Annotated in this window: 55 protein-coding genes and 4 tRNA genes (2 of these 59 cut by a window edge); 9 read left to right on the plus strand and 50 right to left on the minus strand. The window is 73.1% G+C overall.

The window, feature by feature from the left end; all coding sequences use genetic code 11:
* The 28 genes from coaBC to FGG90_RS05270 form a co-directional block, all read right to left on the minus strand.
* Nucleotides 1-201 carry the 5' portion of a bifunctional phosphopantothenoylcysteine decarboxylase/phosphopantothenate--cysteine ligase CoaBC gene (gene coaBC / locus FGG90_RS05135; RefSeq protein WP_094129673.1) on the minus strand. 1,017 nt of this gene lie to the left of the window's left edge, so only the first 201 of its 1,218 coding nucleotides appear in the window; it begins with the start codon at nt 199-201; the stop codon falls past the left edge of the window.
* A gap of 78 nt (nt 202-279) precedes the next feature.
* Nucleotides 280-549, minus strand: a complete 270-nt coding sequence (gene rpoZ, locus FGG90_RS05140; RefSeq protein WP_012038467.1) for a DNA-directed RNA polymerase subunit omega — start codon at nt 547-549, stop codon at nt 280-282.
* Between the two features lie 48 nt (nt 550-597).
* Nucleotides 598-1,506 (minus strand): guanylate kinase, encoded by a 909-nt coding sequence (gene gmk, locus FGG90_RS05145; RefSeq protein ID WP_094129670.1) that lies wholly within the window; start codon nt 1,504-1,506, stop codon nt 598-600.
* Nucleotides 1,503-2,399, minus strand: a complete 897-nt coding sequence (gene pyrF, locus FGG90_RS05150) for an orotidine-5'-phosphate decarboxylase (protein ID WP_094129667.1) — start codon at nt 2,397-2,399, stop codon at nt 1,503-1,505. Before pyrF ends, gmk begins: the two co-directional genes overlap by 4 nt.
* The gene (gene carB / locus FGG90_RS05155) at nt 2,396-5,686 is read right to left on the minus strand and encodes a carbamoyl-phosphate synthase large subunit (RefSeq protein WP_094129664.1); all 3,291 of its coding nucleotides are present in this window, start codon (nt 5,684-5,686) and stop codon (nt 2,396-2,398) included. The genes pyrF and carB overlap by 4 nt, the downstream gene beginning before the upstream one ends.
* Entirely contained in the window at nt 5,686-6,855 is a 1,170-nt protein-coding gene (gene carA, locus FGG90_RS05160) for a glutamine-hydrolyzing carbamoyl-phosphate synthase small subunit (RefSeq protein WP_210433061.1), read from the minus strand. Before carA ends, carB begins: the two co-directional genes overlap by 1 nt.
* A 5-nt stretch (nt 6,856-6,860) precedes the next feature.
* On the minus strand, nt 6,861-7,388 hold the full coding sequence (locus FGG90_RS05165) for a PH-like domain-containing protein (RefSeq protein WP_094129658.1): 528 nt from the start codon (nt 7,386-7,388) through the stop codon (nt 6,861-6,863).
* The gene (locus FGG90_RS05170; protein ID WP_094129655.1) at nt 7,385-8,800 is read right to left on the minus strand and encodes a dihydroorotase; all 1,416 of its coding nucleotides are present in this window, start codon (nt 8,798-8,800) and stop codon (nt 7,385-7,387) included. Before FGG90_RS05170 ends, FGG90_RS05165 begins: the two co-directional genes overlap by 4 nt.
* Complete coding sequence (locus tag FGG90_RS05175) at nt 8,797-9,753, minus strand: aspartate carbamoyltransferase catalytic subunit (protein WP_094129652.1); 957 nt, start codon at nt 9,751-9,753, stop codon at nt 8,797-8,799. The genes FGG90_RS05170 and FGG90_RS05175 overlap by 4 nt, the downstream gene beginning before the upstream one ends.
* Nucleotides 9,750-10,328 carry a bifunctional pyr operon transcriptional regulator/uracil phosphoribosyltransferase PyrR gene (gene pyrR, locus FGG90_RS05180; RefSeq protein WP_094129649.1) on the minus strand — a complete coding sequence of 193 codons (579 nt, stop codon included), beginning with the start codon at nt 10,326-10,328 and terminating at the stop codon, nt 9,750-9,752. Before pyrR ends, FGG90_RS05175 begins: the two co-directional genes overlap by 4 nt.
* A 113-nt stretch (nt 10,329-10,441) precedes the next feature.
* Nucleotides 10,442-12,463 carry an acetate--CoA ligase gene (gene acs / locus FGG90_RS05185; RefSeq protein ID WP_094129646.1) on the minus strand — a complete coding sequence of 674 codons (2,022 nt, stop codon included), beginning with the start codon at nt 12,461-12,463 and terminating at the stop codon, nt 10,442-10,444.
* Between the two features lie 72 nt (nt 12,464-12,535).
* Complete coding sequence (locus FGG90_RS05190; protein ID WP_094129643.1) at nt 12,536-13,426, minus strand: ABC transporter permease; 891 nt, start codon at nt 13,424-13,426, stop codon at nt 12,536-12,538.
* A complete protein-coding gene (locus FGG90_RS05195) occupies nt 13,423-14,478 on the minus strand; it encodes an aliphatic sulfonate ABC transporter substrate-binding protein (RefSeq protein ID WP_094129640.1) in 1,056 nt (351 codons plus the stop codon). The genes FGG90_RS05190 and FGG90_RS05195 overlap by 4 nt, the downstream gene beginning before the upstream one ends.
* Nucleotides 14,479-14,545: 67 nt before the next feature.
* Entirely contained in the window at nt 14,546-15,400 is an 855-nt protein-coding gene (locus FGG90_RS05200; RefSeq protein WP_094129637.1) for an ABC transporter ATP-binding protein, read from the minus strand.
* A 125-nt stretch (nt 15,401-15,525) separates the two neighbouring features.
* Nucleotides 15,526-15,939, minus strand: a complete 414-nt coding sequence (nusB, locus tag FGG90_RS05205) for a transcription antitermination factor NusB (RefSeq protein WP_094129634.1) — start codon at nt 15,937-15,939, stop codon at nt 15,526-15,528.
* 4 nt (nt 15,940-15,943) lie between these two features.
* Nucleotides 15,944-16,507, minus strand: a complete 564-nt coding sequence (gene efp / locus FGG90_RS05210; RefSeq protein WP_063071749.1) for an elongation factor P — start codon at nt 16,505-16,507, stop codon at nt 15,944-15,946.
* 112 nt (nt 16,508-16,619) lie between these two features.
* A complete protein-coding gene (locus FGG90_RS05215; RefSeq protein WP_094129631.1) occupies nt 16,620-17,060 on the minus strand; it encodes a type II 3-dehydroquinate dehydratase in 441 nt (146 codons plus the stop codon).
* Between the two features lie 19 nt (nt 17,061-17,079).
* Nucleotides 17,080-17,862, minus strand: coding sequence for an SDR family oxidoreductase (locus tag FGG90_RS05220; RefSeq protein WP_094129628.1), 783 nt, complete (start codon nt 17,860-17,862; stop codon nt 17,080-17,082).
* Nucleotides 17,859-18,998, minus strand: coding sequence for a 3-dehydroquinate synthase (gene aroB, locus FGG90_RS05225; RefSeq protein ID WP_237583521.1), 1,140 nt, complete (start codon nt 18,996-18,998; stop codon nt 17,859-17,861). The genes FGG90_RS05220 and aroB overlap by 4 nt, the downstream gene beginning before the upstream one ends.
* The gene (locus tag FGG90_RS05230; protein ID WP_094129625.1) at nt 18,995-19,486 is read right to left on the minus strand and encodes a shikimate kinase; all 492 of its coding nucleotides are present in this window, start codon (nt 19,484-19,486) and stop codon (nt 18,995-18,997) included. Before FGG90_RS05230 ends, aroB begins: the two co-directional genes overlap by 4 nt.
* Before the next feature lie 2 nt (nt 19,487-19,488).
* Complete coding sequence (gene aroC, locus FGG90_RS05235) at nt 19,489-20,718, minus strand: chorismate synthase (protein WP_094129622.1); 1,230 nt, start codon at nt 20,716-20,718, stop codon at nt 19,489-19,491.
* A gap of 52 nt (nt 20,719-20,770) precedes the next feature.
* Entirely contained in the window at nt 20,771-21,661 is an 891-nt protein-coding gene (locus FGG90_RS05240) for a shikimate dehydrogenase (protein WP_094129619.1), read from the minus strand.
* A complete protein-coding gene (gene mltG / locus FGG90_RS05245; protein WP_237583522.1) occupies nt 21,654-23,066 on the minus strand; it encodes an endolytic transglycosylase MltG in 1,413 nt (470 codons plus the stop codon). Before mltG ends, FGG90_RS05240 begins: the two co-directional genes overlap by 8 nt.
* Before the next feature lie 217 nt (nt 23,067-23,283).
* Nucleotides 23,284-23,769, minus strand: coding sequence for a Holliday junction resolvase RuvX (gene ruvX, locus FGG90_RS05250; protein ID WP_094129616.1), 486 nt, complete (start codon nt 23,767-23,769; stop codon nt 23,284-23,286).
* Nucleotides 23,769-26,426 (minus strand): alanine--tRNA ligase, encoded by a 2,658-nt coding sequence (gene alaS / locus FGG90_RS05255; RefSeq protein ID WP_094129613.1) that lies wholly within the window; start codon nt 26,424-26,426, stop codon nt 23,769-23,771. Before alaS ends, ruvX begins: the two co-directional genes overlap by 1 nt.
* Nucleotides 26,427-26,431: 5 nt before the next feature.
* Nucleotides 26,432-26,653 (minus strand): hypothetical protein, encoded by a 222-nt coding sequence (locus FGG90_RS05260; protein WP_094129610.1) that lies wholly within the window; start codon nt 26,651-26,653, stop codon nt 26,432-26,434.
* Between the two features lie 194 nt (nt 26,654-26,847).
* Entirely contained in the window at nt 26,848-27,477 is a 630-nt protein-coding gene (gene rpsD / locus FGG90_RS05265) for a 30S ribosomal protein S4 (RefSeq protein WP_012038492.1), read from the minus strand.
* A 247-nt stretch (nt 27,478-27,724) separates the two neighbouring features.
* Nucleotides 27,725-29,164 carry a replication-associated recombination protein A gene (locus FGG90_RS05270; RefSeq protein WP_094129607.1) on the minus strand — a complete coding sequence of 480 codons (1,440 nt, stop codon included), beginning with the start codon at nt 29,162-29,164 and terminating at the stop codon, nt 27,725-27,727.
* Nucleotides 29,165-29,236: 72 nt separating this feature from the next.
* Between FGG90_RS05270 and FGG90_RS05275 the strand changes: the two genes are divergently transcribed.
* The 3 genes from FGG90_RS05275 to FGG90_RS05285 all read left to right on the plus strand — a co-directional run bounded on the left by FGG90_RS05275 (nt 29,237) and on the right by FGG90_RS05285 (nt 31,687).
* The gene (locus FGG90_RS05275; RefSeq protein WP_094129604.1) at nt 29,237-29,548 is read left to right on the plus strand and encodes a hypothetical protein; all 312 of its coding nucleotides are present in this window, start codon (nt 29,237-29,239) and stop codon (nt 29,546-29,548) included.
* Nucleotides 29,549-29,751: 203 nt separating this feature from the next.
* Nucleotides 29,752-30,984 carry a DUF349 domain-containing protein gene (locus FGG90_RS05280; RefSeq protein ID WP_094131488.1) on the plus strand — a complete coding sequence of 411 codons (1,233 nt, stop codon included), beginning with the start codon at nt 29,752-29,754 and terminating at the stop codon, nt 30,982-30,984.
* A gap of 94 nt (nt 30,985-31,078) precedes the next feature.
* Nucleotides 31,079-31,687, plus strand: a complete 609-nt coding sequence (locus FGG90_RS05285; RefSeq protein WP_237583523.1) for a type IV toxin-antitoxin system AbiEi family antitoxin — start codon at nt 31,079-31,081, stop codon at nt 31,685-31,687.
* Here the strand turns inward: FGG90_RS05285 and FGG90_RS05290 are convergent.
* The 16 genes from FGG90_RS05290 to FGG90_RS05365 all read right to left on the minus strand — a co-directional run bounded on the left by FGG90_RS05290 (nt 31,674) and on the right by FGG90_RS05365 (nt 45,677).
* Nucleotides 31,674-33,923: a RelA/SpoT family protein gene (locus FGG90_RS05290; protein WP_094129601.1), complete on the minus strand. Its 2,250-nt coding sequence runs from the start codon at nt 33,921-33,923 to the stop codon at nt 31,674-31,676. The two genes, FGG90_RS05285 and FGG90_RS05290, sit on opposite strands and share 14 nt — an antisense overlap.
* 87 nt (nt 33,924-34,010) lie before the next feature.
* Nucleotides 34,011-34,370 (minus strand): rhodanese-like domain-containing protein, encoded by a 360-nt coding sequence (locus tag FGG90_RS05295; RefSeq protein ID WP_094129598.1) that lies wholly within the window; start codon nt 34,368-34,370, stop codon nt 34,011-34,013.
* Nucleotides 34,367-35,377, minus strand: a complete 1,011-nt coding sequence (gene secF, locus FGG90_RS05300; RefSeq protein WP_094129595.1) for a protein translocase subunit SecF — start codon at nt 35,375-35,377, stop codon at nt 34,367-34,369. Before secF ends, FGG90_RS05295 begins: the two co-directional genes overlap by 4 nt.
* Nucleotides 35,377-37,191, minus strand: a complete 1,815-nt coding sequence (gene secD, locus FGG90_RS05305) for a protein translocase subunit SecD (protein ID WP_094129592.1) — start codon at nt 37,189-37,191, stop codon at nt 35,377-35,379. The genes secF and secD overlap by 1 nt, the downstream gene beginning before the upstream one ends.
* Before the next feature lie 125 nt (nt 37,192-37,316).
* Entirely contained in the window at nt 37,317-37,706 is a 390-nt protein-coding gene (gene yajC / locus FGG90_RS05310) for a preprotein translocase subunit YajC (RefSeq protein WP_237583524.1), read from the minus strand.
* A gap of 76 nt (nt 37,707-37,782) precedes the next feature.
* Nucleotides 37,783-38,871, minus strand: a complete 1,089-nt coding sequence (ruvB, locus tag FGG90_RS05315) for a Holliday junction branch migration DNA helicase RuvB (RefSeq protein WP_094129589.1) — start codon at nt 38,869-38,871, stop codon at nt 37,783-37,785.
* Complete coding sequence (ruvA, locus tag FGG90_RS05320) at nt 38,868-39,512, minus strand: Holliday junction branch migration protein RuvA (RefSeq protein ID WP_094131487.1); 645 nt, start codon at nt 39,510-39,512, stop codon at nt 38,868-38,870. Before ruvA ends, ruvB begins: the two co-directional genes overlap by 4 nt.
* A 17-nt stretch (nt 39,513-39,529) precedes the next feature.
* Nucleotides 39,530-40,138: a crossover junction endodeoxyribonuclease RuvC gene (ruvC, locus tag FGG90_RS05325; protein ID WP_094129586.1), complete on the minus strand. Its 609-nt coding sequence runs from the start codon at nt 40,136-40,138 to the stop codon at nt 39,530-39,532.
* Between the two features lie 51 nt (nt 40,139-40,189).
* On the minus strand, nt 40,190-40,957 hold the full coding sequence (locus FGG90_RS05330) for a YebC/PmpR family DNA-binding transcriptional regulator (RefSeq protein ID WP_094129583.1): 768 nt from the start codon (nt 40,955-40,957) through the stop codon (nt 40,190-40,192).
* Nucleotides 40,958-41,034: 77 nt separating this feature from the next.
* Nucleotides 41,035-41,664, minus strand: coding sequence for a pyridoxal 5'-phosphate synthase glutaminase subunit PdxT (pdxT, locus tag FGG90_RS05335; RefSeq protein ID WP_094129580.1), 630 nt, complete (start codon nt 41,662-41,664; stop codon nt 41,035-41,037).
* Entirely contained in the window at nt 41,654-42,556 is a 903-nt protein-coding gene (pdxS, locus tag FGG90_RS05340) for a pyridoxal 5'-phosphate synthase lyase subunit PdxS (RefSeq protein WP_063071158.1), read from the minus strand. The genes pdxT and pdxS overlap by 11 nt, the downstream gene beginning before the upstream one ends.
* A 13-nt stretch (nt 42,557-42,569) precedes the next feature.
* Nucleotides 42,570-43,169, minus strand: coding sequence for an HIT family protein (locus FGG90_RS05345; protein WP_237583525.1), 600 nt, complete (start codon nt 43,167-43,169; stop codon nt 42,570-42,572).
* Nucleotides 43,157-45,211: a threonine--tRNA ligase gene (thrS, locus tag FGG90_RS05350; RefSeq protein WP_094129577.1), complete on the minus strand. Its 2,055-nt coding sequence runs from the start codon at nt 45,209-45,211 to the stop codon at nt 43,157-43,159. Before thrS ends, FGG90_RS05345 begins: the two co-directional genes overlap by 13 nt.
* A 184-nt stretch (nt 45,212-45,395) precedes the next feature.
* Nucleotides 45,396-45,470, minus strand: a tRNA-Val gene (locus FGG90_RS05355).
* A 13-nt stretch (nt 45,471-45,483) separates the two neighbouring features.
* Nucleotides 45,484-45,554 (minus strand) — tRNA-Cys (locus FGG90_RS05360).
* A 51-nt stretch (nt 45,555-45,605) separates the two neighbouring features.
* A tRNA-Gly gene (locus tag FGG90_RS05365) sits at nt 45,606-45,677 on the minus strand.
* 281 nt (nt 45,678-45,958) lie between these two features.
* Here FGG90_RS05365 and FGG90_RS05370 point away from each other — a divergent pair.
* Nucleotides 45,959-46,031: transfer RNA gene (locus tag FGG90_RS05370), tRNA-Val, on the plus strand.
* A 76-nt stretch (nt 46,032-46,107) separates the two neighbouring features.
* Here the strand turns inward: FGG90_RS05370 and FGG90_RS05375 are convergent.
* On the minus strand, nt 46,108-47,067 hold the full coding sequence (locus FGG90_RS05375; protein WP_094129574.1) for a sugar-binding transcriptional regulator: 960 nt from the start codon (nt 47,065-47,067) through the stop codon (nt 46,108-46,110).
* Nucleotides 47,068-47,182: 115 nt separating this feature from the next.
* Between FGG90_RS05375 and FGG90_RS05380 the strand changes: the two genes are divergently transcribed.
* Nucleotides 47,183-48,943: a glycerol-3-phosphate dehydrogenase/oxidase gene (locus tag FGG90_RS05380; protein WP_094129571.1), complete on the plus strand. Its 1,761-nt coding sequence runs from the start codon at nt 47,183-47,185 to the stop codon at nt 48,941-48,943.
* Between the two features lie 129 nt (nt 48,944-49,072).
* Complete coding sequence (locus FGG90_RS05385; RefSeq protein ID WP_094129568.1) at nt 49,073-49,564, plus strand: glutathione peroxidase; 492 nt, start codon at nt 49,073-49,075, stop codon at nt 49,562-49,564.
* A 46-nt stretch (nt 49,565-49,610) separates the two neighbouring features.
* Here FGG90_RS05385 and FGG90_RS05390 read toward each other — a convergent pair whose 3' ends face one another.
* A complete protein-coding gene (locus FGG90_RS05390; RefSeq protein ID WP_094129565.1) occupies nt 49,611-50,126 on the minus strand; it encodes a mycothiol transferase in 516 nt (171 codons plus the stop codon).
* Between the two features lie 92 nt (nt 50,127-50,218).
* Between FGG90_RS05390 and FGG90_RS05395 the strand changes: the two genes are divergently transcribed.
* On the plus strand, nt 50,219-50,635 hold the full coding sequence (locus FGG90_RS05395; RefSeq protein ID WP_094129562.1) for a YchJ family protein: 417 nt from the start codon (nt 50,219-50,221) through the stop codon (nt 50,633-50,635).
* A 16-nt stretch (nt 50,636-50,651) separates the two neighbouring features.
* Here the strand turns inward: FGG90_RS05395 and dhaM are convergent, their stop codons facing one another.
* Genes dhaM through dhaK form a run of 3 tightly spaced genes read right to left on the minus strand, consistent with a single transcriptional unit; the run spans nt 50,652 to nt 53,041 of the window.
* Nucleotides 50,652-51,386 (minus strand): dihydroxyacetone kinase phosphoryl donor subunit DhaM, encoded by a 735-nt coding sequence (gene dhaM / locus FGG90_RS05400; protein ID WP_094129559.1) that lies wholly within the window; start codon nt 51,384-51,386, stop codon nt 50,652-50,654.
* Nucleotides 51,383-52,036, minus strand: coding sequence for a dihydroxyacetone kinase subunit DhaL (dhaL, locus tag FGG90_RS05405; RefSeq protein ID WP_094129556.1), 654 nt, complete (start codon nt 52,034-52,036; stop codon nt 51,383-51,385). Before dhaL ends, dhaM begins: the two co-directional genes overlap by 4 nt.
* 3 nt (nt 52,037-52,039) lie before the next feature.
* Complete coding sequence (dhaK, locus tag FGG90_RS05410) at nt 52,040-53,041, minus strand: dihydroxyacetone kinase subunit DhaK (RefSeq protein ID WP_094129553.1); 1,002 nt, start codon at nt 53,039-53,041, stop codon at nt 52,040-52,042.
* A 227-nt stretch (nt 53,042-53,268) separates the two neighbouring features.
* Between dhaK and FGG90_RS05415 the strand changes: the two genes are divergently transcribed.
* Complete coding sequence (locus FGG90_RS05415; protein ID WP_210433060.1) at nt 53,269-54,075, plus strand: MIP/aquaporin family protein; 807 nt, start codon at nt 53,269-53,271, stop codon at nt 54,073-54,075.
* 27 nt (nt 54,076-54,102) lie between these two features.
* Nucleotides 54,103-55,620: a glycerol kinase GlpK gene (gene glpK, locus FGG90_RS05420; RefSeq protein ID WP_094129546.1), complete on the plus strand. Its 1,518-nt coding sequence runs from the start codon at nt 54,103-54,105 to the stop codon at nt 55,618-55,620.
* A 97-nt stretch (nt 55,621-55,717) separates the two neighbouring features.
* On the opposite strand, the gene FGG90_RS05425 is transcribed toward glpK, so the two are convergent.
* Nucleotides 55,718-55,820, minus strand: the final stretch of a protein-coding gene (locus FGG90_RS05425; RefSeq protein ID WP_094129543.1) for an SOS response-associated peptidase. Its footprint extends 644 nt past the window's final position; only the last 103 of its 747 coding nucleotides appear in the window; the start codon falls outside the window, past its right edge — the gene reads right to left on this strand; the stop codon is at nt 55,718-55,720.

Raw genomic sequence — 55,820 nt, forward strand, 5'->3', positions numbered from 1 at the left:
GCGGACCTCGGAGACCCCGTCGTAGAGGTCGCTCGTGACGGGGTTGCGGCTCACGGCCTCGAGCGTGGGCTTCCCGACGAAGCGGAGCGCCGCCTCGGTGGGCACGACGTGCACGTCGTGTCCGAGGAGGACGAGGCCCCGGACGACGCCGACCGCCTTGTAGGCGGCGATGCCGCCCGTGATCCCCACGACGACCATCACGCGGCCGCGCTCCGGGGCTCGGGGGCCGGGAGGGCGTGCGGGGTGCGGTCGGCGCGGGGCATCCGGGACGGCGGGCGGCTAGGAGGCCGCGGGCTCCACGATGGGCGTGGCGACGAGCTTGTCCTCGTTGATCTCGTGCATGGCGACCGAGAGGGGCTTGTCGTCGATGGTGGAGTCGACGAGCGGTCCGACGTTGTCGAACAGGCTGCCCTCGTGCAGGTCGGCGTAGTAGTCGTTGATCTGGCGGGCCCGCTTGGAGGCGAAGATCACGAGCGCGTACTTCGAGTCGACCTTCGAGAGGAGCTCGTCGATGGGCGGGTCGATGATGCCCTGGGTCTTGTCAACCATGGATGTGCCGCTTCCTCAATACATGGACGAAGGCCGTGCGGGTCCGGTTCACGGACCGACGGCCTTCCTGGTCTTCATCAATTCTACGACCTCGCGCGCGGCCTCCGCGACATCGCGGTTCACGACGAGGTGGTCGAACTCGTCCTGGGCGGCCAGCTCGACCTTCGCGGTGTCGAGCCGGCGCTGCTGCTCCTCCGGCCCCTCGGTGCCGCGGCCGACCAGGCGGCGCACGAGCTCCTCCCAGGTGGGCGGCAGCAGGAACACGAGCCGGGCCTCCGGCATCGCGGCCTTCACCTGGCGCGCGCCCTGGATGTCGATCTCGAGCAGGACGCTCCGGCCCTCGGCCAGCGCCACGTCGATGGGCGCGCGCGGCGTCCCGTAGCGGTGCGCGTTGTGCACGGTCGCCCACTCCAGGAGCTCGCGCTCGTCGACCATGCGGTCGAACTCGGCGTCGGACACGAAGTAGTAGTTGACGCCCTCGACCTCGCCGGGGCGCGGCGCGCGCGTGGTGGCCGAGACGGAGAGCAGGACGTCGGGCTCGTTCTCGCGGATGAAGGTGGAGACGGTGCCCTTGCCGACGGCGGTGGGGCCCGCGAGCACGACGAGGCGGCTCGGCTCCACGATCTGCTTGGCGGCCTGCCAGTCCTCGAGGAACCGGGTGAGGCGCACCCGCTGGTGCACGCCGAGGCCGCCGAGGCGCTTGGCGGTGGAGATGCCGAGGTCGCCGAGGATCCGCTCGAGCTTGGTGGGGCCGATGTTCGGGATGCTCGTGAGGAACTCGGTGACGCGGAGGGTGGCCTCGGCGCGACGGGCGGGGTCCGCGGACGCGTCGAGCACGCCGAGCGGGGTGCGCTCCCCCGTGACGATGTCGTGCTTCACCTCGGCGCGCGCCCGACGCGCGGCGACCGCGGCCTGGGACGCGGCGACGCGGTCGACCTCGGGTGGTTCGGGCCTCATGGGAGCGCCTCTCTGAGTCGTCCGGCGTGGTCGGTGACGGCCTCCGCGACGCGCCGTGGCCCTGCCGCGAGGATACTCCGGGACGCGCTCGCGACCACAACGCCGGCGGCCGGACCGAACAGCTTCCGGACATCGCCGAGCAGCGCGCCCTGGTGGCCGAAGCCGGGGGCCAGGATCGGCGTGCGGGTGAGGCGGGCCAGGTCGAGCCCCGCCTCGGCGGCGTCGACGGTCGCGCCGATCACGAGGCCGAAGGCGCCGGGATCCGCGGACGGGTCGTCCGTCGGGCCGTTGGCGGCGACGGCGGCGTCCTGGATCCCGCGCGCGACCGTGCGGTCGGCGCCCGCGGATCCGTCGCCGGGCAGCAGCGCCCGCTGGAGCTCGCGCGCCTCCGGGTTCGAGGTGGCGGCGAGGACGAAGACGCCCGCGCCCCACGCGTCGGCGGCGGCGCGGACGCCGTCGAGGGACCCGACGCCCGTGTACGCGGTGAGGGTCACGGCGTCGGCGCGGAGCGGGCTGTCGGGCGCGAGCCACGCGGCGCCGTACGCGTCGACCGTGGAGCCGATGTCGCCGCGCTTGGCGTCCGCGATCACCAGGAGGCCGGCGTCGCGCGCGGCGGCGAGCACGCGCTCGAGGGCGGCGTACCCGGCGGATCCGTGGCGCTCGAAGAACGCCACCTGCGGCTTGACGATCCCCGCCCGCTCGGCGGTCGCGTCCACGACGCGCAGCCCGAACTCCTCGAGGCCGCGCGCGTCGTCGGCGAGGCCCCAGGCGTCGAGGAGCGACCGGTGCGGGTCGATCCCGACGCACAGCTGGCCGTGCTCGCGGAACGCCCGCGCGAGGCGCGCGCCGAACGGCGGGACGACCTGCGTCGCCCCGCCGTCGGCGGTCGTCACCTGCGGGCCTCGCGGGCGATCGCGTAGTCCTGCAGGCTCGTCACGTCGAACCCGGCGCGGATGGCGTCGAACGAAGCGACCGCGGCCGTGAGCTGCGCGATGGTCGTGAACAGCGGCTTGTCCGCCGCCACGGCCGCCGCGCGGATCTCGTAGCCGTCCGCGCGGGCGGTGCGGCCCGACGGGGTGTTGATGACGACGTCGACCTCGTCGCGGTTGATGAGGTCGACGATCGACGGCGAGTCCCCCGCCGCCGGCGTCTCGCTGTACTTGCGCACGACGCGCGTCTGGATCCCGTTGCGGCTGAGGATCTCGGCCGTGCCCTCGGTCGCGAGCACCTCGAATCCGAGCTGCTGGAGGCGCAGCACCGGCAGCACGATGGAGCGCTTGTCGCGGTCGGCGACCGAGACGAACACCGTGCCGGAGAGCGGGAGGCCGCCGAACGCCGCCTCCTGGCTCTTCGCGAACGCGCGCGGGAAGTCGCGGTCGATGCCCATGACCTCGCCGGTGGAGCGCATCTCCGGGCCGAGCACGGAGTCGACGATGAGGCCGTCCTTCGTGCGGAACCGCTTGAAGGGCAGCACGGCCTCCTTCACGGCGACGGGCGAGTCCATCGGCACGTCGGATCCGTCGCGCTCGGGCAGGAGGCCGGAGGCCTTCAGCTCCGCGATGGACGTGCCGACCATGACGAGCGACGCCGCCTTCGCGAGCGGGATGCCGAGCGCCTTGGAGACGAACGGCACCGTGCGGCTCGCGCGCGGGTTCGCCTCGAGGACGTAGAGCACGCCCGCGCCGATGGCGAACTGCACGTTGAGGAGGCCGCGCACGCCCACGCCCTCGGCGATGGCGCGCGTGGCGTCGACGACCTGCTGGATCTGGCCGCGGCCGAGGGTGACGGGCGGGAGCGTGCAGCTCGAGTCGCCCGAGTGGATGCCGGCCTCCTCGATGTGCTCCATGACGCCGCCGACGTACAGCTCGGTGCCGTCGTAGATGGCGTCGATGTCGATCTCGATGGCGTCGTCGAGGAACCGGTCGATGAGGAGGGGCTTGCCCGCGCCGATGATGCCCTGGTCGGCCATGCGGAGGAAGTAGTCGTGCAGCGTGGCGGTGTCGAAGACGATCTCCATGCCGCGGCCGCCGAGCACGTAGCTCGGGCGGACGAGCACGGGGTAGCCGATCTCCTCGGCGACGACCACGGCCTCGTCGATCGCGACCGCCGTGCCGTTGCGCGGCGCCACGAGGCCCGCGGCGTCGAGGATGCCGGAGAACAGGCCCCGCTCCTCCGCGAGGTCGATGGCCGACGGGCTCGTGCCGAGGATCGGGACGCCCGCGGCCTCGAGGCCCTTGGCGAGCCCGAGCGCGGTCTGGCCGCCGAGCTGCACGACGACGCCGACGAGCTCGCCCGCCTGCTGCTCCGCGTGCACGATCTCGAGCACGTCCTCGAGCGTCAGCGGCTCGAAGTAGAGCCGGTCGCTCGTGTCGTAGTCGGTGGAGACCGTCTCCGGGTTGCAGTTGATCATGATCGTCTCGAAGCCCGCGTCGGACAGCGCGAAGGACGCGTGCACGCACGAGTAGTCGAACTCGATGCCCTGGCCGATGCGGTTCGGGCCCGAGCCCAGGATGATCACCTTGCGGCGGTCCGACGGCACGATCTCCGTCTCGGAGTCGTAGCTGGAGTAGTGGTACGGCGTGAGCGCGGGGAACTCGCCGGCGCACGTGTCGACCGTCTTGAACACCGGGCGGATGCCCGCGGCGTGGCGCGCGTCGCGCACCTCCTGCTCGGAGACCCCGCGGATCTCGGCGATCTGCGCGTCCGAGAAGCCGTGGTCCTTGGCCTCGCGGAGCGTCTCCGCGTCGAGGGACCCCGCGTCGCGCACGGCGTCGGCGACCTCGTTGATCAGCACGATCTGGTCGACGAACCAGGGGTCGATCTTCGTGGCGTCGAAGACCTGCTCGGCCGTTGCGCCCGCGCGGAGCGCCTGCTGCACCGTGACGATGCGGCCGTCGGTGGGCGTGCGGCTCACCTCGAGCAGCTCGTCGACCGAGCGGGTCTCCGGGCCCCAGTGGAAGGAGGATCCGCGCTTCTCGAGCGAGCGCAGCGCCTTCTGGAGGGCGGTCGAGTAGTTGCGGCCGATGGCCATGGCCTCGCCGACCGACTTCATGGTGGTGGTGAGCTCGGCGTCGGCGGCCGGGAACTTCTCGAACGCGAAGCGCGGCACCTTCACGACCACGTAGTCGAGCGTGGGCTCGAAGCTCGCGGGCGTGACCTTGGTGATGTCGTTGGGGATCTCGTCCAGCCGGTAGCCGATGGCGAGCTTCGCCGCGATCTTCGCGATCGGGAAGCCCGTGGCCTTCGACGCGAGCGCGCTCGAGCGGGAGACGCGCGGGTTCATCTCGATGACGATGAGGCGGCCGTTCGTGGGGTCCACCGCGAACTGGATGTTGCAGCCGCCGGTGTCGACGCCCACGCGGCGGATGATGTCGATGCCGATGTCGCGCATGTGCTGGTACTCGCGGTCGGTGAGCGTGAGGGCGGGCGCGACCGTGATCGAGTCTCCCGTGTGCACGCCGACGGGGTCGACGTTCTCGATGGAGCAGACGACGACCGTGTTGTCGGCCGTGTCCCGCATGAGCTCGAGCTCGTACTCCTTCCAGCCGAGGATCGACTCCTCGAGGAGCACCTCGGTGGTGGGGCTCGACTGCAGGCCGTCGGCGACCATCCGCTCGAGCTCCTGGCGGGTGTGCGCGAAGCCGGAGCCGAGGCCGCCCATGGTGAAGGACGGGCGGATCACGAGCGGGTAGCCGAGGTCCTCGGCGAACTCCACGGCCTGCTCGAGCGTCTTCGCGACGTGCGAGCGGGCGACGTCGGCGCCGGACTCGATGACGAGGTCCTTGAAGAGCTGGCGGTCCTCGCCCTTCTGGATGGCCTCGACCTTCGCGCCGATGAGCTCCACGCCGTGCTTGGCGAGGATCCCGAGCTCGTCGAGGCGGATGGCGGCGTTGAGGGCGGTCTGGCCGCCGAGGGTCGGGAGCACCGCGTCGGGACGCTCCTTGATGATGATCTTCTCGAGCACCTCGCTCGTGATCGGCTCGATGTAGGTCGCGTCGGCGAAGCCCGGGTCGGTCATGATCGTGGCGGGGTTCGAGTTCACGAGGATGACGCGCACGCCCTCCTCGCGCAGCACGCGGCAGGCCTGCGTGCCCGAGTAGTCGAACTCGGCGGCCTGGCCGATGACGATCGGCCCGGAGCCGATGACGAGGACGCTGTTGATGTCGTCGCGCTTGGGCATTACACGGTCTCCTGGGGGGTCGCGGCGGATGCGGGGGCGTCGCCCGCGGCGTGGATCAGCTCGATGAACCGGTCGAAGAGGTACGACGAGTCGTGGGGACCCGCCGCCGCCTCCGGGTGGTACTGCACGGAGAAGGCGGGGATGTCGAGGCAGTTGAGCCCCTCGACGACCTGGTCGTTGAGCGAGACGTGGCTGACCTCCGCGCGGCCGAAGCCCGCGGGGCTCTCGACGGGGCCGTCGAGCGGCGCGGAGACCGCGAAGCCGTGGTTCTGGCTCGTGATCTCGACGCGGCCGGTGCGGCGGTCGAGCACGGGCTGGTTGATCCCGCGGTGGCCGAACGGCAGCTTGTAGGTGTCGAAGCCGAGGGCGCGGCCGAGGAGCTGGTTGCCGAAGCAGATCCCGAAGAACGGGATGCCCTTGCGGAGCACGTCCTGCAGGAGCTCGACGTGGTACTGGGAGGCCTCGGGGTCGCCCGGGCCGTTGGAGTAGAACACGGCGGTGGGCGCGAGCTCCGCCAGCTCCTCGGTGGTGATCGACTGCGGCACGACGTGCACGTCGAGTCCGCGGGCCGCGAGGTGCTTCACCGTGGCGGTCTTGATCCCGAGGTCGAGCACGGCCACGGAGCCGATGCGCTCGCCCACCGCGGGGATCGTGTACGTCTCCCGCGTGGAGACCTCGGCGGAGAGGTTGCGGCCCGTCATGTCGGGCGCCTGGCGCACCTGGGCGAGCTGCTCCTCGTCGGGCAGCGACGCGGCCTCGCCGGAGAAGACGCCGGCGCGCATGGCGCCCTCGTCGCGGATCCGGCGCGTGACGGCGCGGGTGTCGATGCCGGAGATGCCGACGACGCCCTGGGCGACGAGGTCGTCCTCGAGCGTGCGCTGCCCGCGGAAGTTCGAGACCACGCGGGAGGGGTCGCGGACGACGTAGCCGGCGACCCAGATGCGGCGGGACTCCATGTCCTCGTCGTTCATGCCGGTGTTGCCGATGTGCGGTGCCGTCTGGAGCACGATCTGGCCCGCGTAGGACGGGTCGGTGATCGTCTCCTGGTAGCCGGTCATGCCGGTCGCGAAGACGGCCTCGCCGAGGCTCACGCCACGGGCGCCGTACGCGCGTCCCGCGTACCTCCGTCCGTCCTCGAGTACCAGGACCGCCGGTTCGTGTCGGGCCATGTCGGTCACTTCCCTTCGTTGTCGTCGTCGTGCGCGGGGCGGGGGATGCGGTGGAGGGCGTCGACGAGCGCGGGCTTCTCGCGCGGGTCGATCACCCGCAGGTACGTGTCGACCTCGAGGCCTTCGGCCTCGTCGAGGATCCAGGTGACGGCCACGAGGCCGCCCTCCTCCACGACGCGGTCGATCGCGTAGGTCGCGAGGCCGGATCCGGTGATGCGGTCGGCCGGCACGAGCACGTCGCGCTCGCCGTCGATCGCGAGCACCAGGCCGGCCGGGTGGATCCGGGCGGCGGCGCGGCCCCGGAAGCCGAGGGGCGCGACCGTGAGGCGGTCGAGCGGCTGGCCGACCGTGGTGGTCGCGACGTAGAGCACGTCGACCTCCAGGTCGGGTGCGCCGAGGCCGGCGGGCGGACGGGGCGGCTCGGGCAGCGCGCGCTGGCGGCGGCGGCGCGCGCGCCAGCCGAGCACCATGAGCGCGAGCAGCAGGAGCAGCAGCGCGATCACGGTGAGCGCGGGTCCGACGCGGTCGCTCATGCGCGCGCCCCCGCGGCGGGGTCGGAGTCGGCGGCCACCGCGTCGCGCGCGTCGGCGTCGGCCCGGTCGCGGATGGCCGCGGCGCGGGCGACCGTCTCGCGGTCGACGAGCGCGCCGTCGAGCACCGTGGGGTAGCCGCGGTGGAACGTCGCGACGACCCGGCCGGGCAGCGTCATCTCGAGGTACGGCGAGTTGCCGCTGAGCCCGCCGAGGTCGCCCGGGCCGAAGACGCGCGACGCCGACGGGTCGTACAGCGTGATGTCGGCCGGGGCGCCCGCCTCCAGCGCGTGCCCGTGCTCGGCGAGGCGGCCGATGCGCGCGGGCGCGTGCGACATGACCCGGGCGACGCCCTGCCAGTCGAGGAGGCCGGTGTCGACCATCGCGAGCTGGACCACCGAGAGCGCCGACTCGAGGCCGACCATGCCGAACGCGGCCGCGTCCCACTCGCAGTCCTTGGCCTCGGTCGGGTGCGGCGCATGGTCGGTCGCGACGACGTCGATCGTGCCGTCGGCGAGCGCCTGGCGGAGCGCCTCGACGTCCGCGCGGCGGCGGAGCGGCGGGTTGACCTTGTAGCGCGCGTCGTAGCCGGCGACCAGGTCCTCGGTGAGGAGGAGGTGGTGCGGCGTGACCTCGGCGGTGACGTCGACGCCGCGGGCCTTGGCCCAGCGGATCACGTCGACGGAGCCCGCGGTGGAGACGTGGCAGACGTGGAGGCGGGAGCCCACGTGCTCGGCGAGCAGCACGTCGCGCGCGATGATCGACTCCTCCGCGACCGCGGGCCAGCCCGTGATGCCGAGCTCGCCCGACAGCTCGCCCTCGTTCATGGTGGCGCCCTCGGTGAGGCGCGGATCCTGCGCGTGCTGCGCGATGACGCCGTCGAAGGCCTTCACGTACTCGAGCGCGCGGCGCATGAGGAGCGGGTCGGAGACGCACTTCCCGTCGTCGGAGAAGACGCGGACGGCGGCGCGGCTGGAGGCCATCGCGCCGATCTCGGCCATCGACTCCCCCGCGAGGCCGACCGACACGGCGCCGATGGGGCGGACCGTGGCGTAGCCGGCCGCGTCGCCGAGCGCCTTGACCTGCTCGACGACGCCCGCGGTGTCCTGCACCGGCATCGTGTTCGCCATCGCGAAGACCGCGGTGAAGCCGCCGAGGGCCGCGGCGCGGGATCCGGTGAGCACGGTCTCGCTCTGCTCGTAGCCGGGCTCGCGCAGGTGCACGTGGAGGTCGACGAGGCCGGGCAGCGCGACGAGGCCGTCGGCGTCGAGGACGCGGGCGCCCGCGGGGGCGTCGAGGTCGAGGCCCACCTCCCGGATGCGCCCGTCGGCGACGAGGAGGTCGGCGCGCTCGCCCGAGGGCAGGGTGGCGCCGCGGATCAGGTGGACGTCGTGGATCGTGTCGTTCTGGGTCATCGGTCGGCCTTCCCGTCGCCGGACAGCAGGAGGTAGAGGACGGCCATGCGCACCGAGACGCCGTTGGCGACCTGCTCGCGCACCGTGGACCTCTCCGAGTCGGCGGCGGCGGCGGATATCTCGAGCCCGCGGTTCATCGGCCCCGGGTGCATGACGATCGTATCGGGCCCGAGGAGCGCGAGCCGCGCGTCGTCGAGGCCCCAGATGCGCGCGTACTCGCGCGGGTTCGGGAAGAAGGCGGCGCGCATGCGCTCGGCCTGGATCCGGAGCATCATCACGGCGTCGGGCTTCCCCTCGACCAGCGCCGCGTCGAGGTCGTAGCGCACCTGGACGGGCCAGGATCCGACGCCCACCGGCACGAGCGTCGGCGGCGCGACGAGCGTGACCTCGGCGCCGAGCGTCGTGAGCAGCCAGGCGTTCGAGCGGGCGACGCGGCTGTGGAGCACGTCGCCGACGATGACGACGCGCGTGCCGTCGAGGCCCTTCCCGCGCGCGGCGGAGCCGTGCAGCCGGCGCCGGATGGTGAACGCGTCGAGCAGCGCCTGCGTGGGGTGCTCGTGCGTGCCGTCGCCCGCGTTGACGATGCCCGCGTCGATCCAGCCGCTGCCGGCGAGCGTGTGCGGCGCGCCCGAGGACGGGTGCCGGACGACCACGCCGTCGGCGCCCATCGCCTGGAGCGTCTGCGCCGTGTCCTTGAGGCTCTCGCCCTTCGAGACGCTCGAGCCCTTCGCGCTGAAGTTGATGACGTCGGCCGAGAGGCGCTTGGCGGCGGCCTCGAACGAGATGCGCGTGCGGGTGGAGTCCTCGAAGAAGAGGTTGACGACCGTGCGGCCGCGGAGCGCGGGGGTCTTCTTGATCTCGCGCGTGCCGACGTCGGCCATGTCCTCGGCGACGTCGAGGATGTGGACCGCCTCGTCGCGGGACAGGTCGCGGGTCGAGAGCAGGTGCCTCACGAGCGGCCCTCGCCCTCGGTCGTGGCGGGCGCGTCGTCGGGACCGGCGATCGTGACGGCGTCCTCGCCGTCGATCTCGTCGAGCCGCACGAAGATGCGCTCGGCGAGGCTCGACGGCAGGTTCTTGCCCACGAAGTCGGCGCGGATGGGCAGCTCGCGGTGCCCGCGGTCGACCAGCGCGGCGAGGCGCACGGCCTTCGGGCGGCCGAGGTCGCCGATGGCGTCGAGGGCGGCGCGCACGGTGCGGCCGGAGAAGAGCACGTCGTCGACCAGCACGACCGTGCGGCCGTCGACGCCGCCGGCGGGGAGCCGCGAGGGTGCGGGCGCGCGGGTGGGGTTCCGCTGGAGGTCGTCGCGGTACATGGTGACGTCGAGCGAGCCCACCAGGTCGGCGGGGGCGTCGGGCTCGAGCCGGGTGAGGATCCGGCCGATGCGCTCGGCGAGGATCGTGCCGCGGGTCGGGATGCCGAGGAGCAGCAGGTCCTGGGGACCGCGGTTCGACTCGAGGATCTCGTGGGCGATGCGCGTGAGCGCACGGGTGATGTCAGAGGGCTGCAGCACGATGCGCTGAGGCAATCCGACCTCCTTCCCCGCCTCTCGGGACGGATGTTAAAGGTGGTCTGTTCCGCCGGTCACTCTAGCGGGTGCGCCCCGGACGCGGGGTGCCGGCGCACGGCCCGCGCGTGTCCTCACCCCGCCGCGTCGAGGACCGCGCGGATCCGGCCGAGGACCGCCGCATCCTGCAGGCTCGTCGCGTCGCCGAGGGTCCGGCCCTCGACGAGGTCGGCGAGCAGGCGCCGCATGATCTTCCCCGAGCGGGTCTTCGGCACGTCCGGCACGACGACGACGCGGCGCGGCTTCGCGACCGGGCCGATGGCGCGGGCCACGTGCTCCGTGAGGACCGGTTCCAGCTCCGCGGCGAGCGCGTGCCAGCCCGCCGCGTCGTCGTCCGCCGGGCGGTCGTCGCCGGGCGGCACGACGAACGCGACGACGCGCTGGCCGGTGAGGTCGTCCGCGACGCCCGTCACCCCGGCCTCGGCGACGCGCGGGTGCGCGACGAGGGCCGACTCGATCTCGATGGTCGACAGCCGGTGGCCGGAGACGTTGACGACCTCGTCGATCCGCCCCTGCAGCGACACGTCGCCGTCCGCGTCGCGCCGGGCGCCGTCGCCCGCGAGGAACCAGCCGCGGTCGGCGAAGCGCTCCCAGTAGGCGCTGCGGTACCGCTCGGGGTCGCCCCACACCGTGCGGGCCATGCCGGGCCAGGGGCGCTGAATCACGAGCAGCCCGGCCTCGCCGTCGGCGACGGGCTCGCCGTCGTCGTTGACCACGTCGACCCGGAAGCCGGGCAGCGCGCGACCGGCGGCGCCGGGCTTGAGCGTCGCGACGCCGGGGAGCGGCGCGATGACCGCGGCCCCCGTCTCCGACTGCCACCACGTGTCGACCACGGGCGCGCGCCCTCCCCCGACCTCCCGGTGGAACCAGCGCCAGGCCGCGGGGTTGATCGCCTCCCCCACGCTGCCCAGCAGCCGGATGCTCGAGAGGTCGTGCCCCGCGACGCCGTCGGGGTGCCAGCTCATGAGCGAGCGGATGAGCGTGGGCGCCGTGTAGTACGTCGTGACCCCGTAGCGCTCGATGATCTCGAGGTGCCGCCCGCGGTGGGGCGTGTCGGGCGTGCCCTCGTAGATGACCTGCGTGAGGCCGTTGGAGAGCGGCCCGTAGATCTCGTAGGTGTGCGCGGTGACCCAGGCGAGGTCGGCCGTGCACCAGTGCACGTCGTCGGGCTTCGCGTCGAAGTGCGCCCAGTGCGCCCACGACGCGTGCGTCAGGTAGCCGCCGGAGGTGTGCACGAGGCCCTTGGGGCGGCCCGTGGTGCCGGACGTGTAGATGATGAAGAGCGGGTGCTCGGCGTCGAAGGCGCGGGGTTCGTGGACCGGGGACGCGGATCCGACGGCGTCGTGCCACCACACGTCGCGTCCCGGGGTCCACGGCACGTCCTGCCCGGTGCGACGGACGACGAGCACGTGCGCGATGGACGCGACGCCCGCCACGGCCTGGTCCGCCTGCGGCTTGGTGGCGACGGCCCGGCCGCGGCGGTTCTGGCCGTCGCTCGTGATGAGGAGCTTCGCGCCCGTGTCCTCGACCCGGAACCGGAGGGCCTCGGCGGAGAAGCCGCCGAAGACGAGCGAGTGCACGGCGCCGATGCGGGCGACGGCGAGCGTCGCGACGATCGTCTCCACGAGGACGGGCAGGTAGATGACGACGCGGTCGCCCGGCCCCACGCCGAGCGCGGTGAGGGCGTTGGCGGCGCGGGACACCTCCTCCTGCAGGTCGCGGTAGGTGACGGTGCGGCGGTCCCCCGGCTCGCCCTCGAAGTGCAGCGCGACCTTCTCCCCGCGGCCCGCGGCGACGTGCCGGTCGACGCAGTTGGCGGCGACGTTGAGACGGCCGCCCGCGAACCACGTGGCGGCGGGGACCTGCGGGCTGCCGTCGTCGGCGACCGGCGGGATCCACGTGTGCGCGGTGCGCCACGGCGTCTCCCAGTCGAGGCGGCGGGCGGCCTCCTCCCAGAAGGCGACCGGATCCGCCTCGGCCCGCGCGAACGCCTCCGCCGTCACGTTGGCGGAGGCGGCGAGCGCGGCGGGCGGCGGGAAGAGCGCCTGCTCGGATGCGGATGCGGTCACGGCCTGCTCGGTGCGCGGGGAGGTCATGCGGCGACGCTACGGTCGCGGCCCCGCGGATCCGGAACCCGGACGTCACGCGACGACACGGAAGGGCGGGGATCAGCCCCAGCGGCGCACGAGCACGCGCTCGACGACCCCGACCACGGCGTCGGTGGCGGCGCCGAGCACGGCGAGCAGCACGATCGCGAGGAGCACCCGGTCGACGCGCCCGTTCGAGGACGACTCCGTGAGCAGGTAGCCGAGCCCCATGGACGCGGCGAGCAGCTCGGCCGCCACGAGGAACAGCCACGACTGCGCGAGCGCGAGCCGGAGCCCCGCCACCACGGCCGGCAGCACCGCGGGGAGCTGCACCGTGAGGAGCAGCGGGATCCGCGTCAGCCCGAACGCGCGCCCCACCTCGACGAGGTGCGGGTCGACGTGCCGGAGGGCGCCCGCGACGGTCGTGTACACGGGGAACAGCGCGCCGATGGCGACGAGCGTGACCTTGGAGTCCTCGTTGATCCCCATCCAGAGCAGGAGCAGCGGCACCCACGCGAGCGACGGCACGGTGCGGAACGCGCCGGCGGTGGGCGCGAGGAGGAGCCGGCCGACGCGCGAGAGGCCGACCACCGCGCCGAGCACGAGCCCCACCGTGGCGCCGAGCGCGAAGCCGAGGAGCACGCGCTGGAGCGAGATGGCGACGTACTGCCCGAGGATCCCCTGCTCGGCGAGCTGCACCCCGGCGCGCACCACGTCGAGCGGCGCGGGGAGGAGGTGGGCGGGCACGGCGCCGGTCGCGGTGGCCAGCGCCCAGGCGGCGACGACCAGCGCCGGCACGACGAGGCCGACCACGGCGCGGGTCAGGGCGGCGCGCGGGGAGCGGGTGGAGCGCCCGTGGCCCGGGCGGGCGGCTGGGCCTCCCGGGACGCGCGCCGCGCCGCCGCCCGCGGGCTCGCGCTCGGGCTCCGACGCGTCGGCGCGGACCCCCGCCGCCCGGTCGACCGCGGTCATCCGGCGGCCCCGGCGGCGGGATCCGCGGCCTCGGCGTACTTCGGCTCGAACAGCTCGTCGAGCGCGGCGTCCACCTTCCCCCGGTCGGGCACGTCGCCCGAGTCCACGAGGATCGGGCCGACGCGCTCGAGCACGTCGCGCTGGGCGTCGCCGGGCACGGGATCGACGCCGAGGTTCGTGCGGTCGATGACGGACGTGGCGACGGCCGGGTCGATCGCGGCGGCCTGCGCGAGGATCGCCGCCGTCTCGTCCGGATGCGCGACGGCCCAGGCGCGGGCCTGCTCGTACGCGTCGACGACCGCCTGCGCGAGGTCGGGCGAGGCGTCGAGGAACGACTGCGTCGCGTTGAGGAACCCGTAGGTGGCGAAGTCGACGTTCCGGTACAGCAGCGTGGATCCGGCCTGCGCCTCGCTCGCCGCCATCAATGGGTCGAGCCCGGCCCACGCGTCGACCGAGCCGTTCTCGAGCGCCGCGCGGCCGTCGGCGTGCTGGAGGTTCTGGATCGTGACGTCGGACGCGGGGATGCCGGCCTGATCCAGCGTCTGCAGCAGGAAGAAGTACGGGTCGGTGCCCTTCGTCGCGGCGATGTCGGCGCCGCGGAGCTGGTCGACGCTCGTGATGGGCGACCCCTTCGGCACGACGATCGCCGTCCACTCGGGCTGCGAGTACACGTCGATGGTGCGGATGGGCGAGCCGTTGGCGCGGGCGAGCAGCGCGGCGGACCCGGCGGTGGAGCCGACGTCGACGGCTCCCGCCCGCAGGAGCTCGTTGGCCTTGTTCGACCCGGCGGACTGCACCCAGTCCACCGTCACGTCGGATCCGAGGCGCGCCTCGAGCAGCCCCTGGTCCTTCACGATGAGGCTCAGCGGGTTGTAGGTCGCCCAGTCGACGGTGAGGGTGTCCGCGCTCCAGCCCTCGGCGCCCGCGGTGGCGGGGGCCGCGGCGGGGGCGACGGACGAGCCCTCGCCCGCGGCGCAGCCGGCGAGCATCATCACGGCGGCGGTCGCGAGCGCGAGGGCGGGGGTGGATCGGCGGAGCGGGAGACGGGTCACGGTGGGTCCTCGGTGCGGTGTCGGATGCGGTGGTCGGGTGCGGGGTGGGCTGAGCGGGGTCGGCGGATCAGCCCGCGCGATGGCCCGGCACGCCGAGCCCCTCGAGCAGCTCCGCGCGGAGGGCGGCGAGGGTGGCGTCGCCGCGGTCGCGCGGGCGGGCGCCGGGCACCTCGACCACGCGGCGGACGGTCGCGCCGGGGGCGGCGCCGGGCGCCGGATCCGGTCCCAGCAGCACGACGCGGTCGGCGAGGTGCAGCGCCTCGTCCACGTCGTGCGTGACGAGGAGGACGGTCGTCGGGATCGCGGCGTGCACGTCGAGGAGGAGGTCCTGCATCCGCAGCCGGGTGAGGGCGTCGAGCGCGCCGAAGGGCTCGTCGAGCACGAGCACGCGCGGCCGCCGGGCGAGCGCTCGGGCGAGCGAGGCGCGCTGCGCCATGCCGCCGGACACCTGGCGCGGACGGAGGTCGACGGCCTCGGCGAGGCCCGTGAGCGCGAGGAGGTCCCGGACCCGCGCGTCGCCCTCGGCGCGCGGCACGTCGCGGGGCAGGCCGAGCCGGACGTTGGCGCGGAGCGTGCGCCACGGCAGCAGCCGCGGCTCCTGGAAGGCCACGGCCGCGCGCTGGTCGACGTCGCGGACCGGCGTGCCGTCGATGAGGAGGGCGCCGGCGTCCGGCCGGTCGAGCCCGCCCACCTGGCGGAGGAGCGTCGACTTCCCGCAGCCGGAGGGCCCGAGGACCGCGACGACGTCGCCGGCCGCGAGGTCGAGGTCGACGTCGCGGAGCACCACGCGGGTGCCGCGTCCGCCGTCGACGGGGAAGGACCGGCCGACCCCGCGGAGCGCGACGGCGCCGGCCGAGGCGGTCGCGGCGGAGCGCGCGGGACCGGGCGACGACGGCCGGGACGAGGGGGCGGTGACGGGCATGACCCGACGCTAGGACGCGACGGCGCGCCGCGGGTCCGCGCCCGTCACACGCCGTCGCGGGGCGACGCGCGGCGTAACGGACGGGCCCGGATCAGCCGCGCCGAGCGGTGCGGCGCACCCCGGGATCAGGCCTGCGCGGCCGCGATCCGGGCGAGCATGCCGTTCACGAACGAGGCCGACTCGTCCGTCGAGAGCGACGACGCGAGGTCGACGCTCTCCGAGATGGCGACGCCGTCGGGCACGTCGGCGTTGAAGAGGATCTCCCAGATGCCGATGCGCAGGATCGCGCGGTCGACGGCGGGCATGCGGGCGAGCGTCCAGTTCACCGAGTACGTCTCGATGAGCTCGTCGATCTCGTCCTGGTGCGCGACGACGCCCTCGGCGATCTCGCGGGCGTAGGTCCACGAGGCCTGGCGGTCGGGCTCGGCCGCGGCGCGCTGCTGCTCGACCGCGAGCGTGGCGGGGATGGACTCCCCGCGGATGTCGGCGACGTAGAGGACGTCGAGGGCGCGCTTGCGCGCCTTGGTGCGTGCGCTCACGGGGTCAGTCGGTGACGCGGCCGAGGTAGTCGCCCGTGCGGGTGTCCACCTTGACGCGCGTGCCCTGCTCGAGGAAGAGCGGGACCTGGATCTGGTGCCCGGTCTCGACCGTCGCGGGCTTGGTGCCGCCCGTCGAGCGGTCGCCCTGCAGGCCCGGCTCCGTGTACGTGATGGTGAGCACGACCGACGCGGGCAGCTCGACGTAGAGCCCCTCGCCGTTGTGCAGCGCCACGGTCACGTCCTGGTTCTCCAGCATGAAGTTCTTCGCGTCGCCGACCTGCGCCGCGGACAGCGTGATCTGGTCGTAGTCGCTCGTGTCCATGAACACGAAGTTCTCGCCGTCGGCGTAGAGGTACTGGAAGTCGCGACGGTCGACCGTCTCGGTCTCGATCTTCGCGCCCGCGTTGAACGTGCGGTCGACGACCTTGCCGGTCATCACGTTCTTGACCTTGGTGCGCACGAACGCGCCGCCCTTCCCCGGCTTCACGTGCTGGAACTCGATGACGGTCCACAGCTGGCCGTCCATGTTGAGGACGATGCCGTTCTTGATGTCAGCGGTAGAGGCCATGCGGGGAGGGTCCTTGCCTGTTCGACGAGCGGGATGCGGCGTGCGAGCGGCCGCGCGGAGGATCCGTCATCCGCGGCCCGACGGGGCGCATGCGGGGATCCGAGGGATCAGCCTAACGGGTGCCGGTCACGACGTGCGCGAGGGCGAGGAGGTAGGAACCCTGCCCCAGGCCCGCGATGACGCCCGTCGCGACGGGCGAGATGACGCTCGTGTGCCGGAACTCCTCGCGCGCGTGCGGGTTCGACAGGTGCACCTCCAGCAGGAGGATGCCCGCCTTCGTCACGAGCGCCGCGGCGTCGCGGAGCGCGTACGAGTAGTGCGTGAACGCGGCCGGGTTCATGATGACCGGCGTGCGGGTGTCGACGGCCTCGTGCAGCCAGCCGATGAGGGTCGCCTCGTCGTCGGTCTGCCGCAGGTCGATCTCCACGTCGGCGGGCGCGAAGGCGACGAGCTCGCGCCGCAGGTCCTCCAGCGATCCGGTGCCGTAGACGTCGGGCTCGCGGCTGCCGAGCCGTCCGAGGTTGGGGCCGTTGAGGACGAGCACGCGTGACATGCGCCCAGCCTAGGGCGGCTCAGCCGACGCTCTGGCCGCCGTCCGAGCGGATGCGCTGGCCGTTGATCCAGCCGCCCTCGGCCGAGACGAGGAAGCAGACGAGCGCGGCGGCGTCGCGGGGCTCGGCGAGACGGCCGCGCGGCGTCGTCTCGCGGAGGCTCTCGCGGATCTCGTCGGTGAACCAGCCCGTGTCCGTGGGGCCGGGGTCCACGAGGTTCGCGGTGATCCGCACGTCCTCGAGCTCGCGCGCCGCCGCGATGACGATGCGGTCGAGCGCGGCCTTGCTCGCGCCGTACGCGACCTCGCCCACGACGGCGTCGGAGGTGAGCGCCACGATGCGGCCCGCGCCGGGGACCGCGCGGTACCGGCGCGCGAACCCCTGGATCAGCTGCAGCGACGCCCGCACGTTGACGGCGAGGTGGCGCTCGAGGCTCTCCACGCTCGTCTCCAGCAGCGCGCTGTCGACGGACTCGGCGTACGAGAGCACGAGCGCCGTGATCGGGCCGAGCTCCTCCTCGACCTCGCCGAGGATCCGCTCGGCCGCGTCCACGTCGACGAGGTCGGCCTCGACGGCGTGCGCCCGGCCGCCCGCGCGCTCGACGGCCTCCGCGACGCGCGCCGGGTCCTCGGGCTGGCGGCCCCACGGCATCCGGGCGTCGTAGTCGGACCAGTAGGTGAAGGCGACGTCCCAGCCGCCGAGGGCCAGGTCCTCCGCGATGGCCGCGCCGATGCCGGACACGCGGCCGACACCCGTGACGAGCGCGACGGGCCGGGGCGCGTCCGGATGCGCGGGGTCGGTCACGACCCGATCTCCTGGTACGCCGCGAACAGCAGCGCCTCCTCGGGGCCGTTGAGGACGCTCGCGCGGCCGACGCCGTCGAGCACGATGAAGCGCATCATGTCGCCGCGCGCCTTCTTGTCGCGCTTCATGCTCGCGACGAGCGTGGGCCAGCGGCCGACGGGGTAGCTCGTGGGCAGGTCGAGCGAGTCGAGGATGCGGCGGTGCCGGTCGACCGCCTCGTCCGACAGCGAGCGCGTGAGGCGCGACAGCTCGGCGGCGAAGACCATGCCCACCGCGACGGCCGCGCCGTGCCGCCAGCGGTACCGCTCGGCGTGCTCGATGGCGTGGCCCAGCGTGTGCCCGTAGTTGAGGATCTCGCGGCGGCCCTTCTCGGTGAAGTCCTCCCCCACGACCTCGGCCTTCATCGCGATGGCGAGCTCGACGACCCGGCGGAACTCGGGGCTCGTGGGATCGGTGACGCGCGCCACGTCCCGCTCGATGACGTCGAGGATCTCCGGCACGGCGATGAAGCCGGCCTTCACGATCTCCGCGAAGCCCGTCACGAGCTCGTTCCGCGGCAGGGTCGCGAGCAGGTCGAGGTCCACGATCACCGCGGTGGGCGCGTAGAAGGCGCCGACGAGGTTCTTGCCCTCGGAGGTGTTGATGCCCGTCTTGCCGCCGACCGCCGCGTCGACCATCGCGAGCACGGTCGTGGGGACCTGGATGAGCATCACGCCGCGCAGCCACGTGGCCGCGACGAAGCCGCCGAGGTCGGTCGTGGCGCCGCCGCCGAGCGTGATGACGGCGTCCGAGCGCGTGAAGTCGGTGGTGCCCATGATCTTCCAGCAGAACGCCGCGACCTCGACGCGCTTGGCGCCCTCGGCGTCGGGCACCTCGGCGAGGTACACCTCGACGTCGCCCTGCAGGCGCTCGCGGAGCCGCGACGCCTCCTCGGCGAGGGCGGGCGCGTGCACGATGAGCACCTTGCGGACGCGCGGGCCGAGCAGGGCGCCGACGCCGGCGATCAGGCCGCGGCCGACGGTCACGTCGTAGCCGGGCGTGCCGGAGACGCGGATCACGGTGGGCGCGTCGGGCTCGATCGCGGCCGGCTCCCCGGCGGCGGGTGCGGTGGCGTCGGTGGGGTGTGCGTCGGTCATGGCTGCCTCTCCCGGGCGAAGCGCTCGATCTCGCGGGCGATGCGCGCGAGCGGGCGGTCGGAGGTGTCGATGGTCAGGTCGGCGAGCGAGCGGTAGAGCTCCTCGCGCGCGGCGACGATGCGCCGCCAGCTCGCGAGGCCGTCCACGAGGGGGCGGTCGTCGCCGCGGATGCGCGCGCGGACGGCCGCCTCGCTCACGGTGAGGAGCACGACGTCGCTCGTCGCGAGGTCGGCGCGGGTGGCGGGGTCGAGCACCGCTCCCCCGCCGAGCGAGACGACGCCGCCGCCCGCGAGGGCCCGCGCGACCTCCTCGCGCTCGATCTCGCGGAAGCGCGGCTCGCCGTGGTCGCGGAAGATGTCGGCGATGGATCCGTGGGCGTCCACGATGGCGCGGTCGGTGTCCGTGAACGGCACGCCCATCGCGCGCGCGACCCGGCGGCCCACCGTGGTCTTGCCCGCGCCGGGCGCGCCGATCAGGACGACCGGCACGCTCAGGCCTCGGGCGGGGCGGCGTCGGCCTCGTCGACGAGGTCGGCGCCGGAGCGGCGGCCCTCGGGGATCGCGTCGAGGTAGCCGCGCAGGTTCCGCCGGGTCTCGCCGACGGAGTCGCCGCCGAACTTCTCGAGCACGGCGTTCGCGAGCGTGAGGGCGACCATCGCCTCGGCGACGACGCCGGACGCGGGGACCGCGCACACGTCGGAGCGCTGGTGGTTCGCGGGCGCCGCGCCACCGGTGGCGGTGTCGACGGTGCGCAGCGCCCGGGGCACGGTCGCGATGGGCTTCATGCCGGCGCGGACCCGGAGGACCGTGCCCGTGCTCATGCCGCCCTCGGTGCCGCCCGCGCGGTCGGTCGACCGGCCGATCCCGGCATCGGTCGAGAAGAGCTCGTCGTGCGCCTCGGATCCGCGCCGCGTGGTGGTGAGGAAGCCGTCGCCGACCTCCACGCCCTTGATGGCCTGGATGCCCATGAGCGCGCCGGCCAGCTGCGAGTCGAGCCGGCGGTCCCAGTGCACGTGCGAGCCGAGGCCCGGCGGCAGGTCGTACGCGAGCACCTCGACGACGCCGCCGACCGTGTCGCCGCTCGCCTTCGTGTCGTCGACCTCGGCGACCATGCGGGCGCTCGTCTCGGGGTGGAAGCAGCGCAGCGGATCCGCGTCGAGCGCGTCGACGTCGGCGGGCGTGGGCAGCGGCGCGCCCTCGGGCACGCGCACGGGCCCGATGGCGAGGGTGTGGCTGACGAGGGTGATGCCGAGCTCGGCGAGGAACGCACGGGCCACGGCGCCGAGGGCGACGCGGGCGGCGGTCTCGCGGGCGCTCGCGCGCTCGAGCACGGGACGGGCCTCGTCGAAGTCGTACTTCTGCATGCCCACGAGGTCGGCGTGGCCGGGACGCGGGCGCGTGAGGGCCGCGGCGCGCGCGCCCTGCAGCTTCTCGGGGTCCACGGGCTCGGGGCTCATGACGTCGACCCACTTGGGCCACTCGGTGTTGCCGATGCGCACCGCGATGGGGCTGCCGAGCGTCCGCCCGTGCACGACCCCCGTCGAGAGGTGCAGCTCGTCCTGCTCGAACGCCATGCGCGCGCCGCGGCCGTAGCCGAGCTTGCGACGGGCGAGGTCGGCGCGGATGCCGTCGAGGCTGACAGGCACGCCCGCGGGCAGGCCCTCCAGGACGGCGATGAGTTCGGGGCCGTGGGATTCCCCGGCGGTGAGCCAACGCAGCATGGCCCCATCCTCCCACAGCGGTCGGCGGCGCTCCCCCGGTGCGGGGGCGGCGTCAGGCGCCGGTCCAGGGCCTCCGCGGGTCGCGGCCGACGCTCGCGAGCATCGCCTCGAGCACGCGCGCGTCGTCCGGCAGCGCGCGCTCGGCGTCGCCGTGCACGAAGAGCCGCACCTGCCCGAGGGCCTGGTGCACGAGCATGTCGATCCCGGGCACCACGCGCCCGCCCGCGCGCTGCCAGCCGGCGGCGATCCCGGTGGGCCACGGCGCGTAGGTGACGTCGAGGAGCACGGCCGCCTCGGGCAGGCGGGCCGGCAGCGGCACGGCCGCGGCGGCGTCGCCCGGGAGGGTGCTGACGACGGTGTCGGCGTCGCGGAGCGCGGTCGCCGCGTCGTCCAGCGACGCCGCCGCCAGGGCGATCCCGAGCTCGTCCCCGAGGGAGGCGAGCTCCCGCACCTGCTCCGGTCGCCGCGCGGCGACGGTCACGTGCCCGGCGCCGATGCGGGCCAGCGCGACGAGGGCGGATCGGGCGGTGGATCCCGCGCCGAGCACGACCGCGCGCTGCGAGCGCTCGACGCCGCCCATGCCGAACGCCCGGACGATGCCCGCGACGTCCGTGTTCGCGCCGCGCCGCCGGGTCCCGCCCGCGCCGTCGTCCTCGAGCAGCAGCGTGTTGGCGGCGCCCGCGAGCCGGGCCGTCTCGTCCACCGCGTCGAGGAGCGGCAGCACGTCCCGCTTGAGCGGCATCGTCAGGGACAGGCCGCGCCAGCCGGCGCCGAGCCCGTCGACGAACGCCGGGAGCTCCGCACCCGTGCACTCCGCGGCCTCGTACGACCAGTCGAGCCCGAGGACCCCGTACGCCGCGCGGTGCAGGCGCGGCGAGAGCGAGTGCGCGATGGGGCTGCCGAGGACCGCCAGCCGCACGGCCGGCGTCCGCGGATCAGCCATTGCCCGGGTTGTCCTTCATGAACTGCTGCCACTGGGCCACGGCCTTGAGGTGCTCCTCGTAGGTCTGCGAGAACACGGTGTCGCCCGTGATCGTGTTCACCGTGACGAAGTACAGCCAGGGCCCCTGCTCGGGCGCCATCGCCGCCTTGATCGCGAGGTCGCCCGGGTTGGAGATGGGGCCGACGGGGAGCCCCGGGTGCACGTAGGTGTTGTACGGGTTGTCGTCGGCGCGCTCGGCGTCGGTGGTCGTGACGCGGCCGACGGACTGCGCCCCGTACGCGACGGTGGCGTCGGACTGCAGCGGCATGCCGATCGCGATGCGGTTCTGGAAGACGCGCGACACCTTGTAGAAGTCGCCCTCGAAGCGCGCCTCCTTCTGGATGAGCGCGGCGAGCGTGAGCACGCGGTGCCGGTCGGCCGCCGGCACTCCGGCCTGGTCGAGCGCGGCGGTCGTGCGGGCGACCATGGCCTTCACCATGTCCGTCGCGGACGTGCCGGGCGGGAAGTCGTAGGTCGCCGGGAAGAGGTAGCCCTCGATGCTCGGCGCCTCGGCCGGGATCCCCAGCGCGGCCCGGTCGGCGGCGGCCGCCTCGAGGTCGGCGACGGGCGTGCCCGTGCCCTCGGCCACGAGCTCGAACGCCTGCGCGGCCGTCTGGCCCTCGGGGATCGTGACCTTGGCCTGCACCTGGCTGGCCGGGTCCTGCAGCATCTGGAGCGCGGAGGCCGCGCTCATCTGCTTCCGCAGCGTGTAGGTGCCGGGCTGGAACACGATCTCGCTGCCGGAGCGGACGACCGCCTGGTAGAAGGCCTTCGACGTCTTGACGACGTCCTGCGACGCGAGCGTGTCCCCGATGGTGCTGCCGGTGTCGCCGGTCTTGACGACCACCTGCACCTCGCCGGATCCGTCGCCGTCGTAGTCGGTGGGCTCGGCCTGGGTGAGCAGCGCCGAGACGACGGGCCCGAAGAGCGAGGTCGCGATGACGGCGGCCCCGCCGAACAGCGCGACCAGAAGGACCACGACGTAGGGCCACTTCGGGTGGCGGCGCTTCGGCTTCGTCGGGGCGGATCGCGGCGCGGCCTGAGGGCGGGCGGCGCGGTCCTCGCGGCGGGGCGCGCGGTCCTCGCGGCGGGGCGCGCGGTCCGAGGAGGCGGCCGTCGCGGCGGAGGCGGCGGCGACCCCGGCGGCGGACGCCGACGCGGAGGACGCGTCGGCCGGTGCCGCGGATGCGGACGCCGACGCGGCGATCCCGGCGTCGGGGAACGGCCGCGCCTCGGCGGCGTCCGGTCGACGGGCGGACGCCGTGGGGGCGGGCGGGTCCGTCGAGGGGACGGGGCCGGATGCGGTGGCGGCGGCCGAGCGCGCCTCCGCGGCCTCGCGCAGCGCGCGCAGCTCGCGACGGGTCATGGGAGCGCCGGTGCCGATGCCCGGGCCGTCGCCCCGCGGGGCCGGGGCGTCGACGTCGCCGGACGACGACGAGCGCGCGCCCGGAGAGCCGGCGGGGGCGGTGGCCGCCCCGGATCCCGGCGTCGCCTCGACCACGTCCCCCACGTCGCCGAAGAGGCTCTCGAAGGGGTCGGCTCCTCCGCCCGAGGCCGTCGTGGCGCGTCGGGCGGGGTCGTGCTCAGGCGTGTCGGTCAGGATCGACTCGGTTCCTCGGGACGAGATCGCCGGGTGGGGAGCCGGCGGTGCGCTCGCTCTCGAGCGCGTGTTGAAGGATTATAACCGCCGCCACCTGGTCGATCACGGGCCGCTGCTTACGGGAGCCTCTGCCGGAGGAGCGCAGGGCGCTCTGCGCGGAGACCGTGGAGAGCCGCTCGTCGACCAGCCGCACCGGGATGTCCGTGGCGTCGGCGAGGCGCCGGGCGAAGCCCTCGGCGTCGTCGGTGGAGGCCGTCGCCCGGCCGGACAGGGCCAGCGGGAGGCCGACCACGAGCTCGACGCAGTCCGCCTCCGCGGCCACCTCGAGGATCCGCCGCACGTCCGCCGAGCCCGACGCGTCGCGCGGCACGGTCTCGACGGGCGTCGCGATCAGCCCGTGCGGATCCGACCGGGCGAGGCCGATGCGGGCCTTCCCCACGTCGACCGCGATCCGGGCGCCGAGGCGCATCAGGAGGCGAGCGCCTGGCGCACGGCCGCGAGCGCGTCCGCGATGGCCGAGACGTCCTGGCCGCCGCCCTGCGCGAGGTCGTCCTTGCCGCCCCCGCCGCCGCCGAGCACGGCCGCCGCGGCGCGGGCGAGCTGGCCCGCCTTCGCCCCGGCGTCGCGCGCGGCCTGGTTGGTCGCCACGATGACGGTCGGCTTGCCGCCCGCGTCGCCCGCGAGGGCGACGACGACGGGCTCGGACCCGGCGCGCTCGCGCACGAGGGTCACGAGCTGGCGCACCTCGTCGGCCGAGCGGACGCTGCCGAGCGAGTCCTGGATCAGCGTGACGGCGCCCACGCGCGCGCCCTGCTGGAGGAGGGCCGGCACGCGCTGCTGGAGCGCCTGCGCCTCGAAGTCGGCGATGCGCCGCTCCGCGGTCTTGAGGTTCTGCAGGAGGTCGGCGATGCGGTCGGGCAGCTGCTCGCGCGGCGTCTTGAGGCTCGAGGTGAGCTGCGACACGATGGCGCGCTCGACGGCGAGGTCCTGGAGCGCCTCGCGGCCCACGAGCGACTCGATGCGGCGGTTGGCGGATCCGACGGACGACTCCCCCACCACGTTGATGAGCCCGATCTGCGCGCTGGAGGACACGTGCGTGCCCGCGCAGAGCTCGCGCGACCACGGGCCGCCGATGTCGACGACGCGCACGGTGTCGCCGTACTTCTCGCCGAACAGCGCCATGGCGCCGAGCTGCTTGGCCTCGTCGAGCGGCATGACGCGCGTGACGACCTGCAGGTCGTCGCGCACGGCGCCGTTCGCGATGTCCTCGATCTCGCTGCGGGTCTCGGCGCTCAGCGCCTGGTTCCACGCGAAGTCGAGCCGCATGTAGCCCGCGCGGTTGTACGACCCGGACTGGTGCGCGTCCTGGCCGAGCACCTGGCGGAGCGCCGCGTGGACGAGGTGCGTGCCGGAGTGCGCCTGCGTGGCGCCGCGGCGCCAGTCGGCGTCGACGACGGTGGTGGCGGCGTCGCCGACGCCCACCTCGCCCGCGCGGACCTGCACGCGGTGGCTGATGAGGCCCTTCACGGGCTTCTGCACGTCGAGCACCTCGAGGTCGAAGCCGTTCCCGACGATGCTGCCCGCGTCGGCCTCCTGGCCGCCGGACTCCGCGTAGAGGCTCGTCTCGGGGAGGATGACCTCCGCGATGTCGCCCGCGACCGCGTGGTCGACGCTGTGGCCGCCCACGATGAGGCCGAGGATCGTGGTGCCGGTCTCGAGCTCGTCGTAGCCGGTGAAGCGGGTCTCGCCCGCGGCCCGGAACGCGCTGTAGACGGTGAGGTCCGCGAGGGCGGTCTTCTTGCTCTTCGCGTCCGCCTTGGCGCGCGTGCGCTGCTCCAGCATCAGCCGGTCGAACGCCTCGCGGTCGACCGTGAGGCCGTTCTCCTCCGCCATCTCGAGCGTCAGGTCGATGGGGAAGCCGAACGTGTCGTGCAGGAGGAACGCGGTGTCGCCGGCGATCCGCTCGCCGCCGGCCGCCTTCGTCTCGCCGACCGCGACGTCGAGGATGGTCGTGCCGCCGGAGAGCGTGCGGAGGAACGCCTCCTCCTCGGCGTAGGCGAGGCGGGAGATGCGGTCGAAGTCGTCGGACACCTCGGGGTACGCGGCCTTCATCGCGTCGCGCGAGGCGGGGAACAGCTCGCCGAAGGTGGCGGTGTCGACGCCCATGAGGCGCATCGCGCGCACGGTGCGGCGCATGAGGCGGCGCAGGATGTAGCCGCGGCCCTCGTTGGACGGCCGGACGCCGTCCGACATGAGCATGAGCGACGAGCGCACGTGGTCGGCGACGATGCGCATCCGGACGTCGTCCTCGTGCACGGCGCCGTAGCGGCGACCCGCGAGCTCGGACGCGCGGTCGAGGACCGGGCGCACCTGGTCGATCTCGTACATGTTCTCGACGCCCTGCTTGAGGAACGCGACGCGCTCGAGCCCCATGCCGGTGTCGATGTTCCTCTTGGGCAGGTCGCCGAGGATCTCGAAGTCGCTCTTGCTCGTGCCCGCCCCGCGCAGGTACTGCATGAAGACGAGGTTCCAGATCTCCACGTAGCGGTCGTCGTCCGTGGCCGGGCCGCCGTCCGCGCCGTAGGCCGGGCCGCGGTCGAAGAAGATCTCGGAGCAGGGGCCGGCGGGGCCGGGCTGGCCCGTGTGCCAGTAGTTCGTGTCGCGGCCGAGACCCTGGATCCGGTCGTCCGGCAGACCCGCGATGCGCTTCCACGCCTGCCGGGCCTCGTCGTCCTCGTGGTAGACGGTGACCCACAGGTCGTCGGGCGAGAAGCCCAGGCCGCCGTCGGCCTCGCTCGTGGTGAGCAGCTCCCACGCGTACGCGATCGCCTGCTCCTTGAAGTAGTCGCCGAACGAGAAGTTGCCGTTCATCTGGAAGAAGGTGCCGTGCCGCGGCGTGCGTCCGACCTCCTCGATGTCGAGGGTGCGGATGCACTTCTGGACGCTCGTGGCGCGCGGGAACGGCGCGGGCACGACGCCCGTGAGGTACGGCACGAACGGCACCATGCCGGCCACCGTGAACAGCAGCGTCGGGTCCTCGCTCACGAGCGACGCCGACGGCACGACGGTATGCCCCCGGTCGCCGAAGTACGTCAGCCAGGCGTTGCGGATGTCTGCGGTCTGCATGCGGTCTACTGCTTTCCCAGCTCGGTGATGGTGTCCTCGGCCTCGCCGACGGCGGCGCGGAGCTCGGCCTCGCGGCGGCGGTACCCGTGCTCGACGGCCTCGCCGAAGCGGCGGGCCCGGGCGTCGACGCCCTGGAACAGGCGATGCCCGGCCGGCGTGCGGTCGACCACGTGGGCGACGGCGAAGCCGATGGCGACCCCCACGGCGATGAGGACGAGGTTCTTCATGGGATTCCCCTTCCGGGAGACGTCGTGCCGGGTGCGCGGCCACGGGGGCCGAGGGCGATCCTACCGGCCGGGGTCCCGGCATCCGGCGGCGGACGGCCCGGGCCGCGGTCGCGCACGTCGTGCCGTCCCCGGGAACGCCGCGAGGCGGGCCGCCCCGGAGGGCGACCCGCCTCGCGGACGGTGGTGCGGTCGGGCTAGCGGGCCGCGTAGTACTCGACGACCAGCTGGACCTCGCAGGTCACGGGGACCTCGGCGCGCTTCGGCAGGCGCACGAGACGGGCCTGCAGCTTGTCGAGCTCGACCTCGAGGTACGAGGGGAGCTTCGGCAGCACGTCGGCGTGACCGCCGGCGGCGGCGACCTGGAAGGGCTCGGTGCCCTCGGAGCGCGGCTTGACGTGGATCATCTGGCCGGCCTTCACGCGGAAGGAGGGGCGGTCGACGATCTTGCCGTCGACCATGATGTGGCGGTGCACGACGAGCTGGCGGGCCTGCGCCGTGGTGCGCGCGAGGCCGGAGCGGACGACGAGCGCGTCGAGGCGCTGCTCGAGGATCTCGACGAGGTTCTCACCGGTCAGGCCCTGCGTGCGACGCGCCTCCTGGAAGGCGATCTTGAGCTGGGCCTCGCGGATGCCGTACTGGGCGCGCAGACGCTGCTTCTCGCGGAGGCGGACGGCGTAGTCGCTGTCCTGCTTGCGCTTGGACCGGCCGTGCTCGCCCGGCGCGTAGGGGCGCTTCTCGAGGTACTTGGCCGCCTTCGGCGTGAGCGGGATGCCCAGCGCGCGGGAGAGGCGGGTCTTGCTGCGGGTGCGTGACTTGGTGGACACGTTTTCCTTCCAGGGAGAAAGTCTCTGACTACGGGTGGTGCAGGGCGTCCGCGCACACGCATGGGCGCGCGACGATCGATCCCGCTGATGCGGGTCCTGCGGAAGTAGAGGGATTCGCCACGGGTCGTCCGGCTACAGGACGTGTCCCTTGATCATGATGTCGACGCAGCCGCACGCGACACCTGATTGAGGCGTCAGCAAGCGTAGCACGCGATCGGCGCGGATCCGGGGGCGCGCCGCGCCGGCGTCACCCGCCGCGGACGATGCGGCGCAGCTTCTCCAGCCGCGCCGACAGGTCGCGCTCATGGCCGTGCTGCGTGGGCGAGTAGTAGGTGCGGCCGACGAGCTCGTCCGGGAGGTACTGCTGGGTGACGACGCCGATGTCCGCGTCGTGCGGGTAGCGGTACCCCTTCCCGTGGCCGAGCCGCTTCGCGCCCGGGTAGTGGGCGTCGCGGAGGTGCAGGGGCACGCGGCCGAACGCGCCGGCCCGCACGTCGGCGATGGCCTGGTCGATGCCGAGGTAGGAGGCGTTCGACTTGGGCGCGGTGGCGAGGTGCACCACGGCCTGCGCCAACGGGATCCGCCCCTCCGGCATGCCGATGAGCTGCACCGCGTCGGCCGCGGCGACCGCGACCACGAGCGCCTGCGGGTCGGCGAGCCCGATGTCCTCGGACGCGGAGACGATGATCCGCCGCGCGATGAACCGCGGGTCCTCCCCCGCCTCGATCATGCGGGCCAGGTAGTGCAGGGCGGCGTCGACGTCGGACCCGCGGATCGACTTGATGAACGCGCTGATGACGTCGTAGTGCTCGTCGCCGTTGCGGTCGTAGCGGAGGAGCGCCCGGTCGACCGCGAGGGCGACCTGCTCGGTGGAGATGGGGATCGGGGCGGGATCCGCGGCGGGGACGTCGCGTCGGCCGTCCTCGTCCTCGTCGTCCTCGTCGTCCTCCTCGTCCCCGCCGCCCTCGTCCTCGCCGCCCGCCTCCGCGCGCGCCTTCGCGGTGGAGTCGGCCTGCGCGGAGACCGCCGCGGCCTCGAGCGCCGTCAGGGCGCGCCGGGCGTCGCCGGAGGCCAGCCGGATGATCATGGCGCGGGCGTCGTCGTCGAGCGAGAACCGCCCGCCGAGGCCGCGCGCGTCCGACACCGCACGGTCGACGAGCACGCCGAGGTCGTCGTCGTCGAGCTGCTCGAGGGTCAGCAGCAGGCTGCGCGAGAGCAGCGGCGAGATGACGGAGAAGGAGGGGTTCTCCGTGGTGGCGGCGATGAGGATCACCCAGCCGTTCTCCACGCCCGGCAGCAGCGCGTCCTGCTGGGCCTTGGTGAAGCGGTGGATCTCGTCGAGGAACAGCACCGTGGAGACGCCGAAGAGGTCCCGGTCGCTGAGCGCCTTCTCCATCACCTGGCGCACGTCCCGGACGCCCGCCGTCACCGCGGACAGCTCGACGAAGCGGCGGCTCGACCCGTGCGCGATCGCCTGCGCGAGCGTCGTCTTGCCGGTGCCGGGCGGGCCCCACAGGATGATCGAGACCGAGCCCTGCTCCCCCGCGACGTCCGAGGCGAGGCTCACGAGCGGCGATCCGGGGGTGAGGAGGTGGCGCTGGCCGGTGACCTCGTCGAGGCTCCGGGGACGCATCCGGACGGCCAGGGGCGTGGCCCCCGAGCGGAGGCCCGGTCGCGTGTCGGTCATGACCTCGATGGTAGGCGCGACCGGCTAGTGTTCCCGTACCGCCGACTCGGGCGGCATCGACCGGAGGACGCCGTGGCCCCCAGGAACGACCGTGCAGCCCGCGAGGCGCAGGCCCGGCTCCGCCGCTACGCGGCCCGCCAGGAGCTGCACGAGAGCGGCGTCCGCCGCCGTCGCCGCGACGACGTGGTCGCGGTCGTCGGCGTGATCCTCGTGGCCGCCCTCGCGGTCGGCGCGCAGCTCGCCTACGAGTCCGGACCCGGTGCCCCCGACCCCGCACCGTCGTCGTCGACCCCCGCGTCGCCCGACGATCCCGCGCCCACGACGCCCGATGCCACGCCGGCGCCGGACGCCACCCCGGTCCCGGACGCCACCCCCGCTCCCTGAGGCGACGACCCGCACGCGGTCCTCACGTGCGCCTGCGAGCCGAGGCCGTTCGGCGTCGTCCCGCGCCGACGCGCCCCGCGCTGGGGCATGATCGACAGGTCAGTCCGCCGTCGCACGCGGCGAACCCCCGGGATGCCCGTGCTCTAGGCTGACGTGCACGTCTCCGCACCGGTCCGGCCGGTCCTACGAACAAGGTGGAATCCGTGGCAGACAACGATCAGACCCCCTGGGGCCGCGTCGACGAGACGGGCACCGTCTTCCTCCGCGAGGGCGACGGCGAGCGCGTCGTGGGCCAGTACCCCGACGGGACCCCCGAGGAGGCGCTGGCCTACTTCCAGCGCAAGTTCACCGACCTCGCGGGCCAGGTCACGCTCCTGGAGCAGCGCGCCAAGCGCGGCGCCCCCGCCGCGGACGTCTCGAAGGCGGTCGCGCACCTCATCGAGGCGGTCGACGGCGCCAACGCCGTCGGCGACCTGCAGGCCCTGCGGGCCCGGCTCGACGTCCTCGCCGCCACCGTCGGCGAGCTCACGGAGAAGCAGGGCGAGGAGCAGCGCCAGGTCGTCCAGGCCGCCGTCGCCGAGCGCACCGCCATCGTCGAGGAGACCGAGCGCCTCGCGCAGCAGGACTTCTCGAAGGTGCAGTGGAAGCAGCTCACGGCCGAGGTCGACGGGCTGTTCGCGCGCTGGCAGCAGCACCAGCAGACGGGGCCGCGCCTGCCGAAGAACGACGCGAACGAGCTGTGGAAGCGCTTCCGCACCGCGCGATCCACCATCGACACCGAGCGCAAGGCGTTCTTCGCCGAGCTCGACAACGCCCACAAGGACGCCCGCTCGAAGAAGCAGGCCATCGTCGAGCAGGCGCGCGCCCTCGAGTCGCAGGGCGTCGGCGGCATCCCCGCCTACCGCCGCCTCCTCGACGAGTGGAAGCTCGCCGGCCGCGCCGGCAAGCGCTACGACGATGCGCTCTGGGCGCAGTTCAAGGCCGCGGGAGACGTGCTGTACGGCGCCAAGGCCGAGGTCGACGCGGCGGATGACGAGGAGCAGCAGGCCAACCTGCAGGCGAAGCTCGCCCTCCTCGACGAGGCCGAGCCCATCCTGCGGATCACGGAGCGCACCGCCGCGCGCGACAAGCTCACGGCCGTCCAGCTCCGGTGGGACGCCGTCGGACGGGTGCCTCGCGACAGCGTCAAGACCGTCGAGGACCGCCTCCGCAAGGTGGAGGCCCACGTCCGCACGCTCGACGAGGAGTTCTGGCGCAAGAACAACCCCGAGACGAAGGCCCGCTCGGAGGGCCTCGCCTCGCAGCTCGGCGCCGCGATCGACAAGCTCCAGCGCGAGCTCGACGCCGCGAAGGCCGAGGGCGACGCCCGCCGCATCGCCGAGGCCGAGGAGGCGCTCGCCGCCCGCCGCGTGTGGCTGGACGCGCTGGGCTCCTAGCCCTCCTCCTCCGCACCGCCACGACGGGCCGGGATCCTCCACAGGATCCCGGCCCGTCGTCCGTCCGGGGGCGGCGCCTGGCATGGTGCGCCGCATGTCCCCGCGCCTCGCCCCCGTCCTGTCCGTCCTCGACCTCCCCCTCGCCGAGCTCTGCTCCGCCCGTCTCGACGGCGAGGTCTACGAGGTCGACGCCTGCTACTCCCCCGTGGACGAGCTCGCGTCCCCCTGGCTCCGCGCGGCCGCGCTGGCCGCCCAGGTCCCGTCCCGCCTCATCGCCGAGCGCCTGACCGCGGCGTGGGTGCACGGCGCCACGCGCCTGCCCCCTCGGACGCACGAGTACTGCGTCGACGCGGTGGCGCGGTGCCATCCGCCGGAGCTGCGCAACGTCCGCATCCGCGAGGTCGTCCTCGACGAGCGCGATGCCGTGGTCATGGCGGGCCTCCGCGTCACCACGCCGGTGCGCACCCTGTGCGACATCGCGCGCACCGTGGCGGACTTCACCCCGCGGCACGAGAGCGCGTGCCGCGGCCTGCTCGCGCTCCCCGACGTCACGGTGCCCGCCGCCCGCGCGCACCTGGAGGCCTCGGGGGCCCTGCCCGACAAGCGCCGTGCGCTGGCGCGTCTCGCGACGCTCGCCGAGGATGCGGTCTCAGACGCACCGGCCGCGGACGCCGGCACCGCCGCTCGGATCAGCCGCCGTTGACCCGGTACACGTCGTACACGGCGTCGATCCGCCGCACGGCGTTGAGGACGCGGTCGAGGTGCGTCACGTCGCCCATCTCGAACACGAACCGGCTGATGGCCAACCGGTTCGAGGACGTGGAGACGGACGCGGACAGGATGTTCACGTGGTGCTCCGAGAGCACGCGCGTCACGTCGCTGAGCAGCCCGGAGCGATCGAGCGCCTCCACCTGGATGTGCACGAGGAACAGGCTCTTCGACGAGGGGGCCCACTCCACCTCGATCATGCGCTCGGGCTCGGAGCGCAGCGAGCCCACGTTGTGGCAGGACGCCTGGTGCACCGAGACGCCGGCACCCCGGGTCACGAAGCCGATGATCTCGTCCCCCGGGACGGGCGTGCAGCACTTGGCGAGCTTCACGAGGATGTCCGGGGCGCCGCGCACGAGCACGCCGGAGTCGCTGTTGCGCGACACCCGGGAGCGCTGCGTGACGGCGAAGACCTCCTCCGCCTCCCCGCCGCTGTCGCCCTGGATCGAGGCGAGCACCTTCTCGATCACGGACTGGGTGGACACGTGGCCCTCGCCGACGGCCGCGTAGAGCGCGGCGACGTCGTCGAACTTCATGCTCTGGGCCACGTCCGAGAACGCGTCCTGGTTCATGAGCTTCTGGAGCGGGAGGTTCTGCTTGCGCATGGCGCGGGCGATGGCGTCCTTGCCCTGCTCGATGGCCTCCTCGCGGCGCTCCTTGGTGAACCACTGCTTGATCTTGTTGCGGGCGCGGGCGCTCTTCACGAACGCGAGCCAGTCCTTGCTGGGACCGCTGTCCGGGTTCTTCGACGTGAAGACCTCGACGACGTCGCCGGTGGTCAGCGGGTTCTCGAGGGGCACGAGCCGCCCGTTGACCTTCGCGCCCATCGTGCGGTGGCCGACGTCCGTGTGCACGGCGTAAGCGAAGTCCACGGGCGTGCCGCCGGCGGGGAGCCCGATCACCTTCCCGTGCGGCGTGAAGACGTAGACCTCCTTCGCGCCGATCTCGAAGCGCAGGCTGTCGAGGAACTCCCCGGGGTCGGCGGTCTCGGACTGCCAGTCGGAGATGTGCGCGAGCCAGGCGAGGTCGGTGTCCCCCTGAGGCGACACCTCCGTCGTGCGGCCGCCGTTCATGCGCTCCTTGTACTTCCAATGCGCGGCGACGCCGAACTCGGCGCGCTGGTGCATCTCGTGCGTGCGGATCTGGATCTCGACGGGCCGCCCCTTCGGACCGATCACCGTCGTGTGGAGCGACTGGTAGAGGTTGAACTTCGGGGTGGCGATGTAGTCCTTGAACCGGCCGGGCACCGGGGTCCAGCGCGCGTGGATGGCTCCCAGCACCGCGTAGCAGTCGCGCAGGGAGTCCACCAGCACGCGGATGCCGACCAGGTCGTAGATCTCGTCGAACTCGCGCCCGCGCACGACCATCTTCTGGTAGATCGAGTAGTACTGCTTCGGCCGGCCGGCGACCTTGCCGCGGATGCGCGCGGATCGGAGGTCGTCGTTGACGCTGTCGATCACCTGCTGCACGAACTCCTCGCGCTGCGGCGTGCGCTGCTTCACGAGGTTCTCGATCTCGACGTAGATCTTCGGATAGAGCACCGCGAACGAGAGGTCCTCGAGCTCCCATTTGATGGTCTGGATGCCGAGACGGTGCGCCAGCGGCGCGTAGATCTCAAGCGTCTCCTTGGCCTTCCGCTCGGCGGACGCCGACTCGACGAAGCCCCACGTGCGCGCGTTGTGCAGCCGGTCCGCCAGCTTCACCACGAGCACCCGGATGTCCTTCGACATCGCCACGACCATCTTGCGCACGGTCTCGGCCTGCGCGCTGTCGCCGTACTTGAGCTTGTCGAGCTTCGTGACGCCGTCGACCAGCATGGCGATCTCGTCGCCGAAGTCGTGACGGAGCATGTCGAGCGTGTACTCGGTGTCCTCGACCGTGTCGTGCAGGAGCGCGGCCGCGAGCGTCTTGGGGCCGATGCCGAGGTCGGCGAGGATCTGCGCCACGGCCACCGGATGGGTGATGTACGGCTCGCCGCTCTTGCGCTTCTGGCCCTCGTGCGCGCGCTCCGCGACGGCGTAGGCCCGCTCGATCAGGCCCATGTCGGCCTTCGGGTGGTGCAGCCGCGCGGTGCGGATGAGCTGCTCGACGGCGCCGGCCGGCTGCGCCCGCGAGAACAGGCGGGGCACGAGGCGCCGGAGGGAAGCCGTGCTCGAGGTCGTCTCCGTCATCGTCCAGCCTCCCAGCCGTCTGCTGGTGACCAAATTATCACCGCGGCAGACCGCCCCCGACCACTGCTCCGGCCGGACGGACGCGGATCAGGCCACGCGGCCGGGAGCCCCGTCGTCCGTCACGACGTCACCGCCCATCTCGGACCACGCCTGCATGCCGCCGGTGACGTTGGACGCCGCGAAGCCCCCGCGCAGCAGGGCCTGCGCGGCGAGGGACGACCGGTGCCCGGAGCGGCAGACCACGGCGATGTGCTCGTCGGCCGGCAGCTCGTCGACCCGCGCCTGGAGCTCGCCCATGGGGATGTGGTGCGCCACCGCGGAATGACCGGCCGCCCACTCGTCGTCCTCGCGCACGTCGAGGAGCCAGGACTCCCCGGTCGTCGTGCGGGCCTTGGCCGTGGCGGCGTCGATGTCCTCGGGGACGCCCGCTCCGTGTGCGCTGCTCATGCCTCCACCGTAGCCGCGGCACGCTCGGCCTGGGCACGGCTGGCGGCCGCGGCGGCGCGCGCGTCGCCCTTCTTGACCTTCGGCTCGTTCTCGCGGAGGTGCGCGTAGAGCGGAGCCGCCAGGAAGATCGTGGAGTACGTGCCGACGATGATGCCGATGAAGAGCGACAGCGCGATGTCGCGCAGGGTGCCCGCGCCCAGCACCACGGCCCCGATGAAGAGGATGGAGCCGACCGGCAGGATCGCGACGATGGACGTGTTGATGGAGCGCACGAGCGTCTGGTTGACGGCGAGGTTCACCGACTGGCCGAACGTGCGCCGGGACTCCTGCCCGTCCTCGGCGGTGTTCTCGCGGATCTTGTCGAAGACCACGACCGTGTCGTACAGCGAGTAGCCGAGGATCGTGAGGAAGCCGATGACCGCGGCGGGCGTGACCTCGAATCCGGTGATGCCGTAGATGCCGGCCGTGAGCACGAGGTCGTGGAGCAGGGCGACGATGGCCGCGACGGACATCTTCCAGGTGCGGAAGTACACCGACATGACGAGCGCGGCCAGCGCGAGGAACACCACGAGCCCCCACAGCGCCTGGCGGGTGATGTCCTGGCCCCAGGACGGGCCGATGAACGACTCGGTGACGCTCGACGCCTCGACGCCGTACGCCGTGGCGAGGGCTTGGCGGACGGCGGTGCTGTCCGCGGGCTCGAGCTGGTCGGTCTGGACGCGCACGCCGTCGGACCCGACGCTCGAGACGCGGGCCGGGACGGGCGTCACGGTGGCCACCGCGTCGCTCGCGATGTCCTGCGACTGCGAGGACGCCCCGCTCACCGTGAACTCGGATCCGCCCGTGAACTCGATGCCGAAGGTGAACCCGCCGCGGACCAGCGGCCCGAGGATCGAGATGAGGATGCACACGGCGGCGATGCCGTACCAGAGCTTGCGGCGCCCGACGATGTCGAACGAGCGCTTGCCCGTGTAGAGGTCGTTGCCGAACTCGGAGAAGCCAGCCATCAGTCGTCCCTGCTCGTGTCGTCGGAGCGCGGCGCGTCGATCGTCGCGGTCGAGGTGGTGCCTGTGGGGGCGCCCTGCGCGGCCTTGCGCTCGGCGATGGTCTGCCGGCGCGCCGCCTCCTTCGCCGCGGCGGTGCCACGGCCCGTCGGGGCGGTCGGCGTGCGGAAGGTCGCGCGGCCGCGGTAGACCGCCCCGAGCGCCCGCGGGTCGAGCCCGCTCATGCGGTGGCCCTCGGCGAAGAAGCGGCGCTCCGCGAGCAGCTGCAGGATCGGGTGGGTGAAGAGCGACACGACGATGAGGTCGATGATCGTCGTGAGCCCGAGCGTGAGCGCGAAGCCCTTCACGTTGCCGACCGCGAGGATGAAGAGCACCGCGGCGGCGAGGAAGTTGACCGTGTCGGACGCGATGATCGTGCGCAGCGCGCGCTTCCAGCCCTGCTCGACCGACGAGACCAGGCCGCGGCCGTCGCGGAGCTCGTCCTTGATGCGTTCGAAGTACACGATGAACGAGTCCGCCGTGATGCCGATGGCCACGATGAGCCCCGCCACCCCGGCGAGCGAGAGCCGGTACCCCTCCCGCCAGCTCAGGAGCGTGATGAGCAGGTACGTGATGACGGCGGCGATGGCGAGCGAGGCCACCGTCACCATGCCGAGCGCCCGGTACTGCACGAGCGAGTAGAGCACCACGAGCACGAGGCCGATGAGTCCCGCGATGAGGCCGCTGGTGAGCTGCGAGGATCCGAGCGTCGCGGAGATGACGTCGGAGCTCTGCAGCGTGAAGCTCAGCGGCAGGGCGCCGAACTTGAGCTGGTCGGCCAGCGCCTTGGCGCTGTCCTGCGTGAAGTTGCCCGTGATGGACGGCTTGCCGTTGGTGACGACGCCCTGCGTGACGGGCGCCGAGATGACCTCGTTGTCGAGGACGAAGGCGAACTGGTTGCGCGGGGACTCGAGGGTGATGAGCCGGGTCGACATGTCGCCGAACTGCTTCGTGCCGTCGCCGTCGAAGACGAGGTTGACGGACCACGTGCCCGTGCTGACGCCCTGGCTGGACTGCTGCAGGCCGCTCGTGGCGTCGGAGATGGTGCTGCCGTCGACCTCGACCGGGCCGAGCACGTACTTGGCCGCCCCGTCGTCGGAGCAGGCGATGATCGCGCGGTCGGCGGGTGCCGCCTGGCCGTCGCTCTCGGGCGCGGTGGCGCAGTCGTAGGCGGCGAACTGGGCCTGGAGCCGCGGGGTGACCCAGGAGACGTCGCTGGGGCCGGTGGGCTCCGCGGTCGGCTCGTCGGAGAGCGTGGCGGGATCGGGCGTGGCCTCGGCGGCCGGCGTCTCGGCCGCGGGGGTCGACCCGTCGGTGGGGGCCGGCGCGGATCCGTCCGTCGGGGTCGGCGTGGGCGTCGCGCCGACGGAGGAGGTGCCGGGTGCTCCGACGAGGACGGGACGGAGCTCGAGCTTCGCGGAGGACTGCAGGCGCTGCATCGTGGCGGCGTCCGGCTCGCCCGGGAGGCTCACGACGATGTTGCTGCCGCCCTGCGTCGTGATCTCCGCCTCGGAGACGCCGCTGGCGTCGACGCGCTGGCGGATGATCGACACCGCCTGGGCGAGCTGCTCGCTCGTGGGACCGGAGGACGCGCCGTCCAGCTGGGGCGCCAGGATGATCTGCGTCCCGCCCTCGAGGTCGAGCGCGAGCTTCGGGGTCCACGACCCGTTGCTGAAGGCCACGCTCGCGGCGTTGCCGCCGGCGAGGAGGCCGATGATCACGAGCAGCCAGACGAGCTTGCGCCGGGCCTTGCGTACCGGTGTGGGCGACTTGGCCACCTGGACACTCGACTTTCTCCGCGGGACGGCCGCCGCGGCGTCGCGGTCCCGGATGGGTGGGGGAGCTGGCCCGGGCGCGATCCCGCCCGGGTGCGGCGGGCGGGATCGGCCGCCCGCCCGGTGGATCAGGGGCGCGCGGTGGGCGCGTCGCCGTCGTCGTGGCGACGGCCGGCGTCCGTGCTGCCGGCCTCGTCGACGACGTCGGTGGCCGGGGCGTCGTCCACGAGCTCGCTGGCGTCGTCCGCGACCGCGACGGTCGGCTCGACGACCCGGGCGATGGTCTGGCGGTGCAGCTTCAGGACCGTGCCGGGCGAGACCTCGAGGTACGCGAGGTTGTTCTCCTCGTCGAAGGAGACCAGCGTCCCGTAGATGCCGGAGGCCGTCATGACCTCGGCGCCGGGCACCATCTGCGTCTGCAGCGCGGCCAGGTCCTTCTGGCGCTTCCGGCTGTTGCGGAACATGAAGAAGATGAGCAGCGCCAGGACGGCGAACATGATCAGGGTGAACGGGTCCATGCGGGACGGGCCTTTCAGGAGCTGGGGGTGTACGGACACGACGAACCGGCGACGTTCCGCGGGAGGCCAGCTTGAATCATAGGCCATCGCCGAAGAGCGGCTCCTCGACTCCCGAGGTCGTCGCCCCCGGTCCGGGGGCGCCCGGCAGGCCGCGCGCCACGGGCCCCTCGAGCCCGAAGTGCCGCCAGGCGGCGGGCGTCGCTACGCGGCCGCGCGGGGTGCGCGTGACCAGCCCGATGCGCACGAGGAACGGCTCGACGACCGACTCGATCGTCTCCGCCTCCTCCCCCACGGACACGGCGAGGGTGTTGAGGCCCACGGGCCCGCCGTCGAAGCGCGTGAGGATGCCGCGCATGACCGCGCGGTCGAGCCGGTCGAGGCCGAGCGGATCCACGTCGTACAGGTCGAGGGCCGCGCGGACCGAGGCCACGTCGGCCTCCGTGCCGTGCACGAGCGCGTAGTCCCGCACCCGGCGCAGCAGGCGGTTGGCGATGCGGGGCGTGCCGCGGCAGCGCCCGGCGATCTCCGCCACGGCCTCGTGCTCGATCTCGAGGTGCAGCATCCCGGCGGCGCGCTCGATGACCTGCTCCAGCTCGTGCGTCTCGTAGAACTCCAGGTGCGCGGTGAATCCGAAGCGGTCGCGGAGCGGGCTCGGCAGCATCCCGGAGCGCGTGGTGGCGCCCACGAGCGTGAACGGGGCGAGCTCGAGCGGGATGGAGGTCGCGCCGGCGCCCTTGCCCACCATGATGTCGATGCGGAAGTCCTCCATCGCCAGGTAGAGCATCTCCTCGGCGGAGCGCGCCATGCGGTGGATCTCGTCGACGAAGAGGATCTCCCCCGGCACGAGCGCGGACAGCACCGCCGCGAGGTCGCCCGCGTGCTGGATGGCCGGACCGCTCGTGAGGCGCAGCGGGCGACGGCTCTCCTCGGCGACGATCATCGCGAGCGTCGTCTTGCCGAGCCCGGGAGGACCGGCCAGCAGGATGTGGTCGGGCGACCGGTTCTGCATCGCGGCGGCCGTGAGCAGCAGCTCCAGCTGCCCGCGCACCTTGACCTGCCCGACGAACTCGGAAAGCGACCGCGGACGCAGCGCGCCCTCGAAGGCGAGCTCGGCCTCCGACTCGGGCACGGGGCTCGAGACCTCGCCCGGGTCGAGCGCGCTCACCGGTCGACCGCCGCACCGGCCGCGGCGGCGCCCGGCGCCTGCTGCGGGCCGAGCATCCCGAGCGCGACGCGGAGGAGGCGCGGCATGTCGGCGGAGGCGCCCTGCTCCTCGGCGGCGGCGACCGCGTCGTCGACGGCCGTGCGGGCGACGCGCTCGGACCAGCCGAGGCCCACGAGCGCGGTGAGGACGTCCGCGGTGACGGAGGACGGCGCGGACGCCGCGGAGCGCGACCGCGCCTGCGTGACCACGAGCTTGCCCGCCAGCTGCAGCACGATGAGCTTGGCGGTCTTGGGTCCGATGCCGGAGACGCGGCGGAAGGCGGCGTCGTCCTCGACGGCGATCGCCCGCGCCATGGCCTCGGGATCCAGGTGCTCGAGCACCGCGAGGGCCGACTTCGGGCCGACGCCGGTGACGCCGCAGAGCAGCTCGAAGGCGCGGAGCTCGTCCGGTCCGGGGAAGCCGAAGAGGGTGAGCGAGTCCTCGCGGACGACGAGCGACGTGAGCACGGTGGCCTCGGATCCGTGCCGCAGCTCGAGCGCGTGCCGCGGCGTCACCTGGACGCCGTAGCCCACCCCGTGGACCTCCAGCAGGAGGGTCTGACCGGAGACGGACAGCACGGTGCCGCGGAGGGAGGAGATCACGCCCACAACCCTACGAGCTAGCGCCGACCCCGCTGCGCACGCTCGGCGGCGAGCCACGCCGCCTGGGCCGCGGTGGGGCCCGAGGCTCCGGGGACGGCGGGCGCCGCGGCGCGGGAGGCGGGTGCGGGAGTCCCCGCGATGCCCGCACGCGAGAGGCCCGCCCGCCAGCCGGCGCAGATGGCGAGCGCCAGGGCGTCCGACGCGTCGGCGGGCGTCGGCAGCTCGTCGAGGCCGAGGATGCGCGCGACCATGGTCGCGACCTGCTTCTTGTCGGCCTGCCCGTAGCCCGTGACCGCGGCCTTGACCTCGCTCGGCGTGTGCATCGCGACGTCCAGTCCGCGGCGGGCCGCACCGGCCAGGGCGACGCCCGTGATCTGCGCGACGCCCATCACGGTGGACAGGTTGTCCTGCGCGAACACGCGCTCGATGGCGACGACGGCGGGCCCGTGGCGCGCCACGAGCTCGTCGATGCCGTCCCCGACGGCGAGCAGCCGGTGGTGCAGCTCGTCGGTCGGGCTGGTCCGCACGACCTGCACGTCGACGATGCGCGCCGAGCGGTCCGCGAACACGTCGACCACGCCCACGCCGCAGCGCGTCAGGCCGGGGTCGATCCCGAGGATCCGCACGTGCGGCCCGACGCCCCCCGTGCCGCTCCCCCGCGCCCCGGCGATGGGGGCCTACTCCTCGTCGTCGTCGTCGAGCGCGGCCTGCACGTCGGCGGGCACGTCGCTGTTGATGTAGATGTTCTGGACGTCGTCCAGGTCCTCCATGGCGTCGACGAGCTTGTTGACCTTGCGCGCGGTCTCGAGGTCGACCTCGACCTTCACCTGCGGCACGAACTCCACGTCGGCGGAGTCGTAGTCGATGCCGGCCGCCTGGAGAGCCTGGCGCACGGCGACCATGTCGGACGGCTCGCACTGGATCTCGAACACCTCGCCGTGGTCGGTGACGTCCTCGGCGCCCGCGTCGAGGACGGCCGCGAGCACGTCGTCCTCGGTGGGGGTCTCCGCGTGCGGCACCGCGAGGACGCCCTTGCGGTGGAAGTTGTAGGCGACGCTGCCCGGGTCGGCCATGGTGCCGCCGTTGCGGCTCATCGCCGTGCGGACCTCGGCGGCGGCGCGGTTCTTGTTGTCCGTGAGGCACTCCACGAGCATCGCGACGCCGTTGGCGGCGTACCCCTCGTACATGATCGTCTGGTAGTCGACGACCTCGCCGAGGAGGCCGGCGCCGCGCTTGACGGCGCGGTCGATGTTGTCGTTCGGGACGCTGGTCTTCTTGGCCTTCTGCACCGCGTCGACGAGCGTCGGGTTGCCGGACATGTCGGCGCCGCCGATCTTAGCCGCGACCTCGATGTTCTTGATCAGCTTCGCGAACGACTTGGCGCGACGCGAGTCGATGATCGCCTTCTTGTGCTTCGTGGTCGCCCACTTGGAATGTCCGGACACGGGTGGTTCTCCTTACGCGGCGTCTGCTCGCTGTCAATGATGGACCATCGGGCGGCCGCGCCGAGGACCTGAGGAGGTCAGAGGGTGCGGCCGGACTCCTCGACCATGTCGAGGAAGAGGCGGTGGAAGCGGAGGTCGCCCGTGACCTCCGGGTGGAACGAGGTGCCGAGCAGCGCGCCCTGCCGCACGGCGACCACGCGGCCGTCGTCGAGCGACGCGAGCGCCGACGCGGCCGGGCCGACCGACGCCACCACGGGCGCGCGGATGAAGACGGCGTGCACGGGCGGGTCCCCCAGGGCGGGCACGTCGAGGTCGACCTCGAACGACGCCGTCTGGGATCCGAACGCGTTGCGCCGCACGGAGACGTCGAGGCCGCCGATGCTCCGCTGGTCGTGGATAGCGTCGACGATCTCGTCGGCCAGCATGATGAGGCCCGCGCACGTGCCGTACACGGGCAGGCCGTCGTCGATCGCCGCGCGGAGCGGATCCGCGATCCCGAACTGCCGCGACAGCTTGTCCATCACGGTCGACTCGCCGCCCGGGATCACCAGGCCGTTCAGCCCCGGCAGGTCCTTCGGCTGGCGGACGCGCCGCGTCCGTGCGCCGAACCCCTCGAGCACGCGCACGTGCTCGCGGACGTCGCCCTGCAGCGCGAGGACGCCGACGAGCGGGCCGTCGCCGAGAGGCGCCGCCGTGCTACCAGCCACGCTCGGCGAGGCGGTGCGGCGCGGGGACGTCGGCGACGTTGATGCCGACCATGGCCTCGCCCAGCCCGCGGGACGCCTGGGCGATCGCGTCGGGGTCCTGGTACAGCGCGGTGGCCGTGACGACGGCCTTCGCGCGGGCGACCGGGTTGCCGGACTTGAAGATGCCGGATCCGACGAACACGCCGTCGGCGCCGAGCTGCATCATCATCGCCGCGTCCGCCGGGGTGGCCACGCCGCCCGCGGTGAAGAGCACGACGGGGAGCTGGCCGGTCTGCGCGACCTCGAGCACGAGGTCGTACGGCGCCTGCAGCTCCTTGGCGGCGACGTAGATCTCGTCGTGCGTGAGGGCGCTGAGCGCGCGGATCTCGGACTTGATGGTGCGGATGTGCTTGGTGGCCTCGGAGACGTCGCCCGTGCCGGCCTCGCCCTTGGAGCGGATCATGGCCGCGCCCTCGGTGATGCGTCGGAGCGCCTCGCCGAGCGTGGTGGCCCCGCAGACGAAGGGGACGGTGAAGCCCCACTTGTCGATGTGGTTCACGTAGTCGGCGGGGCTCAGCACCTCGGACTCGTCGATGTAGTCGACCTCGAGGGACTGCAGGACCTGCGCCTCGACGAAGTGGCCGATGCGGGCCTTCGCCATGACGGGGATGGAGACCTCGGCCTTGATCTGGTCGATGAGGTCGGGATCGCTCATGCGGGCGACGCCGCCCTGCGAGCGGATGTCGGCGGGCACGCGCTCGAGCGCCATGACGGCGACCGCTCCCGCGTCCTCCGCGATGCGCGCCTGCTCGGCGTTGACGACGTCCATGATGACGCCGCCCTTGAGCATCTCCGCGAGTCCGCGCTTGACGCGGCTCGAGCCGACCTGTCCGGGGGTGTTGGTGTCAGTCATTGTGATCCCTATCCTATTCGCCCGCAGGGGCGGGCCAGGCTGCGGCGATGGATGCGCGCACGTCGCCCAGCAGCTGCGGCAGCGCCTTGGTCTTGGCGATGATCGGCAGGAAGTTCGCGTCCTGCCCCCATCGCGGCACGATGTGCTGGTGCAGGTGCTCGGCGATGCCGGCGCCCGCGACCTGCCCCTGGTTCATGCCGATGTTGTAGCCGTCGTTCCGCGACACCTCGCGCACGACCCGCATCGCGGTCTGCGTGAGCGACCCGATCTCGGCGACCTCCTCGGGGCTCGCGAGGTCGTACGTCGCGATGTGGCGGTACGGGCAGACGAGCAGGTGCCCGCTGTTGTACGGGAAGAGGTTCAGCAGCACGAAGGCGTGCTCGCCGCGCGCCACGATGAGCGCGTCCTCGTCCGACATCGACGGGGCGATGCAGAACGGGCACTCGTCCCGGTCCGGCTGCTGCCCCTTCTGGATGTAGACCATGCGGTGCGGTGTCCACAGCCGCTGGAACTCGTCCGGCACGCCGGCGAGGTGGCCCGGGTCGTCGACGCGGGCGCCGGTGGACTCGTCCTCTCCCCCGGACTCGTGGTCCGACAGGGTCAGACGGGCCATGCCGTCACCACCTGCTCGCGCCGGGCGATGGCGCCCGTGATCCGCTCCACGGCCTCGTCCACCGGCACGCCGTTGACCTGGGTGCCGTCGCGGAACCGGAAGCTCACGGATCCCGCGGCCCGGTCGTCCTCGCCCGCGATCAGCTGGTACGGCACGCGGAGCTTGGTGTGCGTGCGGATCTTCTTGGGCATGCGGTCGTCCGAGGTGTCGAGCTGCGTGCGCACGCCCGCCGCACGGAGCCGGTCGAGGACGCCGCCGAGGTACTCCTCGTAGTCCTCGGCCACCGGGATCCCGACGACCTGGACGGGCGACAGCCACACGGGGAACGCGCCCGCGTAGTGCTCGGTGAGGACGCCGAAGAAGCGCTCGATGGACCCGAACAGCGCGCGGTGGATCATGACCGGCTGCTTGCGCGTGCCGTCGTTCGCCGTGTACTCGAGGCCGAAGCGCTCGGGCAGGTTGAAGTCGAGCTGGATCGTGGACATCTGCCACGTGCGCCCGATGGCGTCGCGCGCCTGCACGGAGATCTTGGGGCCGTAGAACGCGGCGCCCGCGGGGTCCGGCACGAGCTCGAGGCCCGTGTCGACGGCGACCTGACGCAGCGTCTCGGTCGCCTCCTCCCACACCTCGTCGGATCCGACGAACTTCTCCGGGTCCTTCGTGGACAGCTCGAGGTAGAAATCGTCGAGGCCGTAGTCGCGCAGCAGCGACAGCACGAACTCGAGCGTCCCCTTCAGCTCGTCGGCCATGCGCTCGCGCGTCGTGAAGATGTGCGCGTCGTCCTGCGTCATGCCGCGCACGCGGGTGAGGCCGTGGATCACGCCGGACTTCTCGTTGCGGTAGACCGTGCCGAACTCGAACAGGCGCAGCGGCAGCTCGCGGTACGAGCGCTGGCGCGACCGGTAGATGAGCACGTGCATGGGGCAGTTCATGGGCTTCAGGTAGTAGTCCGCGCCCTGCCGGGTGATCTCGCCCTCGTCGTTCCGCGCCTCGTCGAGGTGCATGGCGGGGAACATGCCGTCCTTGTAGAAGTCGAGGTGACCGCTCGTCTCGAACAGGTTCGACTTCGTGATGTGCGGCGAGTAGACGAACTCGTAGCCGGCCGTCTCGTGGCGGCGGCGCGAGTAGTCCTCCATCTCGCGGCGGATGATGCCGCCCTTGGGGTGGAAGACCGCGAGGCCGGAGCCGATCTCGTCGGGGAAGGAGAAGAGGTCGAGCTCGGCGCCGAGGCGGCGGTGGTCGCGCTTGAGCGCCTCCTCGATGCGGCCCTGGTAGGCGCGCAGCTCGTCCTTGGTGGGCCAGGCGGTGCCGTAGATGCGCTGCAGCTGCGGGTTCTTCTCGGAGCCGCGCCAGTAGGCGGCGGCGACGCGGGACAGCGCCCAGCCGTTGCCGACCATGCGCGTGCTCGGCAGGTGCGGGCCGCGGCAGAGGTCGCGCCAGAAGACCTCGCCGGTCTTGCCGTCGACGTTCTCGTAGACCGTGAGCTCGGCGCCGCCGACCTCGACGGACTCGCCGTCCTCGCCCAGCTCCTCGCTGGATCCGCCCTTGAGGCCGATGAGCTCGAGCTTGTAGGGCTCCGCGGCCATGAGCTCGCGGGCCTCCTCCTCGGAGACGACGCGACGCGTGAAGCGCTGGCCCTGGCGGACGATGCGTTCCATGTTCTTGGAGATGGCCTTCAGGTCCTCGGGCGTGAAGGGCTCCGCGACGTCGAAGTCGAAGTAGAAGCCGTCGGTGACGGGCGGCCCGATGCCGAGCTTCGCCTCCGGGTTGATCTGCTGCACCGCCTGGGCCATGACGTGGGCGGCCGAGTGCCGGAGGATCGCGAGGCCGTCGGGCGAGTCGATGCGGACGGGCTCGACGACGTCGCCGGGGGCGACCGGGGCCGCGAGGTCCTTCAGCTCTCCGCCGATGCGCATGGCGACGACGGCGCGATCGCTGAAGAGCGTGAACCCGGTGCCCGCCTCCGTGGCCTCGACCGGCTGCGCGGTGGTCTCCGCGGGCGCGGCCTCGTCGTGGATCTCGGGCTGGGCGGCGTCTACCACGGGGGCTCCTTGCGGGACGGGGAGGGAACCGACCCAGACTACCGGCGCGCGGGAGGGCCTCCTCGACGGGAGGGCGGCGGTCGCGGCGCGGGGCTGACGGAGAGCGCCGCGCACGGCCGGATCGGGCGGCGGGAGCGGGTGCCCGGGAAAAGCAGAAGGCCCCGGTCTCCCGGGGCCTTCTGGATGGTGAGCGATACTGGGATCGAACCAGCGACCTCTTCCGTGTCAGGGAAGCGCGCTACCGCTGCGCCAATCGCTCATGCTCTTGCTCGAGGTGGGGACGGGATTTGAACCCGCGTGGACGGCTTTGCAGGCCGCTGCCTCGCCTCTCGGCCACCCCACCACCGGTGGTTCCCACCTTGTGAAAGGGGACCCCTCTCGGGGCCCCTGTTCGAGCGGATGACGAGATTCGAACTCGCGACCCTCACCTTGGCAAGGTGATGCGCTACCACTGCGCCACATCCGCATTCCACACGCTGTCCGCCGGCTTCCCGGCGTCCCTGCGTGCTCGATGACTCTAGCCGATCTCCTGGCGCGGGTGCAAAACGACGCCCGCCCGAACGCTCCCCGGGACGCGTCCACCCGCCCGTTGCCCCGTGTTCACGCGGATCGGGTGGACGAGCGCGCCGGACCACCCCGGGCGTGTCGCGCGGCCTCCCGCCCTCGACGGGCCGGCGACGTCCGACGTGACCGCGACCGCCCCCGCGGTATGGCATCATGGATCCGCACCGTCCGCGGTGCGAGCACGGGCGATTGGCGCAGTTGGTAGCGCGCTTCCTTCACACGGAAGAGGTCATCGGTTCGAGTCCGGTATCGCCCACCGAGCACCACTCCCCCTCCGCCGCACGGCGGGCAGCCCGCGGCATCGCCGCGACGCCATCCGGGCAGCGCCATCGTCACTGCAGCAGCGCCCGCGCCGTCCCCTCGTCGAGCACGATGTCGGTCACGAGCCCCGCGGCCAGCGCCCCGCGCACGCTCCGCGCCTTGGACGCCCCCGCCACCACGCACACGCGCCGCGGCGCGCGGCGGATCGTGGCGAGGTCCGGGCCGCTGGCCCGCGCGTTGATCGCGATGTCGGCCGAGGACCCGTCCTCGCGGAAGAAGACGGTCGACACGTCGCCCACGACGCCGTCCGCGTCGAGCGCGCGCTGGTCGGACCGCTCGAGGTACCCGCCCGAGTAGACGTGGCTCGGCACGAGGGCGACCGGGGATCCGACGCCGAAGAGCACCATGTCCATGCGCTCCTGGAGCTCGAGCACCCGCTTCGTGCTCCGCTCCCGCCAGAGGGCGAGCTTCGTGGCCGGGTCGTCGAAGAACGCCGGCACGGGGAACTGCTGCACGGTCGCGCCGTAGGCCTTGCCGAACCGGCGGAGGATCTCGCTCGCGTACATGATCCCGGTGGTGCGCACGTTGCCCGCCCCGTTGAGCTGCACGACGAGGGTGTTGTGCGTGGGCTTCGGCACGAGGTAGCGGCTGACGGCGCTGACCGTGGACCCCCACGCGACACCCACCACCATGTTCGAGTCGACGTACTGGGTGAGCATCCGTGCAGCCGAGAGGGCCACGCGGTCGACCCGGTCGACGTCGCTCGTCTGGTCGGGCACCGGCACCACGTGGGCGACGACGCCGTAGCGGTCGTGCAGCTGCTCCCCGAGCACGGTCGCGAGGTCGAGCGGCGAGCGGATCTGGATGTCCACGAGGCCCGACTCCCGGGCGAAGGCGAGCAGCCGGGACACGGAGGAGCGGCTCGTGCCGAGCTCCCGGGCGATGGCCTCCATCGTCAGGTCCTGCATGTAGTAGAGGTGCGCCGCGCGGAGGGCGTCCTGGGTGCGCTCGTGCGCGATGCCGTCGACCATCCGACGATGCTTGCACATCCGTGCACGGGCTTCGCGGGATCCGTTCGCGGGCGGATGATGGAGGCATCAGCACGCGCACCACGCACGCATCAGGACAACAGGAAGAAGCCTCCTCGTGACCACGTCGAAGAAGACCGACCTGCGGGACAACGTCGCCCGCATCCACGACCGCCCGAGCGCGCAGGTGCTCGTCATCGGCGGTGGCATCAACGGCATCGCGACGTTCCGCGACCTGGCGCTCCAGGGCGTCGACGTCGTCCTCGTCGAGCGCGCCGACTACGGCTCCGGCGCCTCGGCCGCCAGCTCGCACATGATCCACGGCGGCATCCGCTACCTCGAGAACGGCGAGTTCCGCCTCGTGCGCGAGTCCGTCGAGGAGCGCAACGGCCTCATCCGCATCGCGCCCCACTACGTGAAGCCGCTGCAGACCACGATGCCGATCTTCTCCACGTTCTCCGGCATCCTCAACGCGCCGCTGCGCATGCTCACGCACAAGCAGCGCAGCACCAAGGAGCGCGGCGCGCTCCTCATCAGCGTCGGCATGACGCTGTACGACTCCTTCTCCCGTGACGGCGGCTCGGTCCCGCGCCACCGCTTCCGCGTCGGCAAGGCCGCCCGCGAGGACATGCCCGCCCTCAACAAGGACGTCAAGTTCACCGGCACCTACTACGACGCCTCCGTGCACGAGCCCGAGCGCCTCGCGCTCGACGTGCTGAAGGACGGCCTCGCCGCGGGCGACCACGCGCGCAGCGCGAACTACCTCGAGGCCGTGGGCGTCGAGGACGGCGGCGTGAAGCTGCGCGACGTGATCTCGGGCACCGAGTTCGTGGTGACGGCCGACGTCGTCGTGAACGCGTCCGGTCCTTGGACCGACCTCACGAACGACGCCATGGGCGGCGACACCAAGTTCATGGGCGGCACCAAGGGCTCGCACATCGTCGTCGACAACGCCGAGCTGCTCGAGGCCACCAAGGGCCGCGAGATCTTCTTCGAGAACAACGACGGCCGCATCGTCCTCATCTACCCGCTCAAGGGCCGCGTCCTCATCGGCACGACCGACATCGACGCCGACCCGCGGGAGCCCGCCGTCTGCACCGAGGAGGAGGTCGACTACTTCTTCGACCTCGTCAAGCACGTCTTCCCGCAGATCGAGCTGAGCCGCGACCACATCGTGTACCGCTACTCGGGCATCCGCCCGCTGCCGCGCCACGAGGACACGGCGCCCGGCTTCGTGTCGCGCGACTACCGCATCGTCGAGACCGAGATCGCCGGGCTCCCGGACGCGAAGGTGCTGAGCCTGGTGGGCGGCAAGTGGACCACCTTCCGCGCGCTGTCCGCGCACCTCTCGACCGAGGCCACCACGCGCCTCGGCGTCGAGCGCTCGGTCGACACGACGGGCATGCCCATCGGCGGCGGCAAGGACTTCCCGTCCTCCAGCACCGCCCGCGCCCGTTGGATCGCCACGCAGGCGGCCCGCGCGGAGGGCATCGGCACCGAGCAGGTCGACCGCCTGCTCAACCGCTACGGCACGCGCGCCACGAGCGTGATCGACGTGCTGTCCGGCCAGCCCTCGACGCCGCTCGCGACCGACCCGCAGCTGACCCGCGCCGAGATCGCGTACTTCGCCACGCACGAGGACGCGGTGCACCTCTCCGACGTCGTCCTGCGGCGCACGAACCTCGCGTTCGTCGGCGGCGTGACGCACGAGATGCTGGCGGAGATCGCGGACGTGCTGCAGGAGGCGCTCGGCTGGAGCGACGACGAGCGCGACGCCGAGATCCAGGACACCGTCGACGTGCTGAGCACGTACCACGGGGTCGACGTGGGCGCGACGAAGGTGTCCGCGGACGCGACCGTCACGGAGTTCGCGAACTAGCACGACGCGCTAGCGGAGCGGATCCGCAGCCGGGGGCCGGTCGCCGAGGGGCGACCGGCCCCTGCGTCGTGGGGGCGTGCGTCCCGATCGCGCCGCGCCGCTGTCAGCCGGCGGGTCTAGGTTCGGGCCATGACCCATCCCCGGCTCGACCCGATCCCGCTCACGACGCTCCAGGGCGAGCAGACCACCTTCGGCGCGTACGCCGACAAGGTGGTGCTCGTCGTCAACGTCGCCTCCCGCTGCGGCCTCGCGCCGCAGTACGAGAAGCTCGAGCAGCTGCAGCGCACGTACGGGGAGCGCGGCTTCACGGTCATCGGCTTCCCCAGCAACCAGTTCCTGCAGGAGCTCGGATCCTCGGAGGCCATCGACGAGTACTGCTCCACCACGTGGGGCGTCACCTTCCCGATGATGGAGAAGGTCAAGGTCAACGGGCGCTCGGCCCACCCCGTCTACGCGGAGCTGACGCAGGCGCCCGATGCGGAGGGCAAGGCCGGACGCGTGAAGTGGAACTTCGAGAAGTTCGTCGTCACGCCCTCCGGCGCCGTGCATCGCTTCCGGCCGACGGTGGAGCCGGACGCCCCCGAGATCGTCTCGCTCATCGAGGCGGAGCTGCCCGGCTGAGCCGCCTGTCGCGCACGGTCGGCCCGTGGCGCCCGGCGCGCCGCGTTCAGCCCCGGCGCGCGACGACGCCCGCGAGGTAGGACGCCTGGCCGGCGTGCTGCAGGTCGTCGGAGAGCACGCTCACGAGGCGGGCGGCGAGCGTGACCGGCGGCGTCCAGTCCTCGTCCACCACGCGCGCGAGCTCGGGCTCGCCGAGGCCGGCGAGGTACGCGAGCGTCGCCGCCTGCACGGCGTCGAGGTAGCCGAGGAGGAGCTCCGGGCCGGTCCCCGCGAGGGCGGCGACGTCCTCCGGCGACTGCCCGTACCCGGTGGCGGACGCGTCGAACGGGAGGGCGAAGCGCTCCGCCCATCCGCCCGCGGTCCAGGACTGCGGTGCGCCCGCGACGTCGGCCACCTGCGCGTCCTGCACGCGGGCGAGGTGCCAGACGAGCCAGCCGACCGTGTTCGCCTCGTCGTCGGGGCGGTACGCCAGGTCGTCGGCGTCGAGCCCGTCGACCGCGTCGTGCACGATCTCGCCGATGCGTCCGTAGGCGTCGACGAGCAGGTCGATGGCGGGGGTCATGGGATCTCCTCGGGTCGGGTGCGCGCCCGGACGAGCGCCCTCCCATCCTGCTCCGCCCCCGGTCCGCGACGACGACGTGGCAGGCTCGCGGGGTGACGCGACTCTCCCCCGACGCCCCGTGGTCCACGCCGGACGACGACGCGTGGTGCCCCTGCACGAGCGGCGACGCCTACGGCGCGTGCTGCGGCCCGATCCACCGCGGCGACGTCGCGGCGCCCACGGCCGAGCGGCTGATGCGCTCGCGCTTCTCCGCCTACGCGCGCGGGGACGCCGCGCACCTCGCGCGGAGCTGGCACCCGTCGACGCGCCCCGCCGAGCTGGAGCTCGATCCCGGGATCCGGTGGTTCCGCCTCACGATCGTGCGAACCGCCCGCGGCGGGCCGGCGGACGCCACGGGCGTGGTCGAGTTCGAGGCGGCCTACCGGCACGACGGCGAGCGCGGCACGCAGCGCGAGGCGAGCCGCTTCGCCCGACACGGCGGATCCTGGGTCTACGTCGACGCGGAGTGACCCGCGGCGTCGCCGGTCAGGCCTCGCCGAACCCGGAGTCGATGAGCTCGACGAGCGCGGTGACCGCCTCCTCGGCGTCCTCCCCCGTCGCCTCGATGACGACGTGCGCGCCGCGCGTGAGGCCGAGCGCCATGACGCCCAGGAGCGACGCGGCGTTCTGCCCGTTCACGGTGATCGCGGACGAGTAGCCCGAGGCGCGCGTGACGAAGTCCGCCGCGGGACGCGCGTGCAGCCCGTCGCGGTTCACGAGCACGGCCTCGCCGCGCACCGTGCCGGCGCCTCCCGCGGGGGCGGGCTCCGAGCCGTCGGCGCGCGGATCCGGGGCGAGCCCGGCGTCGGCGTCCTCCTCCGCGTCGGCGGTAGAGGCCGACGCGGCGGCGGCGGCCACCTCCTCCAGGGTCCCGCCCGTCTCGGCGGCCACGGCCGCGGCGACGGCGCCCTCCACGAGCGGGGCGCGGACGACCACGACGCGGGCGCGGGCGTCGTCGTCGAGCAGGTCGACGGCGGTCTCGGCCGTGAGGTAGGCGGATCCGAGATCGGCCAGGACGACCACCCCGTCGCCGCCCTCCGCGTCGGCGAGCGCCTCGGCGACCACGTCGAAGCTCGTGCCGATGCCGGCGTCGTCGAGCGTGCCGTCGCCGGATCCCCCCGCGGGGACGAGCGCGACGGTCGGCGCCATCTGGCGCGCGAGGTCGACGAGGCCGTGCGCGATCAGGGCGCTGTGCGAGACGAGGACCAGCCCGACGCTCACGACGCGGCCCCCTCGGCGTCGCGGGCGGTCGAGGCCGCCGCGCGGAGGATCAGCGCGGACGACTGGGCGCCGGGATCGCGGTGCCCGATCGCGCGCTCGCCCAGGTAGGAGGCGCGGCCCTTGCGCGCGACGAGCGGCTCGGTCGCCTCGGCGCCGCGCTCGGCGGCATCGGCGGCGGCCGCGAGCACGTCGGCCGGCTCCGCCCCGGCGTCGGCGGCCTGTCGGGCCGCCTCGGCGGCAGGCCCCCAGGCATCCACCATGGTCTTGTCGCCCCGCTCGGCCTTGCCGCGGAGCACGATGCCGCCGACCGCCGCCTCGAGGAGGTCCGCCAGCGCGGGTCCGTCGAGGTCGACGCGGCCGGCGACGGCGGCGGAGGCTTTGAGGTACGCGGTGCCGAGGAGCGGGCCGGACGCGCCGCCCACGGTGGAGATGAGCGTGGTAGCGACGGCCTTCAGCGCGTCGGCCGGCGTCGCGTCGGCGGCGAGCGCGTCGAGCTTCGCGCCGACGGCGCTGAATCCGCGGTCGAGGTTCTCGCCGTGGTCGCCGTCGCCGATCTCGCGGTCGAGGGCGATGAGGTCGCCCCGGCTCGCGGCGATGACGCGCGCCGCCTCCGTGGTCCAGGCCACGGCCCAGTCGGTCCCTAGTGCCATCTGCTACCTCCCCCACCGCAGGGCGGCGGTCTGCACGGGTGAGTCCCACAGCTCGGTGAGCTCGTCGTCGAGCAGCAGCACCGTGAGGGACAGGCCCTCCATGTCGAGGGCCGTGACGTAGTCTCCCACGAGGCTCCGGGCGACGGTCAGGCCGGCCTCCTCGAGCACCGCGGCCGCGCGGGCGTAGGCGATGTAGAGCTCCGACAGCGGCGTCGCCCCCATCCCGTTCACCAGCAGGAGCACGCGGCTCCCGGCCGGCGCCCCCAGGTCCTCGAGGACGGGGTCGAGCAGCCGGTCGACGATGGCGTCCACGGGCTCCAGCGGCAGCTTCACCCGGCCGGGCTCGCCGTGGATGCCGATGCCGATCTCCATCTCGTCGTCCTCGAGCGCGAAGCTCGGCTCCCCCGCGTGCGGCACCGTGCAGGCGCGGATCGCGACGCCCATGCTGCGCACACCCGCGATCACCCGCTCGGCCACGCCTGCGACGGCGTCGAGGTCGTCGCCGCGCTCGGCCGCGGCCCCGGCGATCCGCTCCACCAGCACCGTCCCCGCGACGCCGCGTCGGCCGGCCGTGTAGAGCGAGTCGGTCACCGCGACGTCGTCGTCGACGACGACCGTCCGCACGCGCACGCCCTCCGCCTCCGCCAGCTCGGCCGCCGTCTCGAAGTTCAGGACGTCGCCCGTGTAGTTCTTCACGATGTGGAGGACGCCGGCGCCGGCGTCCACGGCGAGCGTGGCCGCGACGACGGGATCCGGAGTGGGGCTGGTGAACACCGGCCCGGGCACCGCGGCGTCCAGCATCCCGTGGCCGACGAAGCCCGCGTGCAGGGGCTCGTGCCCGCTGCCGCCTCCGCTGACGAGCGCGACGCGTCCGGGCCGGGTGGGCTCCGCGCGTCGGACGTACTGCGGGTCCGGGGACAGCGTCACGAGGTCGGCGTGCGCCGCGGCGAACCCCGCGACGGCCTCCTCGGCGACGGTCCTCGGGTCGTTGATCAGCTTCTTCACGGCGGCTCCTCGCGGGTCGCGGGCGGCGCGCGGGCGCCCGGGCGTCCGAGCCGGATCGAGGACGGGACTCGGTCGGCGGCGACTCGGGTGCGTGCTCAACATACGCCCGGCGGCGGGCACGGCACCGGGCGGGACGGACGGCCCCCGCAGGGCCGTGATCGGCGTCGCGGAGCGGCCACGCGCGGGCGGGCGCCCAGGTGCCCCGGCACTAGATTGGAGCCACCGCGATGATGCGGCAGAGGTCGTACCCGCGCCTCGACGAACGATCGGAGCACCACGCAGTGGATCTTGGAGTCATATTCCTGTCGGAGACGGTGGGCACCGCCCTCCTCGTCCTCCTCGGATGCGGAGTCGTGGCGAACGTCGCGCTCATCAAGTCGAAGGGCCTCGCCGGCGGCACCCTGATGGTCAACTTCGGCTGGGGCCTCGCGGTCTTCGCCGGCGTCACCGTCTCCTACGCGTCCGGCGCGCACCTCAACCCGGCCGTGACGCTGGGCCTCCTCGCCGCCGGCAAGATCGAGGACGTCGCGAGCGTCCCCGTCTACATCCTCGCCCAGATGGTCGGCGCGATCATCGGCGCCGTCTTCTGCTGGCTCGCCTACAAGCAGCACTTCGACGAGGAGCCCGACGCGGCCACCAAGCTCGGCGTGTTCTCGACCGGCCCGTCCATCCGCAACTACGCGTGGAACCTCGTCACCGAGATCATCGGCACCTTCGTGCTCGTCATCGTGATCCTCGGCTTCAGCCTCGCGAACAACCCCGACGCCGACGCCGCCACCCCGGCCGGCCTCTCGGCCCTCGGCGCGATCCCCGTCGCCCTCCTCGTGGTCGGCATCGGCGCGTCCCTCGGCGGGCCGACCGGCTACGCCATCAACCCGGCGCGCGACCTCGGCCCCCGCATCGCGCACGCGATCCTCCCCATCAAGGGCAAGGGCTCGAGCGACTGGTCCTACGCCTGGGTCCCCGTCGTGGGCCCGGCCGTCGGCGGCCTGCTCGCCGGCCTCGCGTCCTACGCGCTGCTCCCCATCCTCTAGAACCCCGAACCCCACAGGAGAGACCACATGAGCGAGAAGTACATCGTCGCCATCGACCAGGGCACCACCAGCACGCGTGCCATCGTCTTCGACCACAGCGGATCCATCGTGTCCACCGGCCAGCTCGAGCACGAGCAGATCTTCCCCCGCGCCGGCTGGGTCGAGCACGACCCGATGGAGATCTGGCGCAACACGCGCGAGGTCATCGGCCAGGCGCTGTCCAAGGCCGACATCACGCGCCACGACGTCGAGGCCGTGGGCATCACGAACCAGCGCGAGACCGCCGTCGTGTGGGACCGCACCACGGGCAAGCCCGTGTACAACGCCATCGTCTGGCAGGACACGCGCACCCAGAAGATCGTCGACCGCCTCGCGGCCGACGGCGGCGTCGAGCGCTTCAAGCCCACCGTCGGGCTGCCGCTCGCCACCTACTTCTCGGGCACCAAGATCGTGTGGATCCTCGAGAACGTCGAGGGCGCGCGCGAGAAGGCCGAGGCCGGCGAGCTGATGTTCGGCACGACCGACACCTGGGTCCTCTGGAACCTCACGGGCGGCACCGACGGCGGCGTCCACGTCACCGACGTGACGAACGCCTCGCGCACGCTCTTCATGGACCTCGAGACCCTCCAGTGGGACGACGAGATCCTGAAGGCGTTCGACGTGCCGCGCTCGATGCTCCCCGAGATCAAGAGCTCCTCCGAGGTCTACGGCCGGGTCGAGTCCTCGAGCCTCCTGCGCGAGGTGCCCATCGCGGGCATCCTGGGCGACCAGCAGGCCGCCACCTTCGGCCAGGCGGCGTTCGACCAGGGCGAGTCGAAGAACACGTACGGCACCGGCAACTTCCTGATCTTCAACACCGGCACCGACATCATCCACTCGCAGAACGGCCTCCTCACGACGCTCGGCTACAAGCTGGGCGACGCGGAGCCGCACTACGCGCTCGAGGGCTCCATCGCCGTCACGGGCTCGCTCGTGCAGTGGATGCGCGACAACCTCGGCCTCGTGTCGAGCGCCGCGGAGATCGAGACCCTCGCCGCCACGGTCGAGGACAACGGCGGCGTGTACTTCGTCCCCGCCTTCTCCGGCCTCTTCGCGCCGTACTGGCGCTCGGATGCGCGGGGCGCGCTCGTCGGCCTCACGCGCTACGTCAACAAGGGCCACATCGCCCGGGCGGCGCTGGAGGCCACGGCCTTCCAGACGCGCGAGGTGCTCGACGCCGTCAACGCCGACTCCGGCGTCGACCTCACCGAGCTCAAGGTCGACGGCGGCATGATCGCCAACAACCTGCTCATGCAGTTCCAGGCCGACATCCTCGGCGTCCCCGTCGTCCGCCCCGTCGTCGCGGAGACCACCGCGCTCGGCGCCGCGTACGCCGCCGGCCTCGCCGTCGGGTTCTGGAAGGACCTGGACGACCTGCGCAGCAACTGGCAGGAGGACAGCCGGTGGACGCCCGACATGGACGACGCCGAGCGCGAGCGCCAGCTGCGCCTCTGGAAGAAGGCCGTCACGAAGACCTTCGACTGGGTCGACGACGACGTGCAGTAGGCCGCACCCGCACGATCCGCACGCCCCGTCGCCGCTCGGCGCCGGGGCGTGCGGCGTCTCCGGCCCCTCGTCGACGCGGGCGGGAGGCCCTCGCCGCTCAGAGGAGCGTCGGCTGCCCGCCGTCCGGGGGGACGTCGTCCACCGGCGCGATCAGGTCCGGGCCGTCGTTCCGCACGCTGTTCACCCGCGTGGAGACGAGC

The sequence above is a fragment of the Clavibacter michiganensis subsp. tessellarius genome, from assembly GCF_021922985.1.
In the GTDB taxonomy this organism is placed as follows: domain Bacteria; phylum Actinomycetota; class Actinomycetes; order Actinomycetales; family Microbacteriaceae; genus Clavibacter; species Clavibacter tessellarius.

Coding starts and splice junctions, on each gene's coding strand:
- carB (WP_094129664.1), bottom strand. CDS start 5,686: ATGCCCAAGCGCGACGACATCAACAGCGTCCTCGTCATCGGCTCCGGG.
- aroB (WP_237583521.1), bottom strand. CDS start 18,998: ATGACCGACGCACACCCCACCGACGCCACCGCACCCGCCGCCGGGGAG.
- FGG90_RS05290 (WP_094129601.1), bottom strand. CDS start 33,923: ATGACGGAGACGACCTCGAGCACGGCTTCCCTCCGGCGCCTCGTGCCC.
- ruvX (WP_094129616.1), bottom strand. CDS start 23,769: ATGCGCCTCGGCGCCCGGATCGCGGTCGACGTGGGGAAGGCCCGCATC.
- secF (WP_094129595.1), bottom strand. CDS start 35,377: ATGGCTGGCTTCTCCGAGTTCGGCAACGACCTCTACACGGGCAAGCGC.
- yajC (WP_237583524.1), bottom strand. CDS start 37,706: ATGGACCCGTTCACCCTGATCATGTTCGCCGTCCTGGCGCTGCTCATC.
- dhaL (WP_094129556.1), bottom strand. CDS start 52,036: ATGGCACTAGGGACCGACTGGGCCGTGGCCTGGACCACGGAGGCGGCG.
- FGG90_RS05260 (WP_094129610.1), bottom strand. CDS start 26,653: ATGAAGAACCTCGTCCTCATCGCCGTGGGGGTCGCCATCGGCTTCGCC.
- gmk (WP_094129670.1), bottom strand. CDS start 1,506: ATGAGGCCCGAACCACCCGAGGTCGACCGCGTCGCCGCGTCCCAGGCC.
- FGG90_RS05385 (WP_094129568.1), top strand. CDS start 49,073: ATGACCCATCCCCGGCTCGACCCGATCCCGCTCACGACGCTCCAGGGC.
- glpK (WP_094129546.1), top strand. CDS start 54,103: ATGAGCGAGAAGTACATCGTCGCCATCGACCAGGGCACCACCAGCACG.
- FGG90_RS05190 (WP_094129643.1), bottom strand. CDS start 13,426: ATGACCGCGGTCGACCGGGCGGCGGGGGTCCGCGCCGACGCGTCGGAG.
- FGG90_RS05170 (WP_094129655.1), bottom strand. CDS start 8,800: ATGACCCAGAACGACACGATCCACGACGTCCACCTGATCCGCGGCGCC.
- FGG90_RS05240 (WP_094129619.1), bottom strand. CDS start 21,661: ATGGCTGATCCGCGGACGCCGGCCGTGCGGCTGGCGGTCCTCGGCAGC.
- FGG90_RS05345 (WP_237583525.1), bottom strand. CDS start 43,169: ATGGCCCGTCTGACCCTGTCGGACCACGAGTCCGGGGGAGAGGACGAG.
- carA (WP_210433061.1), bottom strand. CDS start 6,855: ATGGCCCGACACGAACCGGCGGTCCTGGTACTCGAGGACGGACGGAGG.
- pdxS (WP_063071158.1), bottom strand. CDS start 42,556: ATGACTGACACCAACACCCCCGGACAGGTCGGCTCGAGCCGCGTCAAG.
- FGG90_RS05165 (WP_094129658.1), bottom strand. CDS start 7,388: ATGAGCGACCGCGTCGGACCCGCGCTCACCGTGATCGCGCTGCTGCTC.
- FGG90_RS05285 (WP_237583523.1), top strand. CDS start 31,079: ATGTCCCCGCGCCTCGCCCCCGTCCTGTCCGTCCTCGACCTCCCCCTC.
- FGG90_RS05375 (WP_094129574.1), bottom strand. CDS start 47,067: ATGGTCGACGGCATCGCGCACGAGCGCACCCAGGACGCCCTCCGCGCG.
- efp (WP_063071749.1), bottom strand. CDS start 16,507: ATGGCCTCTACCGCTGACATCAAGAACGGCATCGTCCTCAACATGGAC.
- acs (WP_094129646.1), bottom strand. CDS start 12,463: ATGACCTCCCCGCGCACCGAGCAGGCCGTGACCGCATCCGCATCCGAG.
- FGG90_RS05295 (WP_094129598.1), bottom strand. CDS start 34,370: ATGAGCAGCGCACACGGAGCGGGCGTCCCCGAGGACATCGACGCCGCC.
- rpoZ (WP_012038467.1), bottom strand. CDS start 549: ATGGTTGACAAGACCCAGGGCATCATCGACCCGCCCATCGACGAGCTC.
- FGG90_RS05215 (WP_094129631.1), bottom strand. CDS start 17,060: ATGTCACGCGTGCTCGTCCTCAACGGCCCCAACCTCGGACGGCTCGGC.
- FGG90_RS05270 (WP_094129607.1), bottom strand. CDS start 29,164: ATGACCGACACGCGACCGGGCCTCCGCTCGGGGGCCACGCCCCTGGCC.
- mltG (WP_237583522.1), bottom strand. CDS start 23,066: ATGACCCGTCGCGAGCTGCGCGCGCTGCGCGAGGCCGCGGAGGCGCGC.
- alaS (WP_094129613.1), bottom strand. CDS start 26,426: ATGCAGACCGCAGACATCCGCAACGCCTGGCTGACGTACTTCGGCGAC.
- FGG90_RS05415 (WP_210433060.1), top strand. CDS start 53,269: ATGATGCGGCAGAGGTCGTACCCGCGCCTCGACGAACGATCGGAGCAC.
- FGG90_RS05200 (WP_094129637.1), bottom strand. CDS start 15,400: ATGCCCGTCACCGCCCCCTCGTCCCGGCCGTCGTCGCCCGGTCCCGCG.
- aroC (WP_094129622.1), bottom strand. CDS start 20,718: ATGCTGCGTTGGCTCACCGCCGGGGAATCCCACGGCCCCGAACTCATC.
- FGG90_RS05390 (WP_094129565.1), bottom strand. CDS start 50,126: ATGACCCCCGCCATCGACCTGCTCGTCGACGCCTACGGACGCATCGGC.